The organism is Streptomyces sp. NPDC023481 (assembly GCF_055560195.1).
Map to the genome: position 1 here is coordinate 1 of NZ_JBVHJE010000025.1, position 55,825 is coordinate 55,825.

Genomic DNA, 55,825 nt, shown 5'->3' on the forward strand with positions numbered 1-55,825 from the left:
GGCTGCACACCTACAATCACCACCGCGGACACACCGCGCTGAAGGGCCAACCACCCGCCAGCCGCATCCCCAACCTCACAGGGCCATACAACTAGAGCGTGTTTCGAATGTTCTGGCGTCTGTTTCCGCTCCACTGTGAGGCGTTCTGTCCGCCATTACTGTCTTGGTGAAGCTGCGGTTGGGTGTCTGGGCGATGGTCCGCCTCCGGGCTTAGGACCTGCGCCCCATGCGCACGGTGCACCCGCTGGCTAAGGTCGGCGCCCATGCAAGCTATGGAGATCATTCGCCGCACCACGGCGGAGCGCAGGCGGGACACTCTGGAGCGGCTCAGCTCGGAGCGCGACATATGGGTGTCGACGGCCCACCCCGACCACGGCCCACATCAGGTGCCCCTGTGGTTTCTGTGGGACGGGCGGGCAGTGTGGATGTGTACCGGCGCGAACTCCGCGACCGCACGCAACGTGTATGAAGAACCACGCCTACGGCTGGCTCTGCCGGATGCCTTCGACGTGGTGATGCTGCAAGGGGAGGCGAAGTGCTATCCCACGCGGGAAGTGCCAAATGATGCCGCAGATGGGTTTGCGGGCAAGTTCGGCTGGGATCCACGTACGGAAGAGACCCCCTTCCTGTACCTGTGCGTGGCGCCGCAGACAGTGCGCGCCTGGCGCGGAGTACCGGAACTTCGCGGCAGGGTCGTGATGCGCAATGGGGCCTGGCTGGCGTAGCCAGGGTGGCGTCGTTCATGGGTTCTGTCCGGTTTGGCGATGGAGGAACCTGGGGCCACAACAGCGACGGCGAGCCGACCGCGTGGGACTCATCGCGCCTGCCGCGCGGTAAGGCCGGCGGAGTCGAGGACGGCAGCCGGTCTTGCCGAGGACCGTCGGGGGCAACGCTGCGAAGCTGAGCCAGCTCACCACCGGATCAGCACGGTGGATCGCTGACCGCCCTGTCCTGATCGTCACAAAAGGTCGCCGAACAGGTCGACAACGTCTTCCGGTGAAGACTGCGCATACGCCTGCGTGTCGAAACCATCAAGGATGGCGACCTTCGCGTCCGACGCCGCGTGCCGAAACTCGGACGCCTCTTTGTATGCCGGCGAGTCGAACCACGCGCGCGCGGCGTCGGCATTGGCGAATTCCATGATCACGGTTGTCGTGCCGTACCACTTTCCTTCGAGCACTTCGGGAGTGCCAGCGGCTAGCAGTCTGATGTCGCCTGTGATCGTAGCCCGTGCTGCTTTCATATACTTCCGCATTCCGTCGCTGTCTTTGACGTCCAGCGTGAATATCATGTAGCCCTTGTTCATCGCACGCCTTTCCAGCGGTCCGGCCTCAGTCACAGGTTGATTACCGAGGTCAGACCGCCGTCGACCAGGATGTCCGTGGCTGTCACGAATACGGACAGGTCGCTCGCGAGGTAGAGAACCGCGTTGGCGATGTCCCCCGGAGCGCCCACCATGCGCAGCGGGGTGCGCTCGGCAATGTGATCGCGATGTTCGGCGTCACCCAGGTGGTCCTGCGTCATCCCCGTCAGGGTCATCCCGGGGCTCACCGAGTTAACCCGGATGCCCTGCGGGCCGAGTTCGCCCGCGAGCTGCCGGGTGAGGGCCAGGATTGCACCCTTCGTGGATGTGTAGGCCGGAAACGCGAGGCCGCCGTGCCCCATCATCGAGGAGATCTGGATCACGCTGCCGGGGCGCCTCATGCGGGGGACGGCGGACTTGAGCACGTTGAAGCATCCAGTCAGGTTCACCGCCAGGACGCGATCCCAGTCCTGCCTACTGGTCGTCGCGAGCGAGTCCGGCGCCATGATGCCGGCCGAGTTGACCACAACGTCGAGGTTCTCACCCCCCAGGATGCCGTCGACCGCCGTGAAGTCCGAAACGTCAACGGTCGCGACGTCAAAAGCCACGTCCGCAACCTGGTGGGCAAGAGCCTTCGTTTCTGCCAGCCCCCCTTCGTGGATGTCGAGGGCGAGAACTGAGGCACCGGCCTTCGCGAGGACGACGGCAGTTGCTCGCCCGATGCCGGACCCCGCCCCGGTCACCGCGGCACGGCGGCCGCTGAGGCTGATGACGTCTACAAGAGAGGTGTGGACCATTGCGACACTCCCGCTTTTGCTGCGTGCGCCGCGGCCTCCTACGGGCCGGGATGCCTGACACCCCAACGTAACCACAAGGTCTTGTTTTAACAAGGCCTTGTGGTTACGTGAGTCCTTGCGGCGAGCGACGGGCTCCTCGGCGGACGCTATCCCTCAGGGCGGAGCAGAGCGCAGCTTTCCACAAGCAGTCGACGCAGCGTGTCGTAGTTCTTCCTGCCCAGCGTCGCGACGAGCCGCGCATCGACCGCTCGCTCACGCTCAAGAGCCACCTCGGCTATGGTTCGGCCCTCGATGGTGAGGTGCAGACCGACACCACGCCCCTGCCTCAGGCGGCGCTCGACCAGGCCGAGCTTCTCAAGACGGGCAACCACCTGACTGATGGCCTGCTGAGACCTGGGTGTGCGACGGGCGATCTCGGCTACGGTGATACCGGGTTCGGCATAGACAGTTACAAGCATTCCGCTGGAGGCCGTCGTGATCGGAAGATCGGCGAGCTCCGCTTCACCCAGAAGCTCGACGTACGCCGAAACCTCCCACAACAGATCGCTGAGCATCGCGTTGGCGGTTCCTGGGGTGGGTAGCGCAACGGCCGCCGTCTTATCCTCACGGGTCATGTTTAGACGGTACCTTCGCGAAGCCGTCCTCCCAGCCAGCCGCAGCACTCGGAGTCGAAACCCGGCGCCACGCGGCGCTCCGCCGCACGGGCGCTGTCGGCCGATGTCACTCGGCGGAGGAGGAATAGTACCGGTGGCATCGTTGGCGGTCCGCCGGAGCCAAACGAGTCCGGGCCGTCAAACAGCGCCGGGCCCGTCTCCTTTCCAGCCCCCGCTCACCCTACGTCACAGATCATCGGCTCTGATACACGTTCTGAACTTGTCCTACCGTTCTTATGCGGACCAACACCTGTCATCTGTCTGCTGTCCTCGGGCCTCCGTACCCTGGACAAAGGCTCCTTGCCGGCCTCCAACGCGTCCCTGCCCTTGCGGACCGTCGTCTCCCTGCCCTGGGCCGCCCGAGCGACCGTCTCCGGATACCCAGGGCTTCGTTTTCAGCCTGCCTGTCCGACTTGATAGCGGTTCACGTGATCGGCGTGGCCGTGGAGTTCATTGTGCGAGGCGGACACGGCCTCCGGTGATCGTGAGGTGTCGATTCCCTGATCACCGCAACGGAAGACCGTGCCTGCCCGCTCATCATCGCTCATCCCTGCCGGCCTGGGCCAACTCACCGACGCCTGCCCCGCTGGGCCCGTGGAACACCCGCATCTGCTGGACTGCCTCGTGACAGTGCCCGATCCGCGCCCGGCCAAGGGCCGCCGCCATCCCCTCTCCTTCGTCCTCGCGCTCACCGCATGCGCGGTGCTGGCCGGCGCGAAATCGCTGACGGCGATCGCTGAATGGGCAGCCGACGCACCGGCCGCCGTGCTCACTGCGCTCGGCGGACCGAATCGCGAACCCACCGGTCCTCTTGCCCCCGCCCGAGGCCACTGTGCGCCGAGTTCTGCAGCGCGTCGACGGCGACGCCCTCGATGCGGCAGTCGGCGCATGGCTCGCCGCCCGCGATTACGCCCCCTTGCCTGCCGACCAGGACGTGGCCAAGCGGCCCCGCCGCTCGCTGGCCGCGGACGGCAAGATAATCCACGGTGCCCGCCGCACCGATGGCACCCAGGTCCACCTGCTCGCCGCGATGACCGGCACCGGCCTGGTCACCGCCCAGCACGAGGTCGGCTCCAAGACCAACGAGATCACCGTCTTCAAGCCGATGCTCGCCGCGCTCGACCTGGCCGACACCGTGGTCACCTTCGACGCCCTGCACTCCCAGACAACCCACGCCCGCTTCCTAGTGGAGGAGAAGAAGGCCCACTACATCGCCGTGATCAAAGGGAACCAACCGCTGCTGCACCAGCAGAGGAAGCAACTGCCCTGGCGGGACGTTCCGTTGCTGGGCAAGACCCGCGCCACCGCACACGGCCGGGATGAGATCCGCCGCGTCAAGACCGCCACCGTCGTCCGCGGCCTCGCCTTCCCCTACTGCGCCCAGGCCGTGCAGATCGTACGCCGCCGCCGGACGGTCAGCACAGGCAAGGTCACCCTGGAACGCGTTTACGCGGTCACCGACCTCACTGCCGAGCAGGCCGACGCTCCCGAGATCGCAAACCGCGTGCGCGAACACTGGGGCATTGAGAACAAGATCCACCACGTGCGCGACACCACCTTCGCCGAGGACGCCTCGCGTGTACGGACCGGAACCGCACCCCGTGCCATGGCGACACTGCGCAACCTGGCCATCGGCGCCAGCCGCCTCACCAACTGCGACAACATCGCCGCCGGCCTGCGCAAGCACAGCCGAGACACCACACGGCCGTTGACTACCCTCGGAATCACGTGATCAGACCGGACAGAACCCCTGAACGACGCCACCCTGGCTGGCGTAGCACGGGCGCGGTGTGAATGCGCCGGTCACAGCCACTTGTTGAGGGCTGTGACGAGGGCGGTCGCCTCGTAGCGGACCGCGAGTTTTCGTATCGCGTCGCAACGGCACGGTTCCTCTTAAGATCTGTCCCGTAACTTCTGATTCACTCTGAGCAGGCGGCCGGTCTGGAAGCCGAACACCCGACACGGGCGAGCCGCGGACCGGGAACGATTTATGAATTCGATTTCGGTGACAAGATCGGAACACTTATTCCTGACGACGGCGGGCATCCGGCATCTGGCACTCGTGTGATCGTCAACGAAGATGGAACGCTTCGTTGGGCGCATCGCATCAATAGAATGTTCGAGTGGGTTGACATAAACTTCGACTCACGGTCCTCTCTTGAGCCTCGCGCGGGAGGGTAACTGAAGAATTCATCACGCAGAATTTTGGGGCAGGGTATGAAATATTTCAATAAGACGGGCTGGACCGCCTATTTCTCTGGCGTTGAAGGGGGGCAAATGGCTCGCATGCGTCCCGTTGAAGCGTGGGACCCGGTGACCGGTTCTGCCCTGATTGTCGATACAGAGTCGGGCGCTCTCAGGCCTGCAGCGTCCTACCGTGATTTCGTGCGCCTAGAACGGGCGGGCCGCGTGGTCGGTGTTCTCCCGGGGAATGGGTGGCGCGCAACATGGGACGATGAGGATGAGGGGCCTGTCACTCAGGACGTTCTAGGTTGGCTGATCACAGATGCCGGTGGTGCTATGCCTATCGTTGTCTCCGACGATGGTTTGGTGGAATTTGCAGAGACCGCAGACAGACTTACTCCGCCCGGCGAAGGTAGATAGTCGTGACCGTATTTATTTGTGCGAACTGTCGGCAGCCCCTTACGCGCTGACCACGGCGTACCGCAGAACCCTCGGTGTGGACACCGGGATCGTGCGGATCTTCAACACCTACGGCCCACGGATGCGGGAGGACGACGGGAGAGTCGTCAGCAACTTCATCACCCAGGCGCTGAGCGGCCGGCCGATCACCGTCTACGGCAGCGGCGAACAGACCCGGAGCTTCTGCTACGTCGACGACCTGCTGCGAGGGCTCACCGCCATGCTGGACTGCGACGAGCCCGGCCCGGTCAACCTGGGGAACCCCGCCGAGTACACCGTGGCCCAACTCGCCGGACTCGTGCGGCGGATGACCGGGGCCTCGGCGCCGGTCCACTACCGGGAGCTGCTGCAGGACGCCCCGCCGCGCCGCCGCCCGTCCGTCGAGCATGCCGCGCGGAGCCTCGGGTGGCGTCCGGTCGTCGACCTGGAGGAGGGGCTGCGCCACACGATCGACTGGTTCCGGACCCGGTCCGGGCGATCGGGCGGCGTGGGCCTCACGACCGCCGGGCGGCCCGCGCCCCCGATGCTCGGCGGGCAGCCCGTGGATCTCACACCGGCCGGATAGCCCGCGCTCGGCACACCGCCGAGGTGCCCGACGGCCTGCGCGGTCATGCGGTCGGGCGCCTCAGCGAAACGAGACTGGCAGTCGGCACGGGTGCGGCACCGGTTAAGGGCTGTCCCGTAACTGGGGCTTCGGACAGGTGTCAGGCGCTCGGGTTCCTCCACAGATGTCGCTCGTCCAGGGTCCCGAACCGCACCTCGCCGCGTGCAAGGTCGACGAGAATGGGCCAGCAGTCCAACAGCTGCTCTCTCGCATCACGCGAGGCGAGGTACTGCACCGAGTTGTAGGGCACGATCAGCAGCCCGTTGCTCGCACGAACGCGCTCTGCGTCGATAGCGAGAGGCGGCTCATCATCGCGCTGGCTGTCCGCGAGAAACGCCATGGCGAGTTGCAGAGCCTCATCCTGCCCCATGATCCGTCTCCAGTCCGTCGGCTCGAAGGAGGAACCCTAACCGGCCTGAGATGATCTTGGTGTGACTGGTGTGATCACGGCGTCGGAGCCTTCCTGGATAGCCCCCTTCACCGGGCTCAACCCACGGCAGTTCGGCAAGCTGGTGACAGTGCTGCGACGCGCAGGTGCGGACGCGGCCCGCAAGGGCCGGCCGTGGAGGCTCCGGCTGGAGGACCGGGCCCTGCTGGTCGCGGCGTACTGGCGGACGAACCTCACGATGCGGCAGATCGCGCCGCTGTTCAGGGTGTCGAAGTCGACGGCGGACCGCATCATCGATCACCTCGGACCGAAGTTCGCTCTCCAGCCCCGCAAGCGGTTTGCGAGGGACACTGTGCTCGTCGTGGACGGCACCCTGGTACCCACCCGCGACCACACGATCGCCGAGCGGTCGAAGAACTACAGGTACTCCACCAACCACCAGGTCGTCGTCGACGCCGACACCCGCCTGGTCGTCGTGGTCGGCCGGCCGCTGGCCGGGAACCGCAACGACTGCAAGGCGTGGGCGGAGTCCGGCGCCAAGACCGCGGTCGGCAAGACCCTCACGATCGCCGATGGCGGCTACCCGGGCACCGGACTCGTCATCCCGCACCGCCGCGAGCGTGGCCAGACTGAACTTCCGGCCTGGAAAGAGGAACACAACCGCTCCCACAAGCAGGTCCGGGCTCGTGTCGAGCACGTCTTCGCCCGGATGAAGACCTGGAAGATCCTGCGCGACTGCCGCCTCAAAGGAGACGGCGTCCACCACGCCATGCTCGGCATCGCACGGATGCACAACCTCGCCCTCGCCGGATAGGCCAACGCCGCACGGCGGCCCACCATGCGGAGACGACTCGGAGATCATTTACGGGACAGCCCTTAGGCGAAGCATGCGTGATCGGCGAGGACCTCCTCGATCACGCGCAGGTTGGCGGCGGCGAGGGCCTCGTCGGTGTCGAGGGACCCGGACATGACCAGCATCGCCTTCCACAGGGCCCAGCCGCGGGCCCGGGCCCACATGCCGTCGTCCTGGGCGACCGTCCGGCGGAACGCCTCCCGGCTTTCGCCGGAGAACATCGTCCACGCGATCACCAGGTCGCAGGCCGGGTCGCCGACCCCCGAGGTGCCGAAGTCGATGACGGCGGCCAGTCTGCCGTCCCTGACCAGCAGGTTGCCGCTCGCGATGTCTCCGTGGAACCACACGGGCGCGCCCCGCCACTCGGCGGCGAGGGCGGCCTCCCAGACCTCGGCGGCCCGTTCCGTGTCGATACGGCCCTTAAGGTCGGCGAGGCAGCGGCGGGTCTCGTCGTCGTAGTGGGCAGGCGACGCTCCCCGGTACCAGCTGTGCTCCCCGGCGAGGGGCCCGCCGGTGGCGTCGCAGCGCTGGAGGGCGAGCACGAAGTCCGCGACGGCGGTCGCGAACTCCGTCATGTCAGCGATGCGTTCCGGGGCGGACGTCTCGCCCTCCAGCCAGCCGCGCACGGACCACGGATGGGGGTATCCCTCGCCCGGGACGCCCTTGCCCAGCACGGTCGGAATGGCGACGGGCAGCGAGGGGGCCAGTCGGGGCAGCCACTCGCTCTCCTTGTCCACCGCGGGGACGTATCCGGCGGCGGTGGGCAACCGGACCGACATGTCGTCACCGAGGCGGTAGGTACGGTTGTCCCAGCCGTCAACCTCCACCGGCACCACGGGTAAGTCGGCCCACTGCGGGAACTGAGCGGCAATCAGTCGTTTGACCAGCGCGGCGTCGATACCGGCGCGGCGGTCGGGGGGTGCGTAGACCATGCGGTGATGATTGCCCGAGACGGCGGTGTTGCGCAATGGATTTGCCATTTCCGGTCCCGCAGTGCTCAACCGTCTGGCAATTAATTGCCTTCATATTGTCAATCGAGGCAATATTGTCGGGCGGGCGGGTGCGCGACGGCGACCGTGCCCGGGGCCACCGCAGTCCACCGAGTGAAGGGGTTCGCATGACCACCGCGAGGAAGTTCGGAGATCCGGCGCTCTTCGGCGAGGTGCGGGCCGACGACTACGACGACGAGACCAGCCTCGACACGACCCCCGCGGTCGACTTCCTGGCCGATCTCGCATCCGGCGGACGCGTCCTCGAACTGGCCGTCGGAACCGGCCGGGTGGCCCTGCCGCTGGCCGCCCGGGGCGTCCGGGTCGAAGGCGTCGAGGGCTCCGAGAAGATGGCCGCGCGGCTGCGCGGCAACCGGGCGGCGACGGCGTCCCCGATGACCGTCGGGGACATGGCCGATGTTGCCGTGAAAGGCCCCTTCAGCCTCGTCTACCTGGTCTACAACACGCTCTTCAACGTCCTGGAGGCCGAGCGTCAGCAGCATTGCTTCGACGACGTCGCCCGTGTCCTCGGCGAGGACGGCACCTTCGTGATCGAGGCGTACGTCCCCGACCCGTCCTTCTTCGACCGGGGCGGGCGGGCGCAGGCCCTCTCCGTGACGGAGGACTCCGCCACCATCGAGGTCTACCGCTTCGGCCCGGCCGCCCAGCGCTTCCACAGCCAGAAGATCACCTTCGGCGCCGACGGCGTCCACCTGCGCCCGCACGCCGAGCGGTACTGCTGGCCCGCCGAACTCGACGTGATGGCGGCCCGCGCCGGCCTGCGCCTCGAACGGCGCCTCGCGGACTGGTCCGGCCGGCCCTTCGGCCCCGACAGCACCGGGCACGTGTCGGTGTACCGGCTCGCCCGATGAGGCCCGGGACGCTCGCCCTGGTCACCGGGCCAACCGGGGTATCGGACTGGAGACCGCACGACAGCTGTCGCTGCGGGGCGCCGACGTCCTCCTCGGCAGCCGCACCCCGAACAAGGTTCCATCGGGCACGACCCGAGGACCTGCCGGCCGTCGTCGTCGAGCCGTTCCTCAACGTCGGCGGTGCCGTCGTCCTGCCGCCCGGCTTTCTGCGGGGGCTGCGCGCGCTGTGCGACGCCACCGGCACCCTGCTGGTCATCGACGAGGTCTTCACCGCGTACGGCCGCTGCGGAGCGATGTTCGCCACCCTCCGCGAGCAGGTCGTCCCCGACATCCTGGTCAGCAGCAAGGGACTCAGCGGTGGTTATGTGCCCATAGCGGCGGTCACCGTACGGCAGCACGTCCACGACACCTTCGACCGGGACCCCGTCATCGGCGGACTGCGCTACGGGCACACCACCTCCGGCCACGCGGTGGCCTGCGCGGCGGCGCTCGCCACCCTCGGCATCCTGGAGAAGGAACATCTGCCTGTGCGGGCCGAACGACTCGGCGCCGGCCTCCTCGGCCGGCTGGGCGGCGCTGGCCGGCGCTCCGGGCGTGGTGGACGTCCGCGGGCTCGGCTTCATCCTCGTCGTCGAGACCACCGCACCGAACCTCGCCACCCGGGTCCTGGCCCGCGCCCGGGAACACGGGCTGCTGCTGCGGCAGGTCGGCGCGGCCGTCATGGCGGTGCCGCTCCTGGTGATCGACGACGAGGGAGCGACGGCCGTCGTCGACGGGCTGACCGCGGCCGTGACCGAGGTCGCGGGCTGACCACGGGGGACACAAGGAGCGGAAGGGGAGAAGGGGGGAGGCCGGCCGGGCCTCCCCCCTCCTTGTGTCTCCTCACGTCCGGCGGGCGTCAGGCCACGCCGTCGCTGTACGCCGTCGTGTCGCCGCTGAGCACAGCGCTCGGCCGCCCGTCGACGCCCACCGGCACCGTTCCGGTCACGGTGCAGCGCTCGGCACGCCGGTCCTGGTCGCCGTAGTCGAATAGGGCGTAGTGCTGGGTGGCGCGGTTGTCCCAGATCGCCAGGTCGCCCACCCGCCAGTGCCAGCGCACGGTGTGCTCGGGCGTGGTGACGTACTCCTGCAGGAGGCGCAGCGCGTCCCCCGAGGCCTGTGGGGTGAGACCGACCGCCCGGCGTGCGAACCCGCCGAGTAGCAGGGCGCGTTCGCCGGTCTCAGGATGGACGTGCACCGCCGGGTGCTCGGTCTCGAACAGGGTGGAGATGTACTCGCGGCGCGCCGCCACCATGGCGTCGGTGTAGTCGGAGTCGTTGCTGTGCACGATCCGCAGCCGGTCCGCGAGCGCCCGCAGCGGTTCGGGCAGCGACTCGTACGCGGCCACGGTGTTGGCCCACATCGTGTCGCCCCCGAACGGCGGGGCGATCTTGTTGTGCAGGAAGGCGATCGCCGGCGGCCGGTCGACGAAGGTGAGGTCTGTGTGCCAGTGGTTGGCACGCGTCCCCTGCCGGGAGTCGATCTCCCTCTCCTCGGGCCTGTTCTGGGGCGCGCGGTAGATCGGGTGGCCCAGCGTCAGATCGCCGAACGCTCGGGCGAAGGCGGCCTGGCTCTCGTAGTCGAGCCGCTGGTCCCGCAGGAAAACGACCTTGTACCGCAGGAGGGCCCGGCGCAGTTCGGCGATCACGGCGGGGCCGGGTGTGGCGGCCGCGTCCACACCGTTGACCTCCGCGCCGATGCGTCCGGCGAGCGGGGTCACGGTCATGCGGGCCGGTTCCACAGGGGTGACGGTCACGATGGGTGCCCTTCTGTCGAGGCGGTCCGGGCCAGTTCGCACAGAAGCTCGGCCTGCGTGCCCAGCAGGCGGGCGGTCATCAGGCCTCGGACGGGGACGACGAGACCCAGTTCCCGGCCGGCCATGCGAGCCAGACGCGTGGCCAGGAGGAGTCCCCGCCGAGGTCGAATTAGTCGGCGTGCGCGCCGAGGTCGCCGTGCCCGAGCAGCTTCTCCCAGAGGCGGGTCAGGACCGCGGCAGGGTCCTGCTGGGGAACGGGCGCGCTCGGCGGCGTGGGGGCTTCGGCGGAGGCGGGTGCAGCGGACGTGGGTGCGGGGGCCTGAGCCGACGCGGCTTCGGGCAACGCCGTCCGCCTCCCCTTCCCGGCGAACCGTGACGTGTCCGTGGACGCTGCCGCCTCCGGGGCGATCCAGCTGGGGTCGGCGAACGGGTAGACCGGCAGATGGACTCGGCGCCGAGCGGGGGCGCAGAGGGCGCGGCTGGGCAGGGGCTGACCCAGGGTCCACAGGGTGCCGAGGGCGGTAGGACCTCCTCGGCGGGGCGGGCCGTACGGGACGGGGAGAGCGGGACGGACACCAGGCCCGCCGCCTCCGCCAGGGCTGACAGGACCCGGCCGGGCCCGGCCTCCACGACCAGGGCGTCGGGGAAACGCTCGGTGACCGACGCCATCGCGTCACCGAAACGCACGGTGCGGCGGGCCTGTTCGACGAACAGCTCCGGCCTGATGTCCGTGTCCGGGAGGATCAGGCGCCCGGTGACGTTCGTAGCGAAGGGCACGGCGAGCGCGCGGACGGTGACGGCGGCGAGTTCCTCGGCAAGCCGCGGCAGCGCCGGCTCGACGAGCGCGGTGTGGAAGGCGCGGGTGGCGGCGAGGCGGCGGACGAGGACGCGGCCGGCGAGGCGCGCCTCGAACTCCGCGACGGCCTCGGCCGGGCCGGCCACCACACAGCCGTCGGGCGAGTTCACGGCGGCCAGCTCCAGGCCGAGGCCCGAGACGGCGAGCAGGTCGCGGGCGAGGACCTCCTCGCAACCGAGGGCGAGCATGGCGCCCCAGCTGGACCGGGCGGCCTGCGGGCGGCCGTCGCCGAGGTGCACCGACGGCACGAGGCCCTGCGCGCCTCGTACGTGGCGGCCCCAGGCCGTCGGCCCTACTCGTGGACATCCCGCCCCCCGACCTCGAAGTGTTGCCCGAGGAGCCGTCCGTCGACGCCGTGCTGCGGGCGCTGCGCGCCGAACTCACCGACGCACTCGACCTGGAGACGGGAGAGGTGTGGCTACGGTCCTGGTACCGGTGGCCGCCTCGGGCTCCACGGTGTTCGGCTGCGTTGTGCACCTGCATGCGGAGCTGACCGCGGCATCCGGCGACATCGTCCCCCCCCCCCGGTACGCCAGTCCGGCGACCGCGCGGGCTTCATCGTCGTGGGGGAGTCGACCGCATCCGAGGCCCGCGCCCGCACGGCGGCCCTTGTCCGTTCCCTCCACTTCCGAACGGCCGCCCCACCGACCCGCTGACCCCGCCCACCTGACGGCCCATTGTAGAACCCGGCGGGTCGTCGCACTGTCCGGCGTGGCTGCCTGCCCGAGCAAGGCGGCAAGTCGCGGGAAGCCGTGAGCTCGGGGAGGGCCGTGCCGGGTGTCGCCTCGCCGGCCGGAACCCCGCGGCAGAATCCGAGAGCATGTGACAAGCCCCCGTCTGCCCTTCGGGCGGATGACGGGGGCTTGTTCACAGACTCGGGGCCCGGCCTTCGGCGTTGCCGCTGCGCGGCTCCCGATCCGGTGCGGCCCACGGCCTCGCTGCCGGGCCCGTTCAGGACCCGGAGCCCTGGCGGGAGCGGGTTGCGCCTTCCAGGGACACGGCCAGGATGCGCCAGATCTCGGCGGCCAGGTCGATGTTGGACTGCTGGCGGGCCTGCTCGCCCAGTTCTTTGAGGCGCTGGATTCCTTCCTCCTCGCGGTCTTCCAGGAGCATCAGCCGGGCGTCGAGGATGTGCAGCCGCACCTGGTCCCGGTAGGTGAGGTGCAGTTCGTCGCGGTGCAGCTGGTCGTGGAGGGTGCGCGCGTCGGCGTACCGGCCCTCCTCGAAGGCCAGGTGGGTCTGGAGGGTGAGCAGTTCCTGCCGCAGTACCGGCGTGCCGACCAGTGCGAGGGCGCTGGCCGCCTCCTCCAGACACTCGCGGCCGCGGTCGGTCCCCGGCGGCGTGCTCTGGAGATTGAGGGAGGCGGCGGCCAGCCGCAGCCGCGCCCACAACGTCAGGTCTACGTCGCTGTCCAGCTCCTTCATGGCCCGCTCGAGACAGCCGAGCGCGGCCTCGTGGTCCCCCTGCCGGAACCGTACGGTGGCGGCCGACCACAACGCCTGGGCGGACAGCGGATCGGACCGCCCTTCCACCATCTGGACCAGCTCGTCGACATGGGCCCGCGCGTCGGGCAGTCGGCCCGCCTCCGCCTCCACGGACACGAGGGTGATCAGCGCACTCCCGGTATCGGTCACGGACAGCCCGGCGTTCTTGGCGAGCTGGTAGGCGTTGATCGCGAGCCCGAGCGCCCGGCCCACCTCACCCGTCGCACGCAGCGAGCGAGCGAGCTGGAATCCGGCCCTGCACTGAAGTTCGGGCATGGCGAGTTCGTCGGCGACCCGCACCAGCTCCTCCAGGCACGCCTGCTCCTCGTCCCGCCGGCCGCGGCGCTGCCAGTATTGGGAGATCAGCCACAGCGCCTGCCAGCGCAGAAACGGGGCCTCCTCGCGGACCTGGCCCAGCACGGCGATGAGGTTCTCCATCCCCTCGTCACCGTCCGTGGACGTCGCGAGGGACAGGGCCTGGGCCAGGGAGCCGCCGCTCGGCGGCGTGTCGAAGGCGGACCGGTCGACCCCCAGCACCTGGGCGAGGTAGTTGACCACACGCTCCGTGGGCTGCCGCGCTCCCGACTCCAGGCGTGACAAGTACCCGGTGGAGATTTCCTGGCCCGCCAGTGCGGCCTGCGAGAGCCCGCGCTCCCTGCGCAGCTCCTTCAGGCGTCGTCCGAAGGTGGGCTGTTCCAGCATATGAATCTCACTATCAGGAATGTGCGGAGACGAGTGAGCGACTCAACCTCTCCGCAGGTCCGCCGCCGCTCTCGGCGAGCAGCCAAAGTATTGATTTACGGCGGAGTTTAGCGATGGGTAAACCGGGCCGGCAAGTGACTTGCCAACTATTTGCCAACATGCCGAAGGGCCTGGCAGCTGCTTGCTGGTACTAGGTATTTATTACCTAGTACTCCAGCTGTAGATCGTGATCTTCAATTCTGGGATGCGGCTTGTCGTCGGTAATGGCTGGCTTGTGATCGCGCCTGGTGGCGGCGTCGCCAGGCGGACCAGCGGAGTCGGTGGGCCGGTCCGTGATCGGGCCGGACGGCGACAGTGAGGAACAGGCGCTGGATCTCGTTGCAAGTCAGCGGGATCAGGTCGTCGGGTGTAGGTCGGTGTGCGTGTTCGTCGGCGCGGACGACGGCGAGGAGTGCGTGGGCGAGCATGGCGAGGGTGGCCCAGCGGGCCCAGGAGGGGTAACGGCGGACCTGGCGCTCATCCAGTCCGGCCAGTCCCTTCTCGCTCTGGAAGATTTCCTCCACCCCCCATCTGGAACCTGCGACCTTGACCAGGACGGCGAGGGATGCCGGTCTGGTGGAGTGGCAGCGGTAGTAGGCGAGTTCACCGGTGGTGCGGTTGGGGCGGACCAGTAGCTGGTGGTGGCCCGGGGCTGCCTCGGTGAGGTCGATGACGGCCCAGTCGTAGAACCGCTGTCCCTACGCGCCGCGCCCGGTCGAGAGCCTCTGCCAGGCCCGCATGGGGCACCTTCCGTGCCAGGGCCTCGGCGCGGAACTCGCCTGCGCTGGTGGGCACTTCGGCCGAGCAGGCCACCGCGAGGACGTAGCCGATGCCGCGGTGCTCCAAAGCCGTCCGCAGTTTTGGGTTGCCGCCGTAGACCTCGTCGCCGGTGACCCAGCCGACATGGTGTCCGGTGGCCAGGAACCGTTCGATCATCACCCGAGCCAGCTCCGGCTTGGTCGCGAAAACGGTGTCCTCGCCGTGCCCGACGGCCTGGCAGCGGTCCGGGGCGGACGTCCAGGAGCGCGCGGGACGTACAGTTCCCGGTCCACCGCCGCGTGCTCGCGCTGGCCGGCGTAGATATGAGGTGGACGGCGACCTGGGAGTTCTCGATCCGCCCTGCGGTGCCGGTGTATAGGCGTGGGACCCCGACGGTGTGGGTGCCCTTCTTCACGTCTCCGGTCTCGTCGACGGCCAGTACCGCGGCATCGTCGTGGAGGTGCTCGACGACGTGTTCGCGCACGTCGTCGCGGACGGCCTCGGCGTCCCAGGAGGCCCGGCACAGCAGGTGCTGCATGCCATGAGGGCTGGTCTCCCCGGCCCACTCGGCGGTCGTCCAGCAGTTCTTGCGCGGCAGGTCCGACAGCAGGCCCAGCACCAGCCGGCCAGCCCGTAGCCGGGGTTCTACCCGTGCGAACCGTGCCGCGATCCGGCTCATGGCCACCTCGAACGCCTCCCGCCAGTGGGCGGAATCCAATGCTGTGACCTGCGGCCACCGTCTCTTCGTCAGTCCACACAACTCACGATGATCAGCGGTGGGCCGCACCCGTCTCCACACCGGCCCGACCAGCAAGATCACATCGACGGCTGGAGCACTAGCCGCGGGGCGTCCAGGCCCGGGACGTCGGTGCGGCAAGATCGGCCAGGTGGTGCAATGAGTTGATGAGATGCTCAGGGCCGAACGGCGGGAACTGGATGCCGCGATCCCGGATGAACTGCGGCACCGCCGACCAGTCGTAGGTGAGCGTGACCTCAGTCTCGGACGGACCGAGCGGTGCCAAGTCGTAACGCCAGATCCAGCCGCCGAACTCCAGCTGACCGTCGGCCTTCTCCTGTCCCGTCAGCCAGGCGATGGCGCGCGGCGGGTCGAGCATCTGGACCTTGTTGACCACCCGGTAGTCACCGTTTGGATGGTTGGCGTGATACATGTCCATCCGGAAAAGCTGCCCTACCTCGGTCAGCGGCGCCCGGTCGGCAGGTTCCTGAACCCAGCCGGTGCCGTCAATCGCGGAATGGGTCGTCGGGTCCGCCAGCACCGCGAACACTCTGGCGGCGGGCACGGCGACGGTCAGGGTGGCGCTCACGTTCTCCTGGTCCATGGTACGCATGCTCCTTGTCGTCTCATCTCGGGCCTCCCGCAGGCGCGGAAGGGGGACGTTCCCCACTTGCAGACGACGCGGCAAGGTGGAACTCATCGGTCGTGTGGGCGAAACCTGCACCACAACGAGATCGCCCGCCCGCCACGGCCGCCCACTCCGCGCACGATGCCAGGCATCGGCTGCGCCGGTCATGCTGGCGCCGCCGCCAGCACTGATCCCGCACCTGCCACTACCAGCGGCAAACGACTCAGGGCCAGGGCACATAACGATCTACGGCTGGAGTACTAAGCGGGTGTTCAACAACCTCAGCTGCGGTCCAAAGGGTTGAAGAAGGGAAGGATCGAACTCGTTCGTGGCGAGCCCCGGAATATTCGCTGCGGCGACAGGTTGATCGGCTCCTATGATCATCGGATGACGGATCCTCTCTGCCCCGCGAAGCCCCGCCCTCTGGAGACCTGGTTGCGGTGCTGTCCCCCTCCTCCGGTCTGCCTGGTGTCCTGCCTCTGCCGTACGAGTTGGGGTTACGCAGGCTTCAGGAGGAATTCGGGTTGAAGACGGTGGAGTATCCGACGACTCGGAAGATGGGCTCGACGCCCGAAGAGCGGGCTGCGGACATTCACGCGGCCTTCGCGGACCCGGACATCAAGGCCGTGATCGCCAGCATCGGCGGCGATGACCAGATCACTGTCCTGCCGCACTTTGACCGCGGCCTTCTCCGCGCCAACCCCAAGCCCTTCTTCGGCTACAGCGACAACACCAACCTGCTGCTCTTCCTGCGCAACCTGGGCATTGTCGGTTCCCACGGCGCCACAGTGATGGTCGAGCTCGGACGCCCCGGCGCGATGCACCCGCTGACCGCTGATTCTCTCAGGGCGGCGTTGTTCACCTCTGGCGCGTACGAACTCACCGCGGCAAGCGCCTACGGGGACATCAGCCGGCCCTGGCAGGACCCGCGCACCTTCGAGTCGGAACCCGAGATGGAACCCGCTGACGCCTGGACCTGGCACAACAGCGACCGGGTAGTCGAAGGGATCAGCTGGGGCGGCAACCTGGAGATCATCTCCTGGCTGCTGATGGCCGACCGTGAGATACGGCCGGTCGACGCGTACGCCGGCAACCTGCTGTTCCTCGAGACGTCCGAAGAGATGCCACGAGCCGAAGAGGTCTACCGGATCCTTCGGAGCATGGGCGAACGCGGTCTCCTCCAGCATTTCCCCGCGCTACTGATGGGCAGGGCCAGGAGCTGGTCGTTCGACAACCAGCTCAGCACTGCAGAGAAGGCGGGCTTCCGCCGGCAACAGCGCGAGGCCGTCCTGCGCGCCCTCCAGCGGTACGCTCCCGACACCATGGTGGTGTTCGATGTCGACCTTGGCCACACCGATCCTCAACTCGTCATCCCGGTCGGAGGAAAGATCCGGGTAGACGGTCCGGCGCGTCGGATCACGGTCACCTACTGAGCCAGTTCTCCATGTCCATCGGCGTCAGCGCTGGGCACAGGCCGCTTCTTCTCCCATTCCTTACGGGGCCCACTGCGGGTGAGCCGTCTGGTCATGAGGGTGATGAGTGCCCAGGTCAGGTGGGCTTCGGAATGTTGTGGCAGACGCCGATGGCCTTTGTGGCGGGCCGCCGCTTGACTCCACCCAAACGAAACGGCGAGGTTAGATCGTCCCTCCGGCGACTCGGATGTGGCAGAACAGCCCAAGCCAGGCCAGCCAGGACGCGGCCAGAACGCAGCGCGTGCGCATTCCAACCGGTTCTCCCTTGCGAGAGAAGAGCCAGCCGATGAGAAGCGAGTTGGCGCCGAGAATGGTGATGACGATGTGACTGAGCGTGTACGGGTTGAGTTCCTTCACCGCATGTCCTTCGAGTTATCTACTGTGTTTCGACCCGAGCCCTTGGGGGCGGAGTGTTTGCGGGGAGAGGGCGGCGCCTGCGTTGAGAGGTCGTTTTCGCCCTTCCGCTTATATTTGACGTCCTGTACGCCAGATGCACGGACGAGCAGGATTCACCATCCTCCGCCACCGCATCGTCCTCGGATTACCGCCACCCTCCGCTACCACCGAATATGAGACAGGCCCGCTCACGATACAGACCCCCGCGCTGGCCGCACGGGCCGGGTGATGGCATCCGTGCGCGGGCCGACAGCCGGACGCAGGAAGAGGCCATTCCGGATGTCTAACAACAGCCGCTTCTCGTCCTGGTACTCGCGCACGTCGTAGTCGCACTCGAGAAGATCACGCTTCGGGCGTATCTACGACGACTGGGAAAGATAAAGGAGGTAAGCGCTTCATTATTTGTGCTCTTCATCGGTGAACCTGCATCTGCGTCTGCCCGACCGTGGGTGCCCCCTCTTCCGTGGGTGGCTTTCTCCTGGCAAGCTTCTTTCACTAGGGTTGGCCGAAGCAACGAGAAGGTTTCGTGAAAACGCTCGCAGGAACTCGAAAAATCACGTTCAGCCTCGCGGCAATTTCGATAGTCGCTGTTCTTCCCGGGTGCTCATCCGGGGGGAGTCAGGGGAGTGAAGATTGCGCCTGGGTACTCTCATACAATTCCCAGGAGTACCAGCGACCGTGGTCTCCCACCATCAGCGATCGTCCAGGTCTTCATCATGCCGGGAAATCGATCGGCGTCGGCACCCTCAAGGGGTGCAAGGACGGGACCAGCTCCACAAACCAGAAGACGCATGTCTACGAAATTGACGGAATTCCGACATCACAGGCGATCATGTCCGAGGACAGTACAATCGGAGTGGCTGATCCGAAACACATTCCTGCAGCGGTTCGAAAGCTGCTCGTCTACCCCTCGGAGAGCAGCTCCTCCTGAGCTCGAACGACCTCGTAGGCCTCCGTCCAGCGCGAACTGCAGCCGAGGGCCCGCCGGTATACGGAAAGATGAGGCCATGTGGTCACGACTGCCATTAGGGGAGAAGCTCAGGGCTGAGCTGGGTTCGCCCCGACGAGCCCGCAGGTTGGGCAGCAGCCCGCGATCACGCGTATGGCGAGCCGAGCTGTCGGGCACGCCCGTGGTGGTCAAGCAGCTCATCGACGGCCCAGAAGCAGCCGAGAGGTACGCGCGCGAGGTGGCTGCCCTGCAACTCGCGTCCAGGGCCGACCCGCCCGTGGTGCCGATGCTCCTCGGCACCAATCCAGACGAACGGGTGCTGGTCCTGGAGCACTTGGACCACCAGGAACCGCGCGAGGACTGGATGGTGGACTACGCGGTGGCGCTCGCCCGGCTCCACACCGCCACCGGCGCCAACGCCGACGACGCGGACAGTCTTCCGACCTGGTCGGGCCCGACCCCGGATGATGTCGACTCCTTCCTCAGGCTTGCCCAGACGCTCGGCGTGGTGGTGCCGGCCGGCGCTGGGCCCGAGATGGACGGCCTGGTGAACCGCCTGGGCCGAGCGGAGGGCCATGCCCTGCTGCACGGTGATCCGTGCCCCGGCAACGACATGCACACCAGCACCGGCGTGCGGTTCATCGACTTCGAACAGGCCGCGTTGGGCAACGGGCTCGTGGAACTTGCCTACCTGCGCATTGGCTTCCCTACCTGCTGGTGTGCCACCGCTCCCGACCCCGACACGCTGGACGCGGCAGAGACCGCCTACCGCACGGCATGGCGCAACGCGACCGGCACCGAAGTCCAAGGCGATCTCACGGACGCGTGTGCCGGCTGGCTGCTACGGGGTGACGCCTTGGTCCAGCGAGCCCAGCGAGGGACCGCCGACCACCTGGGCAGAATCCCGAACCACGACTGGAAGTGGGGCACCGCGACCGCCCGCCAGCGGCTGGTACACCGTCTCCGGATCGTCAGCCAGATGACCGCCGAGAGCACCGAGTTGAAGGATCTCGGGAGGCTCGCCACTGCCATGCGCAAGAGCATGCTCACCCGTTGGCCCGAGCTGCAACCGCTGCCCTCGCAACGGCCATAGAGGACCTTCCGCCCGGCAGCCCGTCAACAGCACGAAACCCTGAACCACAGGTCTTGGCAATCCCTCACCACAAGTACCAGGCCAGGCCTTCCAGACCGCGCCTGTCAGGGACACGGACCAGCAGGGCCCGGGACCCGCAAACTACCGGCCCGCCCCACCACAACACTGCCACATACACGCCCGCCCCCCACTGCGCCGAGAGAAGTCACGCGATGGCCGACGCTGTCGGGATCCAGTGCCCCGACCGCATCGGTGCGCCGGCTTCAAGCAGGTGGAAGCGGCCTGCGACGGTGCCGGCTGCCGGTCTCCCAGTCCGGTTGATCGGGTGCGTGTCAGAGGGCGTCGAGCCGGGGGTGGGTGCGTTCCTCCGTCTTCTGAACCAGGGCCGCCTGCGCGCTGTCCGGCTCGGACCAGGGCGGAGGACCAGCGAGAGTGCCGTCGGCGATGCCGGCCGGCCCGATGAAGTGGACGGCCTCCCTCCATCCGCCCGGGATCCGGTACCGAGGGTGCGCCTGTACGGCCGCCCTTTGCTCGCCATGCCGGCACGCTAATGCTGACTCACCGCCCACGCGGCGCGGCCGGCGTCACCGGGGACGTACGCCGGCTGACCCTCCGGATAAACGGATGGCCGGGGGCGAGCGTGACGCGGCAGGATGCTCCGCATGCCCTTGCCCACCCCCGAACTGCACACCGCCCGCCTGCGACTGCGGCCGTTCACCGACGCCGACGCGGCGCCGCTCTACGCGCTGCAGAGCAACGCCAACGTGCTGCGCTACTGGGACTCCCCGCCGTGGACCGAACCAGCCCGCGCCCAGCGATTCATCGCGACCTGCCGGACGATGGAGGAGGAGGGCACGGGAGCGCGGGTGGCCGTCGACCGCGTCCTGGACGGCGCGTTTATCGGCTGGTGCGGCCTGACCAGCTGGAACCCGGACTTCCGCAGCGCGTCCCTGGGCTACGTCTTCGACGCCGCCGCGTGGGGCCACGGCTACGCCACGGAGACCGCGAACGCCGTCCTGCGGTGGGCGTTCGACACCCTGGACCTGAACCGCGTCCAGGCCGAGACCGACACCCGTAACCTGGCGTCCGCCCGGGTCCTGCAGAAGCTCGGCTTCGTCCGCGAAGGCACCCTCCGCGAGAACTGCGTCGTCAACGGAGGCATCTCCGACTCCTGGGTCTTCGGCCTCCTCCGCCGCGAGTGGCATCCGACGGTCACGCAGACGGCCGGCCGCTAACACCGAGACCTGCCCGCCGTTCGGTCCGAGAAGGCGTCGCGGGTGCTCGCGGGTGGCGAAGGTGCTGTTCGAGGGGCTGGAGCTGGTCGAGGAGGAGGCGGATCTGGACGTGGCCGCGCTGTGGGCGGCGCTGGAGGAGGTCGCCCCGCGCGCCGCCGTGCTGACCGCGGCGGCCACGGTGGTCTCGCTGGTGCCCGAGGACGAGAACTCGGCCGCGATCGCCATACGGGCCGCGCTCGCGACCCGGTACACCACGCGGACCAACCTGACGTTGCGGCAACTGGCGCCACTGTTCGCGGTGTCGAAGTCCGCAGCCAGTCGCGTCGTTGGCCACCTCGGCCCAAAGCTCGCGCTCAAGCCGCGCAAGCGGTTCGCGAAGGGCGCAGTGCTGATCGTGGACGGCACCCTGGTACCCACCCGCGACCGAAGCATCGCCGAGCAGTCGTCGTTTCACTTGGTGAGTCGTCGGTATTTGATGAAACTGGTGGTTATGGCGGTGAAGGCCAGGAAGCGCTCGGGCTTGCGCTCGTAGCGTCGATGTCAGTCGATGGCAGCCGGAGAGCCGGGACTTGGTGTGCTCGACCACCCAGCGGTGCCGGCCCAGTCGCTGGGCGCGCTCCTTCCCGCGGCGGGCAATGCGGGGGTGATGCCGCGCGCTCGCAGCCATCAACGCTGGTGGTGGTAGTCGTAGCCCTTGTCTCCGTGCAGCTTGGCCGGGCGCCTTCGACGTGGTCCGCGGCGGCTGCGGACGGGTGGGATGGAGCGGACCAGCGGGTGCAGGGCCAAGCTGTCGTGGGTGTTGTTGGCGCCGGTGATTCCGACTGCGAGGGGGAGGCCGTTGCGGTCGACGATGAGGTGGATTTTCGATCCGCTCATGCCGCGATGGGTCGGATTCCGTCCCGTCAGGAGCCCACTTTGAGGGCCCGCACGCCGACGGACTCGATTGCGCAACGCGACCAGTCCAGCTCGCCGGCTGCCCCGAGCCCGTCGAGGATGACGCGGTGCAGGCGGCCCCAGACGCGAGCCTTGGACCACTGGGAGAAGCGGTGGTAGACGGTGGGCCAGGCCAACCCGAAGACCGGTGGCAGCTGCCGTCAGGAGCAGCCGGAGGTGGCGACGAAGATTATCGCTGCCAAGCACTCGCGATCCCCAGCTCGCCGTTGCCCACCGCCCTGCGGGCGTATGGCCACCTTCTCCGGCACCACCCGCCGAAACAGCTCCCATAACTCCTCAGGGGCCGTGGGCTCAGCAAGACTCGTCATGCTCAGCCCAACGACCCGCATCCCGATAGGAAACGACGTCTCAGGGATCTCGAAGCCATCGGGGCGCGGGGTGGTGAGGTCGCGTCCGGCATGGCGAAACATGCCTTCAATGCCGCTGGGCGTTGTGATCATCAAAAGGTCGGTCGGAGGTGATGCCCGACCGGACGTCACGGGTAGTAGCATCGCGGGACTACTTTCAGCTTGAAACCTTATGAGGACCACCGAAGAGGAGAAGTCGTGGCCGACCGTGGGAGCCGCGTCACCTTCCAGCACGGGCAGGAGTTCCTGGCCGCGATCTCCGAGCGCTGGAACTACCAGATCCTGCGGGAGGTGTTCTTCGGTGTGGGCCGCTTCGGTGAGCTCAAGCGGGCCCTGGGTATCTCGGCCAACATCCTCACCGCGCGGCTCAACAGCCTGACCGAGCTGGGACTGCTCACCAAGCGCGCCTACCGACCCGACAAGCCCTGGTACGAGTACGAGCTCACCGACAGCGCCCGCGAACTCGTCGTCCCGGCCATCGCGGCGGTCACGCGCTGGGCCGAGACCCATGCGACTGGCACGGACGTCACGCACCACCCGCTGATGCACACGACGTGCGGCAATCCGACCAATCCGTACCTCGCTTGCAGCAGTTGCCATCAGCCGGTCGAGGCCTCGACTCTGCGGCCGACGGCCGCCGAGGAGGGTGGTGCCGGTAGGCGGGGGGGATCGGCTCCCGCGGCGCCGGGCGACTGATCACCTCGCCCTGGAGAGGGTAGTAGCGTTTTGGAACTAGTAGCGTTACGCTACTAGTAATGGAACGTCTTCTGGTCGCGAGAGGACCGATCATGACCGTGAACTGGCTCGAAGGAGTTACCGAGAAGCTGATCCCCACCTCACTGGGCCTGATCAACGTGCGCGTCGGCGGCCGTTCCGACGGTCCCGCCATGGTGTGCTGGCCGAGCCTGATGATGGACGGCACCATGTGGCAGTACCAGTACGAGCACTTCGCTCCGACCCACCGCGTCGTGCTCATCGACAGCCCCGGGCACGGCAGGTCCGACGCGCTGCGCAAGATCATCGACCTCGAGGACTGCTCCGACGCACTCGTCGACATCCTCGACGCGCTCGACATCGACAAGTGTGTGCTGGTGGGCAACAGTTGGGGCGGCATGCTCGCCGGCGTCTTCCCGGCCTACCACCCGGAGCGGACCACGGCGGCGATCGGCATCAACTGCACCGCCTCACTGCCCACGACGGTCGAGAGCATCTGGGCCACCGCGCTGTCCACGTTCCTCTCGCTTCACTCGAAGATGCCGCCGCTGGCCGCCAAGGCCGCCCGCGCCGCCTTCGCCGGTCCTACCGCCGAGGCCACCAACCCGGAGTTCACGGAGTTCACCAAGTTCGTGCTGCGGGACGACCCGAAGTCGGTGGCGTGGGCGCTGCGCAGCATCCTCATAGGCCGCAAGGACGAGCACCGCCGGCTGAGCACCATCAGGAACGTGCCCGTCCTGATTATCGCCGGTGAGGAGGACAGCCAGTTCCCGGTGCACGTGGTGCGGAAGATGGCGGACGCCATCGAGGGCAGTACCTTCCGTGTACTCCAGCACACCGCGCACCTCGCCGCCCGAGAGAACCCCGAAGGCGTCAACGCCGAGATCGAGGCCTTCCTCGCCACCCTGCCCGCCGCGGTCTGATAAGGAGACCGGCACCATGGCAGACACCGCACACGCCACGGCCGTACCCGACTGGGTGCTGAAGTTCATGGACGCCATCGACACCCTGGAGTTCGGCGAGGGCTTCGCGCCGCTGACCGAGGACACCGACATGTTCTTCGGCACCGAGCACATCCGCGGCGTCGAGGCCATCAAGGCGTTCTTCGTCAAGATCGACGAGCCGCTGAACATCACCCACGAGGTCCTGGAGTTCTGGACGGCGGGCGACGGCGTCCGCCTGCTGCGTGGCGAGGCCACCATGGCCAAGAAGAGCGCGCCGAACCAGGTGGTGCGCGCCCCGTTCATGCACATCTTCTACCTCGACCAGGAAGAGCCGGCCCGCGTCCGGACGCTCCGCATCACCGCGGGCCCGCTTCAGACCGACGCCGTGATGTGACCCGAGTCCGGGGTCCGCCGCGAGTGCCAGGGCCCCGGAACAGAGAACGGACGCGCTGAGCGCTCTCCGGCTCGCCGCTGCGGGAGGGGCGCTTCATCCTCCTCGGCGGGCACCATATGACCGCTCCACCGTGGCGTCCGGCCGGGTAGCGGGGGTGCACCGTCATGTGGCGACTTCCCCGACGCGCTCGTCCGCAGCGCCAGGCGCGGCAGGAAGAAGGCCTCTTGCGGCCCTGGCGTCTCCCCAAGTCCGACCACTTCGACGCTCTGCCTCCCCGCTCCAGGAAGCTGCAGCTACAAGCGATCAGACTGGCGAAGAAGCCGCCCGCTGATTCCTGCACACCTGAGACACCATGCGCTTGAGGCGCCCGTGCAGGTCACATAACGCCGTCCAGGCCGATGTCCGCCGGCAGCTGTGCGGCTCCAGCCCTGGTCTCCGGAAACGCCGGAAGCATCTCGGTGCCGCGCGCAGCACCACCCGGCCGGCGTCGACGGAGGCCAGGGCCGTGCACTTCACCGTCCGGTGCGTGGGCATTCGCGCCGCTGGGCGGCCCGGGGGCGGCGATGTTGGTGCTGCCGCCGGGGGCTGGGCCGCAGGTGGGTTCAGTTCAGTGCGTCGAGGGCGGTGAGGATGTCCGCCGGTTCGGCGCGGGTGGTGTAGTCGGTGTTGACGAAGGCCCAGCGGATGATGCCGTCGCGGTCGATGACGTAGGTGGCGGGCAGCGGGAGCGTGCGCGGGTGGCCGTCGTTGACGCGCTGGAGGTCGAAGCCGAGCCTGTCGTAGACAGCGGCGAGGTCGTCGGGGAGGTCGAAGGCGAGGCCGTACTGCTTGGCGGTGTCGGAGCCGATGTCGCTGAGGACGTCGAAGGCGAGGTCGTGCTTTTCGGCAAGGGTGAGGGACTCGTCGGGGATCTGCGGGGAGACGGCCACCAGGCGCGCACCGCGAGCGGTGATCGCCCCGTGGTGCTGCTGGAGTGCACGCAGGGCGATGTTGCAGTACGGACACCAGGCGCCGCGGTAGAAGGTCAGCACGACCGGTCCGTCGGCGAGCAGGTCATCCAGGGCCATGGTCTGCCCATGCGCGGAGGGGAGGCTGAAGCGCGGGGCCTGGGCGCCGACGGTCAGGGCGCGGTCGGCCTGGCCGGAGTCGGCGAGTTCCTGGCCGGCCCGCCGCATGATCTGTCGGATCTCGGCGGGGATCTGCTGCTGGCGGGCTTCGTAGAAGGTTCGAAGTTCGGCGTTGAGGGTGGTCATGGTGCGCGTTCCTCCTGGTCGGCGACTGGATCGGGACCCCAGCAATCTTGAAATGACCGTTCCAAGATAAGCGCGTGCGTGGTCCCGCGCCAGTCGTGCGGAGTGCCGGTGGGTCAGAGGCTGGTGAACGGGCGGTGGTCGGCCAGGGCGAGTGCCTTGATGAACGCGCCGAGGTGGACGGCGCGGCGGGCGAGGTAGCGGCGCAGGCGTGGGGTCTGCGACCCGTATGCGGCTGCCCAGAGGGCTGGTATGCGGTTCATGGGGGCATGGTCACGGCGCGCTGCGCCCCCGGGGCGGATCGTGGACGATCCTGGACGGCTCCGCGCTGCGGGGAGGCCTGTCCCGCTCTGTACCTGTCGGCACTTTTGCGGCGTACTGAACTGGGAGTATCTTGGAATCCTCATTTCAGGATGGTGGGTGGATCATGCCGGACGTCAAGCACTTCGATCCGGACGCCACCCTGGAGACCGTGGTGCGGCTGTTCTGGCGGCAGGGCGTGGCCTCGACCGGGATCCAGGACGTGGTGACCGCGACCGGGCTCAACCGTTCCAGCCTCTACGGCACGTTCGGCGGCAAGCAGGAGCTCTACCTCGCCGCGCTGCGCCGCTACCTGCAGCAGCGGTCCCGGCCGATGTTCCGGCGCCTGGCCGAGGACGAGCGGGGACTGCCCGCCATCTCCGAGTTCTTCTGCGGCCTGATCGAAGCCCGCTGCTCGGGCGAGTACGCCCGCTGGGGCTGCATGGTCTCCAACGCACACGCCGGGGCCGAGAACAGCGATCCCGAGGTGCGCGCCGTCTTGGACCAGCACCACCGGGAGCTGCGCGAGGCGATGTACGCCGCCCTGGTCACCGCTGAGCAGCAGGGGCAACTGTCGCCCGGTGCCGATCCGGGCGCTTCCGCGGATCTGCTGGCGCTGCTCGCCTACGGCGTCAACCTGCGCTCCCGCGCCGGTGCGGACGCCGCGACCCTGCGCAAGACGGTGACCGTCGCCCTGGACTCGATCGGCGCCGGGGCGGCGGCCTAGGCGCGCGCCGATCCGCTCTCAACTGGGGTTGCGTGCGGGTGACGTGCCAGGGCGCAGAGTGGCGGCCGCGGTTGCCTCTGCCGCATCCGCCGTGTAGTCCCCGGGCGACGTGGCGTCGATGCCCTCGGGGGCCTTCACGGCCTTCAGGGCGAAGGTCACGACCACCGTCACCGCCCCGTTCAGCACAAAGGCGGTCAGGCCGATGTAGCCGATCTCGCCGATGCCGGGGATCTCCTTCGCCGAGCCGCCGAAGTGCTGCTGGGAGGGCGAGGCGACGCCGTACGCGGCGAGGGTGCCGTAGACCATGCCGACCGCCCAGCCCGCGAGCAGCGCCCAACGGTGGAACCAGCGGGTGAACAGGCCGCCGACCATGGCCGGGAAGGTCTGCAGGATCCAGATCCCGCCCAGCAGCTGGAAGTTGATGGCGACGGTCTTGTCCATGGTGAGGACGAAGACCAGGGCGCCCACCTTCACCAGCAGCGACACCAGCTTGGAGACGCGCGTCTCCTGCTCCGCCGTGGCGTCCGGCTTGATGAAGTCCTTGTAGATGTTGCGGGTGAACAGGTTGGCCGCCGCGATGGACATGATCGCCGCCGGTACCAGCGCGCCGATGCCGATCGCCGCGAAGGCGACGCCCGCGAACCAGTCCGGGAACATGTCCTCGAAGAGCTGCGGGATGGCCAGCTGCCCGTTGGTGACCTCGACCCCGGCCGCGATCGCCATGAAGCCGAGCAGAGCCAGCAGGCCCAGCATCAGGGTGTAGAGGGGCATCACGGTGGTGCTGCGCGGGATCACGTTGCGGCTGCGGGAGGACAGCGTCGCCGTGATCGAGTGCGGGTACATGAACATGGCCATAGCGGAGCCGAGCGCCAGCGTCGCGTACGTCCACTGGGCGTTGGGGGCGCTGACCAGGGTGCCACGCGGTTTGCCGGTGGCGGGGCTGGACTGGCTGTACGCCTGGGCGGCCTTGGCGAAGATGTCGTCGAAGCCGCCCAGTTTGATCGGGATGTAGATGATCGCCACCAGGATGACGATGTAGATCAGCGTGTCCTTGACGAACGCGATCAGCGCGGGGGCGCGCAGACCGGAGGAGTAGGTGTACGCGGCCAGCACGCCGAAGGCGATCAGCAGCGGCAGGTCCTTGACGAACCAGTTGGTGTTCTCGCCGCCGCCCACGCCCATCACGTCCAGCACGGCCTGGATCCCGACGAGTTGGAGGGCGATGTAGGGCATCGTGGCCAGGATGCCGGTGAAGGCCACGGCAAGCGAGAGACCCTTGGAGCCGAAGCGGCCACGCACGAAGTCGGCGGTGGTGACGTATCCGTGGCGGTGGCACACGGACCACAGCCTGGGCAGGAAGGTGAAGATCAGGGGGTAGACGAGGATGGTGTACGGCACCGCGAAGAAGCCGGCCGCGCCCGCCGCGTAGATCGCCGCGGGTACGGCGACGAAGGTGTAGGCGGTGTAGACGTCCCCGCCGAGCAGGAACCAGGTGATCCAGGTGCCGAACGAACGCCCGCCCAGGCCCCATTCGTCGAGGGTGTGCTCGTCGTCGGCCTTGCGCCAGCGGGCGGCGAGGAAGCCCATGACCGTGACGGCCAGGAAGAAGAGGGCGAAGACGGCGAGTGCGACGCCGTTGACTCCGCCGTTCATGTCGCCGTACCCCCGTTGCCCGGCAGGTGCGCTGTCGCCGTGGCCTGGGCGGCGACGCCCTCGCTGCTGACCATCTCGTCGAGTTCGGCGTCCAGCGAGGTCGTGCCCTCAGGCGTCTGGGCGGCGGCTTGCGGGTTGCTGCCCCGGACAGCGACGGCGAGTCCTGCCAGGGCCATGGGGAGCGCGACGAACATGGCGGCGGTGCGGATGCCTCCGGGTGCCGAGAGGATCAGTGCGATCAGGGGCGGGCCGAAGGCTCCGCCTGACTTGCCGACCGCCGCGGCCCATCCGCCGGCGGTGCCCCGGATGGCCGTGGGGTAGATCTCGGCGGTGTAGGGGCCGATGAGCGCGATCACACCGGCGGTGCCGGCGAACAGCAGCATCACGGTGGCCAGCAGGATGGGGCGGCTGCCGTCCAGGCCGACGGCTGCCAGCGTCAGCAGGGCCGCGACGGTGAGGGACGCGTAGACGACCATGGTGCCCCTGGCCGACCAGTGCATGTACAGCCACCCGCCGAGCGCGCAGGTGGGGATGGCGAGCAGCGAGGAGATGAACAGCAGGGTGGCGGCGGACATCCCGTGCCTGCCTGCGGACTCCAGCTGGCTGGGCAGGAAGGTGATGAACCCCCAGTAGACCAGGCCCCAGGCCAGCGCGTAGGCGCTGACCACCAGCGTCTTGGCCGTCTGGGGCCGCTTGAACAGAGCCGAGGCGGGGACTTGCGCGGTGCGCGTCTGACGGGCGGTGAAGGCGGCCGATTCGGGAATCCAGCGGTTGAGGGCGATCAGGATCAGGACCAGCGGGAGCTGCGCGAACCACGTGACGCGCCAGCCGGCCAGCGGGATGAGGACGGCGGCAAGCCCGGAGGCGGCCATGTAGCCGCCGGTGGTGGTGAGGCCGGCCTGGAGGACCATGATGGCCGCGCGCCGGCCGGGCGGCAGGCTCTCGGTCATCAGGGCGTAGACGACGGGCAGCATGCCGCCGGCCGCCATGCCCATCAGGGCGCACATGACGAGGGTGCCGCCGAACGTCGGCATGGCACCGCACACCGTGGTGCCGAGGAAGAGCAGGGAGGCGAGGAGGATGGTGGCCCGGCGGCCGATGCGGTCCGCCGCGCGCCCCCATACGAGCGAGCCGAGTACGGTGCCGGTCAGGGCGACCGTGGGCAGCCACGAGACCTCGGCGGCGCTGAGGCCGTACTCGGCCCGCAGGCCAGGGGAGATGAACGCCAGGGTGGCAGGCTTCATCTGGTCCACCAGGAGGGCGAAACTGAGGATGGCGATGAGGCGTCGCCGGCTCGCCGCCGTGGCGTCGTCCGGAGCCGGAGCCGGAGCCGGAGCCGGAGCCGGAGCCGGAGCCGGAACCGAAACCGGAGCCGAAGCCGTAGCCGGCGCTGGAGTGGTGGTGCGGGGCGGGACGACCGCGATGCCGGAGAGCACCACGCCGGCCACGATGGCGGCCATGGCCGCCCACATCATCGCCGCCGACATGTCCATCATGGACATGTGGAAGTGCATGGACGCGGAGTCGATGAACATCCGCACGTGCTCGGCGACGCCGGCGCAGGTCAGGGCGACGCCGGTCCAGAACAGTAACGGCCGGGGTATCAGCGAAGCTGGTGGCGCGGACAAGGTCAACTCCTCGCGGAGAGCTGGGCGTCGGGGTCGTCAAGGACGCGGACGGAGTGGGCGGCGCGCTGCTCGGCCGCGGGACGGTCTTCGAGGCCGAGCACGGTGGGCCAGCGCGGGTCGTCGGGGGCGACGACGAGGTGGCGGGCGTAGAAGCTGTCGAAGAAGGACAGGACGAACATCGGCAGCAGGGTCCAGATCGCCACCTGCTCCAGCGGCTGGTTCCCGGTGAGCGCGGCGATGATGACCACCACGAACACGTTCGGGTAGGTCATGGCGGTGTAGTCGTCGAGTGTCTGGACGTGACGTCGGCGCTTGAGGAGGGCGGCGACCAGGCGCAGGCCGGCGGCGATGCCGATGGCGGTCGGCGCATAGGTGGTGAAACCGTCGAGGTCGAGCTTGAGGCAGACCAGCACGATGAATGCGGTCAGCAGCAGCACGGCCACGTATCCGTTGCGCTCGCCGTATTTGGCCGTGCGGATGGGAGAGCGTTCCCGCAGGCGTTTGACCAGGAGGTAGACCGCCGTGACGACGCCGGTGGAGGTGGCGGCGCTGATGGCGATGGCCGGGGCGACGTCCTCGTGCAGGGTCAGGGCGAGGACGGTGGAGAAGGACACGGTCGCGGCCAGTGAGGAGAGCAGGACCTGCGCGAACGCCGGCATGATCATTCCGCCGAGGCAGCGGCTGACGGTCATCGCCACCACCGAGCTGGGGGTGGCGAGGAACACCGCGGCGATGGCCGCCGTACTCGTGCTGCCCGCGTCTGACCAGCGCACCAGGGCCGCGAAGGCGATCGGCAGGGCGAGGTAGCGCAGGGCGACGGACCGGAGCGTGCCGCGGTCGGTGACGAACGTGCGCGCGTTCTCCAGCTCGATGCGGCACATGGTGATGACGCTGGCCAGCACCAGGAGCATCAGCAGCACGTACGGGGACGCGGACAGGTGCAACCCGGCCAGGTTGGCCAGGAGGCCGACGGCCAGGCCGGCGCAGAAGACCACGGGATGGTTGACGACGATCCAGTCGTAGACCATGTTCATGGTCTTGTTCTCGTTCTTGACGTAGCTGTGGATCCGATCACCCTGCAGCATCTGGGAGTTGGGCAGGCGCAGGTCGTAGGACTCGTCGGCCGGACGGGCCAGGACGAACCGGCAGATCAGCTCGACGACGTACTTGTGGGAAACCACGCAGACCACTTCACCGCGGCGCAGCGCCGGCAGCAGCTCCTCCTCGTAGAAGGCGTGCACGCGGTCCTCGAACTGCTGGAACGTCTCCCCGCCGTGCATGGTCGGGCTGTCGGCGTTCATCGCCCGCTCGTACTCGGCGATGCCGTGACGGCGCTGCAGGATGGACTTGCTCTCCAGCGTGTAGCTGCCGAAGTCGCGCTCCATCAGCCGCTCGTCGACCACGATCTCGGGAGTATCCGCGTGAGCGGTGTGGAGAGGGAAGATGGTGGTGGCGGTCTCGTAGGCGCGGGTCAGCGGGGAGACGTAGACGCGGTCGAAGTGCTGACCGCGGTGGCCCTTGGCGACCTTCTCGGCCTGGATCCGGCCGAGGAAGGTCAGCGGGGCGTCGCGCTGACCGGCGATGCGGTGGACGGAATTGCAGGTGGATTCGCCGTGCCGGACCATGAACAGCCGGCTCAGCAGCTCCTGATCACTGTGCTCGGCCATCACGCGCCCTTCGTCGGGGCGTGCTTGACCTGCCCGGCGTACCGGGAGTCCCAGCCCGCCAGCTTGGTGATGTCGCACAGGTTGTGCACCGCGTGCTTCTGCACGAGCGTGGCCAGCAGGGAGACGGTCCGCCGCGCCTGCTGCGCGGTGAGGCCGAACTCGCGGGCCAGGGCGGCGCCGAAGTCCGCCAGATCGTCGTCCAGGATGGCGCGGTACTTGCGGCGCTCGGTGCGGTCCTGGGCCTGGAGGTAGTCGACGGCGTGGGGGTAGGCGCTGTCGCGGGCGTAGTCCTGCAGGCGCTTGCGCAGGCGGGTGGCCTGTGGTTCCTCGGTGGCGAGGTCGGCGGCGATCCAGTCAGCGCTGCGGATCAGGCAGTGGTGGATGCCGTCGGGAATGTCCATCTGCTCCCCGTCGCTGGCGGATTCGAGGCGGCGCAGCACCTCCATGGCCGTGTCGAAGCACTGGTTGCGCAGGGTGCCGATGCTGAACACGAACGCGCCCAGGCGTCCGCGGCGGGTGGTCTCGTCGCCCTGGCGCATCGGGCCGACGCAGAACAGGCCCGCTGCCACCTTGCCGTCGGCGGCGATGAGCTGGCCGTGGGTGCCGACCTCGATGCCCCGGTGGGTCTTGGTCTGCGGTTGCGCGTAGCCGTGCGCGTTGACCAGGCCGTGCCACAGAGGATGGCCGGTGCGCTCGTAGTCGGTGTTGTTGCCCAGGCAGTTGACGACCCGGTCGACGATGATGTCCGGCTGGTCGGCGAACACCACCCGGATCCTCGAGCCGTCCTCGACGGGGCGCATGTCCTGGATGCCGGCGGACATCACGTTCACGGTCTTCGGGGCGCCGTTGAACCCGCGCATCCGGCTGCGCACGACGCCGCCGATCTCCCGCACGGTGCTGGTGCGGCTGGTGACGATCAGGCTCTTGTACCGGTCGAGCAGCATGCGCACGTCGCGGGCGTCCATGCGGGAGACCAGCTCGATGACGTACGGCTCCCACGCCTTCATGACCCGCTCGGGGAAGACGGCCTCGAGCGCGCTGCCGGGCTCCACGCCGTGCTCGTCGCGCAGGTGTGCGTACTCCGCCTTGATCCCCTCCACCACCGACTCGGGGGTGAGCTCCTTGGTGTCGAGGAAGGGCGGCCGGCGGGACTGCCAGATGTCGTGCTCGTGGTCGACGGGGTAGGTGCCGTGCATGTGGCCGCCACGCGAGCAGATCAGGATCTGCCCCCGGTGGCCGGCGTGGATGAGGGAGATCACCGTGTCGAAGGCCGACAGCGCGGAGCCCGTGACGAGCACCGACTCTTCGGCGCCGACCTCTTGGAACCACTCCTGCGCGCCGGGGGCGTAGGGGTCGGCGAGGAAGCGGTCGCAGTCCCTGATGCGGTGGTAGAAGGGCGCCTGCACCGGCGAGAGGTGACCGGTCGCCAGGATCACCTGGTCCGAGGGCAGGTCGCGCACACCGTCCTGCTCCGAGGCATCGGCGTACTTGACGACATAGCCGTCGCCCCGCCGGTGTACGTCGATGACCTCACCGGAAAGCTCCCGCAGGGTCACCTCGGGGTCGGCGTCGGCGGCCGCGTCGCGCAGCCGCTCGGCCAGGTACTGCCGGAAGATCCGCCGCGGCACCACGCAGGCCACGCCGAAGCTGTGGTATTGCCACTTCTGCGGCCACTCGGAGCGGTCCGCCTCCTTGTTGGCCCACTCCAGGAAGTCCTCCGGGCGCTCGCGGCGCAGCGTGATGCGGCCGGCCTGGATGTTGAGCATGTGCTCCCAGTTGGTCGACGCCTGACCGAAGGCGATGCCGCCATAGCGGTATCCCTCCTCCCGCTCTATCAGGCATATCTCCAACGGTGCGGCGGCGAAGTGGAGCAGCCGGACAGCGGTGAGCGTGCCCGAGAACCCCGCGCCGACGATCGTGACGCGCCGCGTTCCGGGAGCAGCATCGGCCACGGAGGCGTGCCGCATGCCGCGCTCGCGGGTGGCCAGGTCCGTCATGCCGCGGTTCTGGCTCAGGCTTTCCTGCATCGTGGGTTGCTGCGTTTCCACGGTCTTGTCTCCTTCGGTGGGGGAAGAGTCAGCGCCACGCGTGGGTGAAGCGGACCGTTATGGCGTCACGGATCGAGTTGTGGACGATGCAGCCCCTCTCGGCCTTGAGCAGGGGCTTGGAGATCAGGTCCCGGAGGGCGGCGGGCGCCGACACCTGCACGGTGATCTCGAAGAAGCGGGTCGGCGCGCTCGCGAGGCTTCCGTCGACCTGGAAGCTGATCTCTGAGGTGTCGGCCTGCGGGTCCTCGGTCTTCAGGGCGGCGAGGAAGGTGCTCACGTAGCACCCGCCGAGTGCCAGAAGCAGCAGCTCACCGCCCATGGGGCCGGCGTCGGTGCCTTCCTTCTCCTTGGGCCGGTCGATGGTGAGCGTGTGGTCTCTGGCCTGGCCCACGACGACGCTGCCGCCGACGGGGCGCAGGGACACACCGATTTCGGGCATGGGATGCACGGACTCCTGTCCTGGAACAGGCACGCGGGGCTCGCCGTCTGGGGCGAGTGGGATTCCCGGGGTGCTTGTGAGCGAGGGCGGGCCTCAGCATCAGGACGGAATGCGGGCTTCCGGAGTGATCGTGGATGATCCTGGACGCGCTCCGTGGCCGGAGGGTCAATACACGGATACCGCTTGACAGCCGCAGCCCCAGGTAGTCTAACTTGAAACGAGTGTTCCAAGTTGATGGTGGCCAGGTGTCCCAGGGGGAGGATGTTCGTGCCGCAGGTACTGGATCCGGCAAGGACCCGCACGATCGACGAGTTCATCGCGGAGCTGCGGCTGCTCAAGGCGTGGGCGGGCAATCCGTCGATCACCGAGATAACACGGCGTATCCACCGGGACTGGCGGAGGGCAGGGCGCCCGCGCGGCGAATGGCCGGCCCGCTCGACGGTGGGCAACTGCTTCCAGCTGGGCCGCCGCCGCCCCAACTCCGACCTGTTGCTGGCCGTGGTCCAGGCACTCGTGGGCGCCGAGGAAGCGATCCTCTCCGTGTGGCGGCAGTCGCTGCGCGCGGTGCTCGGCGAGGCCGAGGCCGCCGCACGGGTCAGCGCCTACGACCGGCTGCCCGCAGGGCCTTCCGTATTCGTCGGCAGGACCGACCTGGTGGCCCGGGCGGGTGACTTACTGGCCAGTGGTCAGAACGGGCCGGCACTGGCGCTGGAGGGCATGCCCGGAGCGGGCAAGACGTCGCTGGCCCTGCACCTCGCCCACCGGCTGCTCGCCGAGGAACGCACCGACACACCCGTCCTGTTCGCGAACCTGCGCGGCTCCGCACCGCAAGGCCCGCCCGCCGACCCGGCCGCCGTACTGGAGACCTTCCTTCGTCTGCTCGGCACCACCGGTGACCGCATCCCGTACGGCCTCGACGTGCGAGCAGCTCTCTACCGGCACCTCCTGGCGGGAACCGGCGCACTGATCGTCCTGGACGATGCGGCGGACGCGGAACAGATCCGGCCGCTGCTGCCCGGGACTCCCGGATGCCGCGCTGTGGTCACCAGCCGGCGCACGTTGACCGGCCTCGGTGCATGCGACCGACTGCCGGTGCCCCTGCTTGAGCCGGACGACTCCGTGGAACTGCTTCGGGCTACGGCGGGAGCCGACCGCATTGCTCCGGCCATCCCGGCTGCCGAGCAGATCGCGGACCTGCTGGGCCACCTCCCGCTGGCGCTGTCCGTCATCGGCCGCCACATGCGCGACCACCCGGCCTGGGCGCTGGGCGACTACTACCGCGAGCCCCTGATCAGCCTGGCCCTGGAGGACGGAGTGCGGACCGTGCTGTCCGCCTCCGACGCCAGGCTGCCGAAGGGCGCGCGACGGCTGCTGCGGCTGCTGGCCCTCCATCCGCTGCAGGAGATCGACCCCGCCACGGCCGCCGCCCTCCTGGGCGAACCAACCGTCAGTGCCGAGCAACACCTCACCACCCTGACGGCAGCGCACCTGATCGAGTGCACCGCGCCCGGCGGCTACCGCCTCCACCCCCTCGTCCACGCCTACGCGGAGGAACGTATCTGCATCGACGAACCGGCCACCCGCATCCGCCAGGCCCTGGGCCGCCTGCTGGACCACGGCCGCAGCCGCGAGGGCGCCGTACGACTGGAAACCCGCACCCTCCACACACTCCGCCTGCCCATACCGCAGCAGCACGCTGAAGCAGACGAAGAGCCCACGCTGCTGCAACAGCTGCACACAGGGCGGGTCCTCGCAGCCTGATGGGCCGCGCACGGATTGCCCTCCGGACGCAAAGAGGAGGAGGGCATGCCCGCCGACCAGCTCCCGGTCCTCGTCTTCGACGTCGACGAGACACTCGGCGACCTCACGCCGCTGCGCGGCCGCTTCGAGGACATCGGTGCGCCGGGGCATCTGCCGGCGACTGGTTTGCCGGGGTCCTGCGGGACGGCTTCACCCTGACAGCAGCCGGCGCGTACGCGGACTTCACGGACATCGCACGCGACGGAGTACGGGCAGTGCTGTCGGGGCTGGAGGACTGGGCGGGCGACGGCGCGGCCGCAGCGCGGCACATCCTGGACGGTTTCGCCGAGCTGGATGTACACCCTGATATGCCGGAGGGCATCAGGAGGTTGAGCGAGGCGGGGTACCGGCTGCCGTCGATGACCAACCCAGCAGGCCGGCATTGGGGGACCCGTCGGGCGGCAGCTCGGCCGGAGGGCGCGGCGGCGGGCGGCGTCGCCCTGACCGAGCGACGGACCGCCGCGCCAAGCGAGTAAGGGCAACTGGCGTCGGCGGATCGGTACAGACCCATCTACGGCTGGACAACGGACAGCCCGCAAACCCAGCACGGCGGCCACGCCCCCGACGCCCGGGGCCGCTTCGGCGAGGCCGCCCCGCCGTGGTGTACGGCGTGGAGTGGGCGAGGGCGGTCCGCCCGTCGCCTACCGCGTCGATGGTGACGACTCGTTCACGATCGTCTCCGAACTCTGCGCCGCGGTCCTGAGACAGCGAAGTTGGAGCGATTGCCCTTGGGGTCGGACCCATGCTGACGGCGGTGTGGTTCCTCGCACTGCTCTACAGGGGAACGACGTTGTCGGCCTGCGGCCCCTTTTGGCCCTGGGTGACGGTGTACTGGACCTTCTGGCCTTCCACCAAGCTTTTGAAGCCGTTTCCCTGGATCGACCGGAAGTGGACGAACACGTCCGGACCACCCTCGTCCTGCTGAATGAAGCCGAAGCCCTTTGCGTCGTTGAACCACTTCACCGTGCCGGTTGCCATGCACTCCTCCTCGAGATCCAGATGCCGCCAGGTCGGCCGCGAACAGCCCCTGGTCAGCACACATACCGACGGTACGGGCTGGCCAATCTATGGCGGAACAAGGCTACGCGGGTGGCGGACTCTCCAGTGTCCAGCCGAAATACGCCCGTGGGGGACAACCCCACCTGCCTGACGATCACGACTCGGCAACCTGGTCAAGGGGTGCCTCGACAGCCGGGGCCCGGGGGGAGAGGTACCGGACTGACGCGGCTGGCCCGGTCCACGATCGGCCGGGTGGGCACTGGCAGTAGCTTCGCCAGCCGGGCCGCTTTCGTGAATCGGCCTGTGTGGTGGACGCCGGTGACCGCGCCGCCGTGCGAGCGGCACGGCGAGCGGGGCTGGACCGCGCAGCGCGGGCAGGCGTGGCGCTCGATTGCCGCTGGCCTCCGCCGGCGGGAGGTCGTGAGCGTCCGAGGTGGCGGTTCTTCATGGGCTACCGATTCGCCCTCTTCAACCACGCCACGCACGCACTCGGCGGTGCGGACCGCGTCACGCGGTTCGAGCTGTCCACGTCCTGAACCGGTCCACCGATCGCACCACCCGACCACCTGCCGGCAGCCGGGGCCCGGCTCCGGCTGGGGCCCGCCACAGCCGTCAGGCACTGGAGCGGACGATCAGGCGGGTCGGCAGGATCAGCGCAGTGGGGTCCTGCCCGTTGACGAGGGCGACCAGCATGCGCGCCATCTCGCGGCCCAGAGCCTCTATGGGCTGATGGATGGTGGTGAGCGGCGGATCGGCGAGCCGGGAGGCGCTCAGGTCGTCGAATCCGACCACGGCGACGTCGGCGGGGACCTGCCGACCGGCCTTCCGCAGCGTGCGCAGAGCTCCCACCGCCATGTTGTCGCCGGCTGCGAACACCCCCTCCACCTCAGGGTGGTTCGCCAGCAGTGCGGCCATGGCGGCGGCTCCGCTGTGCTCGGTGAAGTCCCCCTCCTGCGGCGGCAACGGATCGAGGCCGGCGGCGAGCATGGCGTCCCGGTAGCCGCGGTACCGGGCGCGCCCGGCCTCGGTGTCCAGCCGCCCGCAGATCGCGGCCACACGAGTCAGGCCGCGCGAGAGCAGGTGCTCGGTCGCCTTGCGCGCCCCGCCGACGTTGTCGACATCGACGTACCACCGGGGAGTCGTACCGACCGGGCGTCCGCCGAACACGACGGGTATCTGCGCCTTCTCGGCCACCCGGGTCAGCGGATCGTCCTCGCGCAGCGCCATCAGCATCGCGCCGTCGGCGCCCCTGGAGCGGAGGAGTTCCGCAACCCGCTTGCGGCCGCGGTCGGAAGCGGCCAGGCACAGCATCAGATGCAGGTCCGCCTCCTCGAGAGCGGCCGACGCCCCCACGATGATCTGGGCGAAGAAGGAATCGGCGAAGATCGACGGATCTTCTCCGGAGACGACCAGGGCGGCCGCTCCGGTCTGCCGGGTGGCCAGGGCGCGAGCGGTCGGGTTGGGGACGTAACCGAGTTGCCGGACGGCCCGTTCGACGGCTTCACGTTTGGCGCGGCTGACGTGCGGAGCGTTGTTGAGGGCACGGGAGGCCACGGAGCGGGACACGCCGGCGCGTTCGGCCACCTCGTCGAGCGTCGGCTGCCGACGCGGCGCATCTTCTGCCATGAGCCGGGAGTTTCTCACAGGTCAGCGGGAGTTCGGAGGGGTGGTCTGGGTCTGGGAGCGCTTCCAGCCCAGCGTCTCCGTCGGCCTCGCCATCCGGTAGAGGCCGAGTCCTGAGCCGAGTACTGCGCCGAGTATTGACAGCTCATCCGGCCCACCCCACGATTGGGACCGCTTCCAGTGGGAGCGCTCCCAATACGCTCGGATCCCGTCCAGGAATCGAGGTACAGCCATGCGCCGCAGCATGCGAATACTGGTGTCGGCCCTGTTCGCCCTGCCGTCCGCGCTCGCCCTCGCACCGTCCGCCCACGCTGCCGACCCGACCACCATGACCAGCGGTTTCTATGTCGACCCCGACTCCAGCGCCAAGCGGTGGGTAGCCGCCAACCCCGGCGACGGCCGGGCGGCCGCGATCAACGCCTCCATCGCCAACACCCCGATGGCCCGCTGGTTCGGCTCCTGGAGCGGCGCCATCGGCACGGCCGCGGGCGCGTACGTGGGAGCGGCGGACTACTCCGACAAACTGCCCGTCCTCGTCGCCTACAACATCTACAACCGTGACTACTGTGGCGGGCACTCCGCGGGCGGGGCCGCTTCGCCGTCCGCCTACGCGAACTGGATCGCCCAGTTCGCCGGCGGGATCGCAGGCCGCCCGGCGGTCGTCATCCTCGAACCGGACTCCCTCGGGGACTACGGCTGTATGACCCAGGCTCAGATCGACGAGCGAGAGGCCATGCTCACCAACGCCCTCGCCCAGTTCAGCCGGCAGGCCCCCAACACCTGGGTCTACATGGACGCCGGCAACCCGGGCTGGGTCAGTCCGGCGACCATAGCCCAGCGCCTGCACGAAGCCGGCCTCCGCCAGGCCCACGGCTTCTCGCTCAACGTCTCCAACTACTTCACGACCGCCGAGAACACCGCCTTCGGCAACGCCGTCAACAGCGAGCTCCGTGCCCGCTACGGCTACACCAAGCCGTTCGTCGTGGACACCAGCCGCAACGGCAACGGCTCCAACGGCCAGTGGTGCAACCCCGCGAGCCGCCGCATCGGCACCCCCACCCGGACGGGCGGAGGCGCCGAGATGCTGCTGTGGATCAAGACCCCGGGCGAGTCCGACGGCAACTGCGGCGTCGGAGCCGGCTCCACGGCCGGACAGTTCCTCCCCGAGGTCGCCTACAAGATGATCTACGGCTACTGATCCGGGACTCCCGCCGCCCGCACAGGCGGATCGGCAGTCCACCCGGCCGGCGGGCATCCGCCTCCACCACCTCATCGACCAGGAAGCAACCATGAACCCACGCAGCCTTCGGCGCCGCGCGGCCGTCGCCGTCGCGGCCCTCACCGCAGGCGCCGCTCTGACCGCGACGCAGGCGCAGGCCACACCCGCGCAGGATGTGATCACCCCGGCCACGAAGTTCTACGTGGACCCGCACAGCAAGGCCGCGAAGCAGGCCCTCGCGGACTTCGGGAGCGGCGACACCGAGAACGCCGTGAACATGGCCAAGCTCGCCAGCTGGCCCCAGGCCGAGTGGTTCACCGACGGCACGCCCGACGAGGTGCGCGGCAAGGTCGGCAAGCTCGTCCATCGGGCCCGGACCGTGGGCCGGACCCCGGTCCTGGTCGCCTACAACGTCCCGGGCCGGGACTGCGCGCAGTACTCCAGTGGCGGAGCCGCATCCTCCGCCGCCTACCGGCAATGGATCGACGCCTTCGCCGCCGGCATCGGCACCAGCAAGGCGGTGGTCGTCGTCGAACCCGATGGCACGGCCCTCCTCCCCAAGGACTGCGGACCCACCACCGACCCGACAGGCGAACTCACCGCCGCCCGCATCGCCGACCTCGCCTATGCCGTGAAGACCCTGAAGGCCAAGCCGCGCACCGCGGTGTACCTGGACGCCGGGAACGTCCAATGGCGGCCCGTCGGTGAGATGGCCCAGCGGCTGCTGGACGCCGGGGTCCGCCACAGTGACGGGTTCGCCCTGAACGTGTCCAACAACCACCCCACCGACCACAACACCAGATACGGCACCTGGATCGCCAAGTGCATGTGGTACGCCACCGAAGGGCCCGAGGAGGCGCGTGGCCACGCCGAGCGGTGCGCCGACCAGTACTACTCGGCGGCCGCCCCCAACGACGGCACCCCCGGCAACGCGGTCTCCTCCACCGATCCCACCACCTGGCGGTGGACCGACGCCTGGTACGACCAGAACGTGGGCACCCCGCCGGCCGACGGTCTGCGTCACTTCGTGATCGACACCAGCCGCAACGGTCTGGGCGCCTGGACCCCCGAGCCGGGCAAGTACACCGGGGATCCGGAGGCCTGGTGCAACGCACCCGGCCGCGGTCTCGGCCCGCGCCCAACCGCCGACACCGGCGTACCCCTCGTCGACGCCTACCTGTGGATCAAGATCCCCGGTGAGTCCGACGGCAGCTGCACGCGCAACACCGGCGGTACCATCGACCCCGAGTACGGCATCGTCGACCCGCCCGCCGGTACCTGGTGGCCCGCCCAGGCCCACTCCCTGGCCCGCAACGCGGCACCGCGCCTGACCTTCAACCGCTGAGCGGTCGAGGCCGCGAGCCGTCCTCCGGCTTCTCGAAGGCAGAACCCGTGCCGGAGGAAGGAGATGTCGTACTCGCGCCCGACGTCGAGAGGCAGCGGACGAGAACGAGGCCGACGGTGTCCCGGAGGCGCAGCTGCGGCACCGCCGGATCGAGGCGGAGCTGGTACATGCGGGGCGGGCCGCGTCGTTCTGGTGGCCACGGCGCCGGATGCCGTGGCGCACGAGGACGACCGTGCCCGCCGTGAGGGTCGGCCCGCATCCGGCCCCTGAGGTTGCGGATGCCGCCGAGGTCAGTCTCGTCGATCGGCGTAGGTGGCTTACGGGCACGCTGAGGTGACGCACGTCCCGGCGGTCACCTCGTGCGGGTGGTACGTGAGCTGGATGTCGAACGCGTCCGGCCGTACGGCGATGATCGCGTCCTTCCGCGACGGCGAACCTGTGCCGGCCGGACTCAGGCGCCCGCGCCCTGTGTCAGGCGAAACGCGCCGCCCTCGACCGGACCGCTCCACCGCCTCCCCCCCCCACCCGATGCGCACTGCTCCCGCGCCGCCGGCCGCACGGGCACCGTGGCGGCGTCCCGAATCAGCCCTATCCGCCATGCCGCTCCGCCATGCCGCCGCCGGCACTCCATCCTCTTCGGCGGGCAGCTCGGCCTCCTCCGGTGGGGGAATGGGGAAGGGTGAATCAGCGTTGTCGCAGCATGGGTGATGGAACTCGGTACGGTCCTGGCGAGCCTGGCTCGTCCGCCTTCTCGAGCGTCCGTGCTCGCCTTGCGGCCGACCGCGCCGACACCCTCGCTCGGGCGGCCGCGCTGAGCCGCGACTTCGACGGGATCGTCGCGGCGAACGCCTTGATCGCGATAGACGACGAGCACGACCCCGAAGGGGGCACCACCGCCTTCGAGCGGGCCCACGTCGCTTCACTGATGGCGCAGGCGCGCGAGCACCTGGACGAACTGGACCGGGCACTGGAACGACTCGAACAGGGACAGTACGGGCAATGTGAAGGCTGCGGCGGGACGATTCCGCCCGAACGGCTGGAGATCCGTCCGGCGGCGACCACCTGTGTCCGCTGCGCCGGGACCGACCCACGCCGCGCCTGACGCCAGTGCGATCTCCGGCCTCCGGGGAGCGGATATTCCGCCAGGGCCACCCCGGGATCTGCCGCAGCAGCCGGAAGGTGTATCCGAGGTCGAAGCGCCGCGGGTACACCTTCCAGAGCACGTCGACGTCCTCGCGGCTCGGCACGGTGGCCTACCACCACAGCCAGAACGGCAGCGGGTCGTGGCCACCGGTCAGACAGTCGACCTGGGTCACCTCGTGGGCGCTGGCCCGCACCGGACTGGCCTTGTTGCGGTAGTCCACCCGCGCCTGACCATCCCTCCGCGTGCGTCGACCGCACGGGGTGGCGAGCCACCCGGCCCCGACGAACCGCTCTCCCGTCTGATCGCCGCGATCGGCCCCGCCGAGGCCCGGGTCGGCGGGGCCGATCCGGGGTGAGGCGACCACGGACCCGGCCATCCGCGACATCGTCCTCGGCCTGACCGACCGGATGCGCGCGATGCTGCACGACTGCATCACGGCCTGGCTCGTCAAGGCCGAGCATCACGAGCCGCCCAGACCCGGGGGCCCGCCACCCCGATCGCCCACCGGGTCATGGAGCTCTACAAGGCCGGAACTGCTGTACACCGCCTTGCGAACACCGACCGAGGAGACAGCCTCATGACCACCACGACCGCTTCGACCGCCGACCGCACCGTTTTCCGGATCGGCTACCGTGCCATGCAGCTCGAGCGCCTGCACGACCGCCGCGGCGAGGCCGTCGCGCTGCTGCGCCGTGCGGTCGAGTCGATCATGTGGACACCGCCGAGTTCTATCGCTTCGGGTTCGTCAACGACGTGATCCGCGAGGCACTGTGTCCCGAGGACGACGTCCTGGTCGTCACGAAGGTCGGCGCCGACCCCCACCCCGCCGGCCGCCTGCCGCTGCGTCCGGCGCAGCGGCCCGAGCAACTGCGCGGGGCCGCCGTCGACGTCCACGAGGTGGATCCCGGGGACGAGGCTGCGCCAGGACGTGTAGGCGATCCGGCGGCCGTCGGGGGCGAAGCGCGGATGCGCGAGCGTCGAGGACAACCTGCGCAGCCTGGGCGTCGACCGGCTCGCGGTCGTCAACCTCCGCCGCGTTGACACCGGCCCCGGCCTGCGTCCCGAGGGTGACCAGGTCGTCGACCTCGACGACCAGCTCGCGGTGATGACCACCCTGCGCGACGAGGGAAAGATCGGCGCGATCGGCCTGAGCAGCGTCACCCTCGACGGCCTGCGCCGGGCGCTGCCCGCCGGCGTCGACTGCGTGCAGAACGCCTACAGTGTCGTCTCCCGCGACGACGAGGACATCCTGCGGCTGTGCGCGGCCGAGGGCATCGCCTGGGCGCCGTTCTTCCCGCTCGGCGGGACCTTCCCCGGCCTGCCCAAGGTGTACCGCGACAACGGCACCCCCGACGTCCTCCAGTGCGTCGACCGTGACCTGCCTGCGCCCGGCCCCGGCCAGGTTCGCGTCCAGGTCGCCGTGTCCGGGGGCAAACCCAGTCACTGGCAGGCCCGATCCGGCGCCGGCCACCCCAAGTGACGCTCCCTGGAATGCCACACGGTGCGTGGCGCGTTTTGCCGTGGGGCCGGTTACTCGGCGATGTCGACGTGGCCGCTCTCGGTCGGCTGGTCCACCTTGTCCTCTTTCGGTAGGCCGAGATCGCGCACTTATTGATACCTGGGCGCCTGTGACTGGGTCCGGCAGTGGCCCCCCTCAAGCCTTCCTTCCCCCCCCGGCCCGGCTGGCGGGCATCGTGGGTGCCGCACGACTCGGGTTCGACCTGGCGGATGCAGCTTTCGGGCGACGGGCCCGGCGTACCGGTCCTGCCACTCACCGCGAAGCTCCTGGCGCGCCTGCGGGCGTGGAGCCGTCGCAGGGCACCGCGCCGCCCGCTCCCTCCGCCTCCGCACCCGGTACGCAGCCCGGGAGGGCGGGGGCTTCCGGCCGCCGAAGCACCTTGCCCGATCGCCGAGTTCGATTCCTGTTCGGTCCAGCGCGTCCCGGTCACCCTTATGAGGGGCGAACCGGAAGAAGCGGTATCGACATTGTAAGGAGTGGGTAAGACGCGCAAAACGGCGTGACGACCGAGGGCCGAGCTGGGGGCCCGATGGCGCCTGGCCGCCACAACAGGACACCGTCTGAAAGGAAGAGACCATGCCCGCATCGAAATTCCGTACGATGACCACCGGTATGGCTATGGCAGCGGGGCTTACGCTCGCGGCCGTGACCGCGCCCGTGGCGTCAGCAGCACCGTCCACGGGGAGGGCCAGCGGTTATGACCGCTGCGCAAGCCCCAACTTCTGCTTATTCGAGAACATCGACGGACAGGGCCGCGTTCTGGGACTGCAAGGTGAACGCAAGACTCTCCCCTCGGACTTCGACAACATCACATCGTCCCTCCGGAATCGCAACGGCCGGATCTGGTCCGTCTACACGGGAACCAACTTCACCGGGCGATGCCTCCCTGTCGCCGCCACCTACAAGGGGAACGTCACCCAATACAATCTGAACGACCAGATCAGTTCCGTGCGACCCGGTCCCTGTCCGTCCTGATCGACACCTCCGAGTGCCTGGCCCAGTCCCTGGCCGGAGCTGGACCAGGCACTCACCGGTCCGTCGTTGCAGTACCTCGCAACCGGGCCACGGGGATACGACTTCCGGACCGGTTCCTTGATCAGGGTTCTCCGGGCCCCGCTACCTCGCCGGCATCGGGCAGGGCGACATCTGGGATGCCTGGCCAGAAGAGCAGCCGCCTCCCGAGGTACCGATCCCCAGTGCCGACAGCTCGCCTGAGTGGAACGGCGAGGTGGTTGACAGGCCGCAGCGGGGGAAGTCCGGACGGTCGTTCCCGGGCAAGCGCCTGTGCCTGCCTCATAGTGTGGACGAGGCAGGAGGCAGCCGCCGGCATCTCAGTCCTCGGAATTGGGTCGCCGTGCGTAGGCGCTCTGATCAACTGACGGTCATGGTGGATACTTCGCCTGGTGCACGCGGGTGCCGCCGCGCCGGGTCTCTCGGCGCTTTTCATGTCACTGCCGTCGCTGTATCACGCCCTGCGCTGGATCGGCGCGGCCCATCTCCTCTACCTCGCGGTTCAGGCGTTCCGTGACCGCTCCAGCCTGGGGAGCGATGAGGCCACGGCCGCCGGAAGGGCTCTCCGGTCGGCTCTCGTCGCTGTTGCGACGTAGTCGCCGAGTGGCACGCGGACTCAATATCTTCAGTGGCACAGTGTTCGCTGGGCTCGCCGCTCGGCTGGCCGTCGGGTCTGACCAGATGCAGGAGGCCATGACGTCGGTGACGTCACCTGGTAGTCGCGCTGCCGGTGGTTGGCTTCCGAACGCGGTGTGGGGTCGGTGGTAGTCGTAGTGGACATTCCAGCGGCTCACGAGCGGGGGATACGGCCTGTCTTCCCCACATCGACGTGGATGATGTGGCCTGGTCGAAGGAGTCACGTAGGGAGCGAGTGCCGCGGCGGCTTGGAGGCAAGGGTCGGGGTCGGGTTGCGGCCGGTGGACGTCTTCGCCGCACACCAGCACGCTCAATCGTTCGTCCAGGAGGAGTCGCTTGAGCACGGTGACGACGAAGTGGCGGGGGCTGGCCGTGGCTACGGCGACCGGCCCGTGCCGTCCGGCTTCGTCGACGAGTTCGATGCCGCCGGGCAGCGCCCGCACCAGTCCGGCCGCGCAGGTGTCCACTCTCGCGGCCCAGTCTTGATACGCAATCCGGCAGATCACGAGGCACGACGACTCCCCGGAGAGTGCCTGGACCACACCGGGCGCACATCCTGCAGTCCACAACGAGCCCCCGGCCTCCCCGCCGACACGCCCTGGTGGAAACCGGCCACGACGCAAACCCGCCGCCGCCCCGGGCACGCCCACCGCTTCCCCGGTGAGGACGGTGAGTCAAGCCATCCGCGATCCCCGCCGCACACCTCAAGCCGGCAGCGGCACCGGGAGGCTCAGGGCCCGACTCGCGTCTGCGATCGTCGATCCACGTGACCGACCAGCTCCGCCACCGCGCCCCGGTCCACCTTGCCGTTGCCGTTGAGCGGCAGCGCGGGGACCGGAACCACGCGGGCCGGGACCATGTAGGGCGGGAGCCGACGGCGCAGCGCGTCGCGGGGCTCCTCCTCGACCCGGCCGGTACAGACTGCCGTGAGTTCGACGCTGCCGTCCGGGGTGGGCAGGGCGACGACCACCGCGTCCCGGACTCCGGGCAGGGAGCGCAACGCCTCCTCGACCTCGCCGAGTTCGACGCGGTAGCCGTGCACCTGGACCTGGTGGTCGAGGCGCCCGACGTGGACCAGGGGAGTGCCGGGGACGAGCGGTCCGTCGGGCGGGGTGGACCCGGTGAGCGGGACCACCCGGTCGCCGGTGCGGTACCAGTGGGCATCCGTCAGCGCGGTGGACGGGTCGTGCGCGGTGCCGTCGGGGGCGAGGAAGCGGCCCGCGTCGTCGGCCGGATCCAGGTAGCCGGGGAAGCGCTGCGGGCCCCGGACGCAGAGTTCGCCGTGGAGGAGGCGTCCTTCCAGGCCTGGATGCAGAGAGCCGACGGGCACCGTGCCGTTGGCGGTCGCGGGCCAGTCGCCGGGGTCGGCCGGTAGCCGGTAGGCGCTGCAGGTGACGGTCAGTTCGGTGGGGCCGTAGGCGTTCTCGACCGTACTGCGCGGGGCTGCCGCCGCCCATGCCCCGGCCTGACGCAGTGTCAGGGGCTCACCGCAGAACACGGACCGGCGCAGGGTGGGGAGGGAGCCGGGTTTGAGCGCACGCAGCCGTTCGGCGAGCGAGATCACCGACGGTACGGAGTTCCAGTGGGTCAGGGCGCGGTCGGTCGCGAACCTCACCGGGCGCAGCAGGTCCCCACGGGTCGCCGCGACCAGCGTGGCGCCGGTTCCCCAGGCCGTGTACAGGTCGAGCACGGAAGGGTCGAAGGTCAGGTCGAAGGTCTGCGAGACGCGGTCGCCGGGACCGGTGTCGTGGTGCGGCACGGCGTGGGCCAAGTAGGCGCAGACGTTGCGGTGCCGGACGGGCACGCCCTTGGGAGTACCGGTGGAGCCCGAGGTGAAGAGCAGATAGGCGAGGTCGTCGGGGGCTGCGGGGCAGGCCGGCAGGGGAGGGGGCGGGGTGGTCGTCAGGTCGGCGAGAGTGTCGCCGGTGACGGTCAGCAGGGGAGCGGGGAGCTGTTCGGCATGGTCGCAGGTGCCGTCCGTGAGGATGGCGTCGAGGGCGGCGGCGGTGGCGACCGCGGTGTTCCTGGCGGCGGGGAAGGCGGAGCCGAGGGGGACGACGGTGGCTCCGAGACGGTGGACGGCGAGGTAACCGGCGTAGGCGACGGCGGTACGGCCGGTGAGCAGTCCCACCCTGCGCGGCGACGCGCCGCCGCACAGACGGAGAAGTCGCGCCGCCAGGTGCTCGGACAGGCGCGCGAGTCCGGCGTATGTCAGTCGGGTGTCGCCGATCTCCAGGGCGGGCAGGTAGGGATGCTCGGCGGCCGTGCGGGCGAACCAGTCGTGCAGGGTGGGAAGGTGCTCGTGTGTCACGTGCGGCTGTCGCCTTTCGCAAGTGGTCTGGAAGGGGGGCCCGTTCACGGGTGGGCGGGGTGCGTGCGCCGCCGGGGTGCGTGCGCTACCGTTCACTCCTCCCGGCGGGCCTCGAAGGCACAGCTCAGCGGCGTGTGCGAGTACTCACGCAGAGAGATCCAGCGATACGGCCCCCAGCGTCCGCGGGAGGCGCCGGGCGCCACGTCGACGGCCCATGGCCGGCCCGCGAGACCGGACCCCGCGGCCTTGACGCACGCCTCCTGGACGGTCCACACCCACGCCACCGTCTCGGCGGCCTCGGCGGGTGGCAGAACCAGCACCGCGGGGGCATGAGAGCGCAGCAGACGGTGGACCAGTCCGGCCCCGACGGAGTCGGCGGGATGCTGCACGTCGACCCCGACGGCCCGGCCGGCGGCGAAGGCACAGGCCAGTTGCCCTTCGCTGTGCGAGATGCTCACGCCGGCCCGGGGAAAACCCGCCAACCAGGGTTTTCCCCGCTCGTCGAGGACGACGTCGGCTCCGGCCAGACGCGGGTCGGTGGTGCCGAGGAGCTCGCGGAGCAGTCCTCGGCCGCGCAGGAAGCGGCCGGCCCGCCACCCCGGCAGGCCCCCGGCGCGGCGCAGGTCGTCCCGGTGAGCGCTGGGCGGCACCTGCGCGGCGGCCCTGGTCAGCACCCACACGCCGTCCTCGATCTGGACCGCCGCGTTCACGCGGGCGTGCCGCGACCGGCCGGCTCCACCGGGAGTGGGCCGGGGTGGGCCAGCTCCGCCAGGATCTGGTCGGCGCCTTCGGCGAGGGTGTCCAGGACGACCTCGGTGGCGCCGCCGCCGATGCCGAAGAGGGCGGCCTGGGCGCGGACCTCCTGGATGCCGCCGGCGGCGAATCCTGCGGCCCCCCACAGCTGGGCGCACTCGCCCAGCACGTACGGAACGGTGGTGCCGGCCGCGGCCTTGAGCGTGGCCGCGGCCCGGGAATCGTGATGCAGGGCGACCCTGGGGCCCAACCGGTCGGCCAGGGCCTTGAGTTCCTGGACCCGGACGAGACAGGAGGCGAAGCGCTGACGGATGTGCGGGAGGTCCCACAAGGTCCCGTCGCCGTGGGCGCGGTCGGCGAGCCGTCGGCGCGTCGTGGCGAGGACGCGGCGGCAGAGGGCCACGCCCCACAGCGCGCCCGCCAGGCGTTCGACGGCGATGTGCCGGGCGAAGAGCGGCAGCCCCATGCCGACCCGGCCGACGAGATGGTCCCGGCCCAGCCGTACGGCGTCGAAGGTGACGTGGCCGGCGCCGGAGGACGCGTAGAGGGCCGAGGGCGCGGGCCGGACCGTCACGCCGGGGGCGTCGGCGGGGACGAGGACCCAGGAGAAGCTGGTGAAGTGGCGTCCTGGCCGGTGCCGGGCGAGGACCAGAAAGGCTTCGGCCGTGGTGGTGTTGGCGATCCACTCCTTGCCGCCGGTGACCTGGACCGAGTCGTCGTCCAGGGCGGCCTCGGTGCGCAGGGCGGTGAGGTCGGTGCCGGCGGTGGTGTCGGTGGCGGCGAGGGCAAGGGTGGCCCGCCCGGTCAGGGTTCGGCGCAAGGTCCGTTCGACGACCGGCCCGGTGCCGGTGGCCAGGACGGGCAGCGCGGTGGCGAGCTGGACGCTGGCCGAGAGGGTGGCCGGAATGGACCAGCGGGCGTCGGCGGCGGCGAGGAGGCCGGCCAAGCCGTGGGGGTCCACGCCGGCGTGGACGTCGCCGCCCCGGTAGGCGCTGGTCAGCAGCCCGGCCGCGCCGAGGGCCGCCCAGACCTCGGCGCCGTCGGCGGTCGCGGGCAGCGCGTCGAGGCCGGGTGACGCGGTGGGAGGCGTCGGCGCCGGGCCGCCTGGCGTGCCGCCGCGCGGGCCCGGGTGCGCGGGGGTGTGGGTGGGCGCCGGGGTGCGGGTGGACGCGGGAGTGCTGGATGGCCGTACGTCAGGCAAAGGTCACTCCGAGGTCGCGCAGCGCCAGTCGGCCGTCGGCCAGGTTCAACCGGTCGTTGTGGTAGTTCAGCGAGGCCGACCTGAGGTCCCGCAGGGCCAGTTCGAGGCGGGTGGGTGAGTCCTTGAGGTAGCCGTGGCGCAGTCCGACGGCCTCCACCAGGTCGTCGACGGCGGCCAGGCACTCCTCGGAGGCGGTGACCTTCAGGGAGTTGAGGAGGAGCTGGCGTGGGGGCCGGGAGAGGTCCCCGCCGCTCTCGACGTCCGCCAGGGCCCGGTGCAGAAGGGCGTGGACGGCGTCGAGCCGACGGCGGGCGCGGGCGAGCCGGCTCAGCAGCAGCTCGGAGGAGAGGTCGAAGCGTCCCCGGCCGGCGGGGCTGCGGAGCAGGCGCAGGACGCGTGAGAGCGCGCCGGCCGCGGTGCCGAGCCAGGCCGCCGACCAGCCGAGGTGGGCGAGGGGGCCGAACACCTGGGCGGCGATGTCGTGGAATCGGCCGTGACCGCCGATCACGTGGTGGCCGGGAACGCTGCCCGTCAGGTGCAGTGGCACGCTGTGGCTGGCACGCATGCCCATCGGTTGCCAGTCGCCCGAGCCCTCGATGGTGAGCTGGGCGCGGTCGGCGTAGACGAGGGAGACCTCGTGCGCGGTGGTGTCGCCGGGGGCGCCCATGGTGACGAGGAAGCCGTCGGCGTGGGCCCCGCCGGTGACGATGGGCGCGAACCGGTCGAGGGTCAGGACGTCCTTGTCCTGGTCCAGCTTGGCGTCGGCGCTCAGGAGGTGGCCGCCTTTGCCGACCTCGGTGGTCACCGAGGCGAGGTAGACCTCTCCGGCGGCGACGCGGGGGAGCAGGTCCTTGCGCAGACGCTCGTCGGCGTACCGGGTGAGGGCGGCGGTCTGCTGGCAGTGCATCGCGAAGATCATGGAGACGGACATGTCGGTGCGTCCCAGCACGTGCGCCGCCGCGACCAGGTCGCGGGGGGAACCGCCGAGGCCGCCCTCGTCGGCGGGGACGAGCAGACCGAGCAGGCCCGTGCGGCGCAGGGCGTCCAGGGCCTCCACGGGGAAGGAGGCGTCCCGGTCCACGCGGGCCAGGTGTGCCTCGGTCACCTCGGAGACTTCCGAGAGCCGGGCGGTGAGGTCGATGACGGCGGTCACGCGGACGCCTCCGCCGCCCGGCCCGGCAGTTGGCGCGAGACGGCCTGCCAGAGGCTGCCGGCGGTGGCGAAGGTGGCGTCGTTCATCTCCTCGTCGGGCAGGGCGATGCCGAAGGTGTCCTCCAGCGAGAAGAGCAGCTCGATCGCCTGCATGGAGTCGACGCCGAGGCGGCGCAGGTCGGTGTCGGGTGTGATGGTGATCTCCCCGGGGCCGGCCGGCTTGAGGAAGGGGCGCAGGAGTTCGGTGAAGCGGGGATCCATGAGGGACGGTTCCTTTCGGGAGGTCACGCCGGGCGGGCGATGCGGCACAGGTCTTCGACCCGGCGCAGGTTTTCGGGGATCAGCTCGTCGGCGTCCAGTTCGCGGCCGAGTTCGCTCTCGACCCGTTCGACTATCTCGACGAGCCGGAAGGAGCTGAAGGAGGGCAGGGAGTCGAAGGTGGCGCCGGCCAGGAGGGACGCGGAGGGGACGCCGAGAATGTCGGCGGCGACGGCGGCCACGCGACGGCGCAGCTCGGGGTCGACGGCGTCGCCCTCCGTCCGAACGGGCGCGGCGGCGAACACCTCGTGGTCGGCTGCGAGGAGTTCCCCCAGGCGCTCGACCGTGCCCGGCGGCTCGGCGCGACCCCGGCCGACGCGGCGGGCGGCCAGGTAGGTCTGCTCGACGAGCTTGTCCCACGCGGCGAGGTGGGCCCGCTCGGCGTCGCTCTCCACGGCGTGGCCGGCGACCTGCGCGCGGAGGGCGGCGTGCAGCTTGCGGGCACGGGCCAGCAGCCAGGTCTCGGCGGAGAGCTGTTCCAGGGCACGGGCGCGGTCCGGCCAGGTCGCGTACGCCGTCAGGTAGGGCCCGGTCTCGTAGGCGGCGACCGTCGGCGTGGCCGGGGCTGGTGGGACGGGGGCGAAGGTGATGGCCTCGGCGGACTCGAGGCCGCGGAGAGCGGCGGGGTCGAGGATGTGGGTGCCGGGAGAGGCGGCGCCCCACCGGGTCTCGATGTCGTAGCCGTCGGTGACGTGCAGGTCCTCCGGCCCCGCGGCGAGCAGGAAGCTGTGCTCCATGTGGGCGTTGCCGTGGTAGGGCAGCCAGGGCAGGTGGAAGGCGTCGGCGACGACGTACAGGACACCGCCGTACCGCACCGACTCCTCCAGCAGGGCGGCCCCGGAGAGGCGGGCGCGCCGGACCGGGGCGAGGCCGGCCTGCGGCGCGGCGCTCTTCAGCCGGTCGTCCAGAGCCGGGTCGGCGGTGGGCAGCCCGTCGGGCAGGAGTCGCAGGGGCAGATCAAGGCGGGCGCCCAGGCGCAGGTGGGTGCCGGTGCCGTGGAAGTGGTCGGCGAGCACGGCGAGGTTGACCTGTACGCAGTCGAGCAGGCCGGTGCGGACGCCGTCGAGCGGCAGCGGACCGGGGGCGGGGATGGCGGGCATCGGGGTCGCGGTTCTCCGGGGTGCGGGGGCGGGGGCGTCGGTCAGATCCACGGGGGCAGCTCCGGCAGTGCGCCGGGGGTGGTCAGGGCGGTGCCGTCGGAGCGGCCGCTCAACCAGGCGAGGAGGTCGGACGGTTTCCCCGAGACGTCGGGTCCGCCGTCCCCGAACCGCGCGACCGGGGCGCCGTCGGCGTCGCGCAGGGTGAACGCCGGTACGCCGTCGGCCTGGGCGTAGTAGCCGAGCACGTCGTCCAGGAGGATGTCGCGGACGCTCGGCGGGATGTCGGCGATCTCGTGGCCGAGGTCCAGGTCGACCAGGTGGAGGGCGAGTTCGCGCAGCCGGATCACGAGGATGCGGCGCGGGGTGCACACCTCGCCCGTGAACGGGCGGATCGTGGCGTCCCATGCCTTCTCGGGCAGTGACTCGACGGTGTCCTGCCAGTGAGTGGCGCTGTCCCTCACCCGGGCGACGAGGACGGCGGCGGAGAGGCGGCTGCCGCTCTCGATCTCGGCGTCCCGGGCCGCGCGGCTCGCGTACTGCGGGGTCTCGACGCCGGTCCGGGCCCAGGTCAGCAGACGTTCCAGGGCCGGGGCCTGGGCGGCGAGGTGGCTCAGGACGTGGCCGCGCGTCCAGCCGGGCAGGCGGGAGGGGGCGGCGGCGCCGGCGTCGGTCAGTCCGTCGATCGTGGCCAGCAACCGGGCGGCCGCCGCGGCGAGTTCGTGGAACGACGTGGCGTCGGGGGCGATCTCCTTCATCGTGCCTCCTCCAGGCAGGGGTGAGCGGAGGCCGGATGGCCGGTGAGACGGGCGAAACCGGCGGCCATCCGCGCCAGTTGGCCGGCGATGTGCGGCAGGCGGACGGGGTCGTTCGCGTGGAGCGCCTCCTCCTGCTCCTTCTCGTCGCCGTACAGGAGGCTGGTGGCGGCCTTGAAGCGCAGGGCGCCGGGATCGTCGCCCAGGAGATGGCCGCCCAGGACCACGACACCGGACTCGTCCAGGAGCCTGCGGGCCAGCGAGGCGGAGTCGGTGACGCCCCGTGCCGTCAACTCCGCCCGCAGCGGCTCGAAGTCGGGGTAGACGTAGAAGGCGCCGGTCGGTGGGCGGCAGCGGGCGCCGGCGTCGACAGCGATGCGGTGCACGGCGCGGGCCACGGCGCCGTGCAGCCGGGCCGCGGCGCGCAGCCGCTCCACGATCTCCGGGGGTTCGGCGAAGGCGTACTCGGCGACGTGCTGCATGGGCCCCGCCAGCGTCGACCACAACTCGCTGGCGGCGGCGAGGACCCCGTCCCGCAGGCGCCGGCCCGTCGTTCCGGCGGGGAAGCGGGCCGCGCCGATCCGCCAGCCGCCCAGGCCGAGGCTCTTGGACAGGCCGGTGGTGACGACGGTGCGTTCGGGGGCGACCTCGGCGGGGCTGAGGAACCCGGTCGCGGAGGGGTCGTGGACCACGTCCCGGTAGATCTCGTCGGAGACGATCACCAGGTCCTCGGCCCGTGCGAGGTCGCACACCTCACGGACGAGGGCGGCCGGCGCCAGGGTGCCGGTGGGGTTGTCCGGCAGGGTGACGACGAGCAGGCGCGGGTCGCGGCCGGCGGAGCGAGCACGGGTGATCGCGGTGCGCAGTGCGGCGGGGTCGGGCACGCCGCCGCACTCGTCGGGCACGGGTACGCCGATCGTCCGCTTGCCCGCGTAGGCGGCCTGCGGGGCGTAGGTGTTCCAGGCGGGCCGGGGAAGCAGCACATCGCCGGGGACGGCGAGCTGCAGTGCCATCAGCAGGGGCTTGCTGCCGGGAGCGACCACGATCTGGCCGGGGTCCGTGGGCAGGCCGCGCCGGGCGAAGTACCCGGCGACCGCCGCCCGGACGCCCGCGCCGCCCGCGACCGGACCGTAGGCGGCGCGGGCCGCGCCCTTCGCCAGCTGTTCGGCGAGCTGCGGCAGCAGGGGCAGCCGTGCCTCCCCGAACGCCAGGTGCACCAGCGTCTCGCCCGCGGCCCGGCGCTCGGCGACGAGTTGGTTCAGGGCGAGGTTCGCGGAGGGGGGCGGTGGCGCGGCGGTGGTCATGCCGGACTCCTTTCGGCGAGCGTGTCGCCGCGGACGGCGGCGGCGATGTCGGCCGGGGTCGCCGGATCCAGTTCCAGCTCCTCCAGCCAGGCGGCCTCGGACGAGAAGCGGGCCCTGAAGGGGCGGCCGACCAGTGCGGGGTCGCGGGCCTGGAGCATCCGCAGCCGGAAGAAGGAGCCCTGGGGGGTCTCCTCGACGCCGTCGACGACGACCTTGCCGGGCGTGGCCGACATGACCGGGCCGCGCACGGTGCGGGCCAGGCCGGGAAGGGCCCGGTAGGCGGTCCGGAAGATGTCCGCCGCGCGGGCCAGCGGCACCTTGAAGTACGCGTGCGGGCCGGTGTCCCGCTCCACGAACAGGTAGTACGGCACCGCGCCGGCCGCCAGCTCGGCCCGCCACAGTGCGGCCCAGGTTTCCGCGGCGTCGTTGACGTGGGCGATCAGGGGCGCCTGGCAGTAGACGACGGCACCGGTGGCACGGATGCGGGCCAGGGCCCGCCGGGCCAGGGAGGTCTCCAGTTCGCGGGGATGGCTGAAGTGGGCCATCACCGCGAGCTGTTTGCCGGCGGCCACCACCTCCTCGAACAGGCGCAGCACATCGTCGGCGTCGGTGTCCGTGGTGAAGCGTTGTGGCCAGTAGGCCACCGACTTGGTGCCGATCCGGATGGTGTCGACCGACTCCACGGCCAGGAGCGGCGTCAGGTGGCGGCGCAGCCGCTCGGTGGTCATCACCATCGGGTCGCCGCCGGTGACCAGGACGTCGCTGACCTCGGGGTGTGCACCGAGGTAGGCGAGCAGACCGCCGGGGTCCGGGACGGCGAAGCGCAGGTCGGCGTCGCCGATGAACTGGGCCCAGCGGAAGCAGTAGGTGCAGTACGCGTGGCAGGTCTGCCCGTGGGCGGGGAAGTACAGGACCGTCTCGTCGTACTTGTGCTGCAGGCCGGGCACTTCGACGCCGTTCAGGTGCGGCACGTTGTACCGCTGCTGGCCCGACGGGTGGGGGTTGAGGCCGGCGCGGATGTCCGCGACCGCCTCGCGCAGCAGGAGCTTGTCACCGGGGTCGGCGGACAGTTTGCCCAGGAGCTCCTCGTCGGCGAGGGGGAGCATGCCGCGCTGGGGGAAGGTGAGCTGGAACATCGGGTCGTCGGGTACGCGGTCCCAGTCGATGAGCTCGTTCAGGACGTACTCGTTGACCCGGAACGGCAGGACGAGGGAGATGCGGCGTACGGTCTCGCGGATCTCGCCGGGCAGGTGGTGACGGGCGGCGATGTCGTCGAGCTGGCGCGGCCCGTAGGCACGGAACCGCTCGGGGGCCGTCGGGCCGGCC

The 55,825-nt window shown here is 69.8% G+C and carries 49 protein-coding genes and 7 pseudogenes (1 of these 56 cut by a window edge); 24 read left to right on the forward strand and 32 right to left on the reverse strand.

Going from position 1 to position 55,825, the window contains the following annotated elements:
• The first annotated feature begins 263 nt into the window (after window positions 1-263).
• Window positions 264-725: a pyridoxamine 5'-phosphate oxidase family protein gene (locus ACZ3ZD_RS34570; protein ID WP_467406552.1), complete on the forward strand. Its 462-nt coding sequence runs from the start codon at window positions 264-266 to the stop codon at window positions 723-725.
• Between the two features lie 233 nt (window positions 726-958).
• On the opposite strand, the gene ACZ3ZD_RS34575 is transcribed toward ACZ3ZD_RS34570, so the two are convergent.
• The 3 genes from ACZ3ZD_RS34575 to ACZ3ZD_RS34585 all read right to left on the reverse strand — a co-directional run bounded on the left by ACZ3ZD_RS34575 (window position 959) and on the right by ACZ3ZD_RS34585 (window position 2,714).
• Entirely contained in the window at window positions 959-1,306 is a 348-nt protein-coding gene (locus tag ACZ3ZD_RS34575; RefSeq protein WP_467406555.1) for a DUF1330 domain-containing protein, read from the reverse strand.
• A 29-nt stretch (window positions 1,307-1,335) separates the two neighbouring features.
• Complete coding sequence (locus ACZ3ZD_RS34580) at window positions 1,336-2,100, reverse strand: SDR family NAD(P)-dependent oxidoreductase (RefSeq protein ID WP_467406559.1); 765 nt, start codon at window positions 2,098-2,100, stop codon at window positions 1,336-1,338.
• 146 nt (window positions 2,101-2,246) lie between these two features.
• Window positions 2,247-2,714 carry a MarR family winged helix-turn-helix transcriptional regulator gene (locus tag ACZ3ZD_RS34585; protein ID WP_467406561.1) on the reverse strand — a complete coding sequence of 156 codons (468 nt, stop codon included), beginning with the start codon at window positions 2,712-2,714 and terminating at the stop codon, window positions 2,247-2,249.
• 669 nt (window positions 2,715-3,383) lie between these two features.
• Here ACZ3ZD_RS34585 and ACZ3ZD_RS34590 point away from each other — a divergent pair.
• From ACZ3ZD_RS34590 to ACZ3ZD_RS34600, 3 genes and pseudogenes are all read left to right on the forward strand, one after another.
• Window positions 3,384-3,485 (forward strand): annotated as a pseudogene (locus ACZ3ZD_RS34590) (transposase family protein); the annotation flags it as partial.
• A 79-nt stretch (window positions 3,486-3,564) separates the two neighbouring features.
• Entirely contained in the window at window positions 3,565-4,485 is a 921-nt protein-coding gene (locus tag ACZ3ZD_RS34595; RefSeq protein WP_467406564.1) for an ISAs1 family transposase, read from the forward strand.
• A gap of 888 nt (window positions 4,486-5,373) precedes the next feature.
• Complete coding sequence (locus tag ACZ3ZD_RS34600; protein WP_467406568.1) at window positions 5,374-5,961, forward strand: NAD-dependent epimerase/dehydratase family protein; 588 nt, start codon at window positions 5,374-5,376, stop codon at window positions 5,959-5,961.
• A 139-nt stretch (window positions 5,962-6,100) separates the two neighbouring features.
• Here the strand turns inward: ACZ3ZD_RS34600 and ACZ3ZD_RS34605 are convergent, their stop codons facing one another.
• Window positions 6,101-6,370: a YrhB domain-containing protein gene (locus ACZ3ZD_RS34605; RefSeq protein WP_467406570.1), complete on the reverse strand. Its 270-nt coding sequence runs from the start codon at window positions 6,368-6,370 to the stop codon at window positions 6,101-6,103.
• Window positions 6,371-6,431: 61 nt separating this feature from the next.
• Here ACZ3ZD_RS34605 and ACZ3ZD_RS34610 point away from each other — a divergent pair, with 61 nt between their 5' ends.
• Entirely contained in the window at window positions 6,432-7,202 is a 771-nt protein-coding gene (locus tag ACZ3ZD_RS34610) for a transposase (RefSeq protein WP_467406574.1), read from the forward strand.
• 62 nt (window positions 7,203-7,264) lie between these two features.
• Here the strand turns inward: ACZ3ZD_RS34610 and ACZ3ZD_RS34615 are convergent, their stop codons facing one another.
• On the reverse strand, window positions 7,265-8,173 hold the full coding sequence (locus tag ACZ3ZD_RS34615; RefSeq protein ID WP_467406578.1) for an aminoglycoside phosphotransferase family protein: 909 nt from the start codon (window positions 8,171-8,173) through the stop codon (window positions 7,265-7,267).
• A gap of 185 nt (window positions 8,174-8,358) precedes the next feature.
• Between ACZ3ZD_RS34615 and ACZ3ZD_RS34620 the strand changes: the two genes are divergently transcribed.
• From ACZ3ZD_RS34620 to ACZ3ZD_RS34630, 3 genes and pseudogenes are all read left to right on the forward strand, one after another.
• Window positions 8,359-9,102: a class I SAM-dependent methyltransferase gene (locus tag ACZ3ZD_RS34620; protein ID WP_467406581.1), complete on the forward strand. Its 744-nt coding sequence runs from the start codon at window positions 8,359-8,361 to the stop codon at window positions 9,100-9,102.
• Window positions 9,099-9,659 (forward strand): annotated as a pseudogene (locus ACZ3ZD_RS34625) (aminotransferase class III-fold pyridoxal phosphate-dependent enzyme); the annotation flags it as partial. The gene ACZ3ZD_RS34620 and the pseudogene ACZ3ZD_RS34625, both read left to right, overlap by 4 nt.
• 37 nt (window positions 9,660-9,696) lie before the next feature.
• Window positions 9,697-9,912 carry an aminotransferase class III-fold pyridoxal phosphate-dependent enzyme gene (locus ACZ3ZD_RS34630; RefSeq protein WP_467406583.1) on the forward strand — a complete coding sequence of 72 codons (216 nt, stop codon included), beginning with the start codon at window positions 9,697-9,699 and terminating at the stop codon, window positions 9,910-9,912.
• An 88-nt stretch (window positions 9,913-10,000) separates the two neighbouring features.
• Here the strand turns inward: ACZ3ZD_RS34630 and ACZ3ZD_RS34635 are convergent, their stop codons facing one another.
• The 5 genes and pseudogenes from ACZ3ZD_RS34635 to ACZ3ZD_RS34655 all read right to left on the reverse strand — a co-directional run bounded on the left by ACZ3ZD_RS34635 (window position 10,001) and on the right by ACZ3ZD_RS34655 (window position 16,078).
• Window positions 10,001-10,897, reverse strand: a complete 897-nt coding sequence (locus ACZ3ZD_RS34635) for a TauD/TfdA dioxygenase family protein (protein WP_467406586.1) — start codon at window positions 10,895-10,897, stop codon at window positions 10,001-10,003.
• Window positions 10,898-11,122: 225 nt separating this feature from the next.
• Window positions 11,123-12,001: an acyltransferase domain-containing protein gene (locus ACZ3ZD_RS34640; RefSeq protein ID WP_467406590.1), complete on the reverse strand. Its 879-nt coding sequence runs from the start codon at window positions 11,999-12,001 to the stop codon at window positions 11,123-11,125.
• A gap of 703 nt (window positions 12,002-12,704) precedes the next feature.
• On the reverse strand, window positions 12,705-13,940 hold the full coding sequence (locus ACZ3ZD_RS34645) for a helix-turn-helix domain-containing protein (protein WP_467406594.1): 1,236 nt from the start codon (window positions 13,938-13,940) through the stop codon (window positions 12,705-12,707).
• Window positions 13,941-14,173: 233 nt separating this feature from the next.
• A pseudogene (locus tag ACZ3ZD_RS34650) lies at window positions 14,174-15,417 on the reverse strand (IS701 family transposase).
• A 157-nt stretch (window positions 15,418-15,574) separates the two neighbouring features.
• Window positions 15,575-16,078: an SRPBCC family protein gene (locus ACZ3ZD_RS34655; RefSeq protein WP_467406598.1), complete on the reverse strand. Its 504-nt coding sequence runs from the start codon at window positions 16,076-16,078 to the stop codon at window positions 15,575-15,577.
• 411 nt (window positions 16,079-16,489) lie between these two features.
• Between ACZ3ZD_RS34655 and ACZ3ZD_RS34660 the strand changes: the two are divergent.
• Window positions 16,490-17,535 (forward strand): annotated as a pseudogene (locus ACZ3ZD_RS34660) (S66 family peptidase).
• Window positions 17,536-17,736: 201 nt separating this feature from the next.
• Here the strand turns inward: ACZ3ZD_RS34660 and ACZ3ZD_RS34665 are convergent.
• Window positions 17,737-17,931, reverse strand: a complete 195-nt coding sequence (locus ACZ3ZD_RS34665; RefSeq protein ID WP_467406602.1) for a hypothetical protein — start codon at window positions 17,929-17,931, stop codon at window positions 17,737-17,739.
• Window positions 17,932-18,977: 1,046 nt separating this feature from the next.
• Between ACZ3ZD_RS34665 and ACZ3ZD_RS34670 the strand changes: the two genes are divergently transcribed.
• The 3 genes and pseudogenes from ACZ3ZD_RS34670 to ACZ3ZD_RS34680 form a co-directional block, all read left to right on the forward strand.
• Window positions 18,978-20,012: a phosphotransferase gene (locus ACZ3ZD_RS34670; protein WP_467406605.1), complete on the forward strand. Its 1,035-nt coding sequence runs from the start codon at window positions 18,978-18,980 to the stop codon at window positions 20,010-20,012.
• Window positions 20,013-20,674: 662 nt separating this feature from the next.
• Window positions 20,675-21,247 (forward strand): GNAT family N-acetyltransferase, encoded by a 573-nt coding sequence (locus tag ACZ3ZD_RS34675; RefSeq protein ID WP_467406609.1) that lies wholly within the window; start codon window positions 20,675-20,677, stop codon window positions 21,245-21,247.
• Window positions 21,248-21,473: 226 nt separating this feature from the next.
• Window positions 21,474-21,693: pseudogene (locus ACZ3ZD_RS34680) on the forward strand (transposase family protein); the annotation flags it as partial.
• Window positions 21,694-21,697: 4 nt separating this feature from the next.
• Here the strand turns inward: ACZ3ZD_RS34680 and ACZ3ZD_RS34685 are convergent.
• Window positions 21,698-22,509: pseudogene (locus ACZ3ZD_RS34685) on the reverse strand (IS5 family transposase).
• Window positions 22,510-22,746: 237 nt separating this feature from the next.
• Here ACZ3ZD_RS34685 and ACZ3ZD_RS34690 point away from each other — a divergent pair.
• The 3 genes from ACZ3ZD_RS34690 (at window position 22,747) to ACZ3ZD_RS34700 (ending at window position 24,600) form a co-directional block, all read left to right on the forward strand.
• On the forward strand, window positions 22,747-23,244 hold the full coding sequence (locus ACZ3ZD_RS34690) for a winged helix-turn-helix transcriptional regulator (protein ID WP_467406612.1): 498 nt from the start codon (window positions 22,747-22,749) through the stop codon (window positions 23,242-23,244).
• 92 nt (window positions 23,245-23,336) lie between these two features.
• Window positions 23,337-24,185: an alpha/beta fold hydrolase gene (locus ACZ3ZD_RS34695; protein ID WP_467406614.1), complete on the forward strand. Its 849-nt coding sequence runs from the start codon at window positions 23,337-23,339 to the stop codon at window positions 24,183-24,185.
• A gap of 16 nt (window positions 24,186-24,201) precedes the next feature.
• Window positions 24,202-24,600 carry a nuclear transport factor 2-like protein gene (locus ACZ3ZD_RS34700; protein WP_467406617.1) on the forward strand — a complete coding sequence of 133 codons (399 nt, stop codon included), beginning with the start codon at window positions 24,202-24,204 and terminating at the stop codon, window positions 24,598-24,600.
• A gap of 602 nt (window positions 24,601-25,202) precedes the next feature.
• On the opposite strand, the gene ACZ3ZD_RS34705 is transcribed toward ACZ3ZD_RS34700, so the two are convergent.
• Window positions 25,203-25,853, reverse strand: a complete 651-nt coding sequence (locus tag ACZ3ZD_RS34705; RefSeq protein ID WP_467406619.1) for a peroxiredoxin-like family protein — start codon at window positions 25,851-25,853, stop codon at window positions 25,203-25,205.
• Window positions 25,854-25,966: 113 nt separating this feature from the next.
• Entirely contained in the window at window positions 25,967-26,113 is a 147-nt protein-coding gene (locus ACZ3ZD_RS34710; RefSeq protein ID WP_467406622.1) for a hypothetical protein, read from the reverse strand.
• Window positions 26,114-26,277: 164 nt separating this feature from the next.
• On the opposite strand from ACZ3ZD_RS34710, the gene ACZ3ZD_RS34715 reads away from it, so the two are divergent.
• A complete protein-coding gene (locus ACZ3ZD_RS34715; protein ID WP_467406624.1) occupies window positions 26,278-26,877 on the forward strand; it encodes a TetR/AcrR family transcriptional regulator in 600 nt (199 codons plus the stop codon).
• An 18-nt stretch (window positions 26,878-26,895) separates the two neighbouring features.
• Here ACZ3ZD_RS34715 and mctP read toward each other — a convergent pair whose 3' ends face one another.
• The 5 genes from mctP to ACZ3ZD_RS34740 are packed head-to-tail and all read right to left on the reverse strand — an operon-like array spanning window position 26,896 to window position 34,312.
• Complete coding sequence (gene mctP / locus ACZ3ZD_RS34720; protein ID WP_467406627.1) at window positions 26,896-28,530, reverse strand: monocarboxylate uptake permease MctP; 1,635 nt, start codon at window positions 28,528-28,530, stop codon at window positions 26,896-26,898.
• The gene (locus tag ACZ3ZD_RS34725) at window positions 28,527-30,158 is read right to left on the reverse strand and encodes an MFS transporter (RefSeq protein ID WP_467406629.1); all 1,632 of its coding nucleotides are present in this window, start codon (window positions 30,156-30,158) and stop codon (window positions 28,527-28,529) included. The genes mctP and ACZ3ZD_RS34725 overlap by 4 nt, the downstream gene beginning before the upstream one ends.
• 2 nt (window positions 30,159-30,160) lie before the next feature.
• Window positions 30,161-31,825: a histidine phosphatase family protein gene (locus ACZ3ZD_RS34730; RefSeq protein WP_467406632.1), complete on the reverse strand. Its 1,665-nt coding sequence runs from the start codon at window positions 31,823-31,825 to the stop codon at window positions 30,161-30,163.
• Complete coding sequence (locus ACZ3ZD_RS34735) at window positions 31,825-33,873, reverse strand: FAD/NAD(P)-binding protein (protein WP_467406634.1); 2,049 nt, start codon at window positions 33,871-33,873, stop codon at window positions 31,825-31,827. The genes ACZ3ZD_RS34730 and ACZ3ZD_RS34735 overlap by 1 nt, the downstream gene beginning before the upstream one ends.
• Window positions 33,874-33,901: 28 nt before the next feature.
• The gene (locus ACZ3ZD_RS34740) at window positions 33,902-34,312 is read right to left on the reverse strand and encodes an OsmC family protein (protein WP_467406637.1); all 411 of its coding nucleotides are present in this window, start codon (window positions 34,310-34,312) and stop codon (window positions 33,902-33,904) included.
• Window positions 34,313-34,579: 267 nt separating this feature from the next.
• Between ACZ3ZD_RS34740 and ACZ3ZD_RS34745 the strand changes: the two genes are divergently transcribed.
• A complete protein-coding gene (locus ACZ3ZD_RS34745) occupies window positions 34,580-36,073 on the forward strand; it encodes an NB-ARC domain-containing protein (protein WP_467406639.1) in 1,494 nt (497 codons plus the stop codon).
• Window positions 36,074-36,118: 45 nt separating this feature from the next.
• Window positions 36,119-36,271, forward strand: coding sequence for a hypothetical protein (locus ACZ3ZD_RS34750; RefSeq protein ID WP_467406641.1), 153 nt, complete (start codon window positions 36,119-36,121; stop codon window positions 36,269-36,271).
• 615 nt (window positions 36,272-36,886) lie between these two features.
• Here ACZ3ZD_RS34750 and ACZ3ZD_RS34755 read toward each other — a convergent pair.
• From ACZ3ZD_RS34755 to ACZ3ZD_RS34765, 3 genes are all read right to left on the reverse strand, one after another.
• Window positions 36,887-37,090: a cold-shock protein gene (locus ACZ3ZD_RS34755; protein WP_467406643.1), complete on the reverse strand. Its 204-nt coding sequence runs from the start codon at window positions 37,088-37,090 to the stop codon at window positions 36,887-36,889.
• A gap of 194 nt (window positions 37,091-37,284) precedes the next feature.
• A complete protein-coding gene (locus tag ACZ3ZD_RS34760; RefSeq protein WP_467406646.1) occupies window positions 37,285-37,587 on the reverse strand; it encodes a zinc finger domain-containing protein in 303 nt (100 codons plus the stop codon).
• Between the two features lie 136 nt (window positions 37,588-37,723).
• Window positions 37,724-38,737, reverse strand: a complete 1,014-nt coding sequence (locus ACZ3ZD_RS34765; protein ID WP_467406648.1) for a LacI family DNA-binding transcriptional regulator — start codon at window positions 38,735-38,737, stop codon at window positions 37,724-37,726.
• Between the two features lie 229 nt (window positions 38,738-38,966).
• On the opposite strand from ACZ3ZD_RS34765, the gene ACZ3ZD_RS34770 reads away from it, so the two are divergent.
• The 3 genes from ACZ3ZD_RS34770 (at window position 38,967) to ACZ3ZD_RS34780 (ending at window position 42,400) form a co-directional block, all read left to right on the forward strand.
• Window positions 38,967-39,932: a glycoside hydrolase family 6 protein gene (locus ACZ3ZD_RS34770; protein WP_467406651.1), complete on the forward strand. Its 966-nt coding sequence runs from the start codon at window positions 38,967-38,969 to the stop codon at window positions 39,930-39,932.
• A 91-nt stretch (window positions 39,933-40,023) separates the two neighbouring features.
• Entirely contained in the window at window positions 40,024-41,298 is a 1,275-nt protein-coding gene (locus ACZ3ZD_RS34775; protein WP_467406653.1) for a glycoside hydrolase family 6 protein, read from the forward strand.
• Between the two features lie 700 nt (window positions 41,299-41,998).
• The gene (locus tag ACZ3ZD_RS34780) at window positions 41,999-42,400 is read left to right on the forward strand and encodes a TraR/DksA family transcriptional regulator (protein WP_467406739.1); all 402 of its coding nucleotides are present in this window, start codon (window positions 41,999-42,001) and stop codon (window positions 42,398-42,400) included.
• Window positions 42,401-42,551: 151 nt separating this feature from the next.
• On the opposite strand, the gene ACZ3ZD_RS34785 is transcribed toward ACZ3ZD_RS34780, so the two are convergent.
• A complete protein-coding gene (locus tag ACZ3ZD_RS34785) occupies window positions 42,552-42,818 on the reverse strand; it encodes a hypothetical protein (RefSeq protein WP_467406656.1) in 267 nt (88 codons plus the stop codon).
• 201 nt (window positions 42,819-43,019) lie between these two features.
• Between ACZ3ZD_RS34785 and ACZ3ZD_RS34790 the strand changes: the two are divergent.
• The 3 genes and pseudogenes from ACZ3ZD_RS34790 (at window position 43,020) to ACZ3ZD_RS34800 (ending at window position 45,568) form a co-directional block, all read left to right on the forward strand.
• A pseudogene (locus ACZ3ZD_RS34790) lies at window positions 43,020-43,922 on the forward strand (aldo/keto reductase).
• Between the two features lie 615 nt (window positions 43,923-44,537).
• Window positions 44,538-44,936 (forward strand): peptidase inhibitor family I36 protein, encoded by a 399-nt coding sequence (locus ACZ3ZD_RS34795; protein ID WP_467406659.1) that lies wholly within the window; start codon window positions 44,538-44,540, stop codon window positions 44,934-44,936.
• Between the two features lie 470 nt (window positions 44,937-45,406).
• Window positions 45,407-45,568 carry a hypothetical protein gene (locus ACZ3ZD_RS34800; RefSeq protein WP_467406741.1) on the forward strand — a complete coding sequence of 54 codons (162 nt, stop codon included), beginning with the start codon at window positions 45,407-45,409 and terminating at the stop codon, window positions 45,566-45,568.
• 770 nt (window positions 45,569-46,338) lie between these two features.
• Here ACZ3ZD_RS34800 and ACZ3ZD_RS34805 read toward each other — a convergent pair.
• From ACZ3ZD_RS34805 to ACZ3ZD_RS34845, 9 genes are all read right to left on the reverse strand, one after another.
• Window positions 46,339-47,919 carry an AMP-binding protein gene (locus ACZ3ZD_RS34805; RefSeq protein WP_467406662.1) on the reverse strand — a complete coding sequence of 527 codons (1,581 nt, stop codon included), beginning with the start codon at window positions 47,917-47,919 and terminating at the stop codon, window positions 46,339-46,341.
• 92 nt (window positions 47,920-48,011) lie between these two features.
• Window positions 48,012-48,629, reverse strand: a complete 618-nt coding sequence (locus ACZ3ZD_RS34810) for a 4'-phosphopantetheinyl transferase family protein (protein WP_467406664.1) — start codon at window positions 48,627-48,629, stop codon at window positions 48,012-48,014.
• Entirely contained in the window at window positions 48,626-49,873 is a 1,248-nt protein-coding gene (locus tag ACZ3ZD_RS34815) for an acyl-CoA dehydrogenase (protein ID WP_467406667.1), read from the reverse strand. Before ACZ3ZD_RS34815 ends, ACZ3ZD_RS34810 begins: the two co-directional genes overlap by 4 nt.
• Complete coding sequence (locus ACZ3ZD_RS34820; RefSeq protein ID WP_467406672.1) at window positions 49,866-51,026, reverse strand: acyl-CoA dehydrogenase family protein; 1,161 nt, start codon at window positions 51,024-51,026, stop codon at window positions 49,866-49,868. Before ACZ3ZD_RS34820 ends, ACZ3ZD_RS34815 begins: the two co-directional genes overlap by 8 nt.
• Window positions 51,023-51,286 (reverse strand): acyl carrier protein, encoded by a 264-nt coding sequence (locus ACZ3ZD_RS34825; protein ID WP_467406675.1) that lies wholly within the window; start codon window positions 51,284-51,286, stop codon window positions 51,023-51,025. The genes ACZ3ZD_RS34820 and ACZ3ZD_RS34825 overlap by 4 nt, the downstream gene beginning before the upstream one ends.
• 23 nt (window positions 51,287-51,309) lie before the next feature.
• Entirely contained in the window at window positions 51,310-52,494 is a 1,185-nt protein-coding gene (locus tag ACZ3ZD_RS34830) for an acyl carrier protein (protein WP_467406677.1), read from the reverse strand.
• A complete protein-coding gene (locus tag ACZ3ZD_RS34835; RefSeq protein WP_467406680.1) occupies window positions 52,485-53,198 on the reverse strand; it encodes a maleylpyruvate isomerase family mycothiol-dependent enzyme in 714 nt (237 codons plus the stop codon). The genes ACZ3ZD_RS34830 and ACZ3ZD_RS34835 overlap by 10 nt, the downstream gene beginning before the upstream one ends.
• Window positions 53,195-54,499 carry a pyridoxal phosphate-dependent aminotransferase gene (locus ACZ3ZD_RS34840; RefSeq protein WP_467406682.1) on the reverse strand — a complete coding sequence of 435 codons (1,305 nt, stop codon included), beginning with the start codon at window positions 54,497-54,499 and terminating at the stop codon, window positions 53,195-53,197. The genes ACZ3ZD_RS34835 and ACZ3ZD_RS34840 overlap by 4 nt, the downstream gene beginning before the upstream one ends.
• On the reverse strand, window positions 54,496-55,825 hold the 3' portion of the coding sequence (locus ACZ3ZD_RS34845) for a KamA family radical SAM protein (RefSeq protein ID WP_467406685.1). Its footprint extends 5 nt past the window's final position; 1,330 of the gene's 1,335 nt are visible here — the last part of the coding sequence; its start codon lies beyond the right edge, outside the window; the stop codon is at window positions 54,496-54,498. Before ACZ3ZD_RS34845 ends, ACZ3ZD_RS34840 begins: the two co-directional genes overlap by 4 nt.

Excerpts from the sequence above, each read along its gene's own strand:
- ACZ3ZD_RS34620 (WP_467406581.1), top strand. The coding sequence starts at position 8,359 with ATGACCACCGCGAGGAAGTTCGGAGATCCGGCGCTCTTCGGCGAGGTG.
- ACZ3ZD_RS34675 (WP_467406609.1), top strand. The coding sequence starts at position 20,675 with ATGCCCTTGCCCACCCCCGAACTGCACACCGCCCGCCTGCGACTGCGG.
- ACZ3ZD_RS34700 (WP_467406617.1), top strand. The coding sequence starts at position 24,202 with ATGGCAGACACCGCACACGCCACGGCCGTACCCGACTGGGTGCTGAAG.
- ACZ3ZD_RS34615 (WP_467406578.1), bottom strand. The coding sequence starts at position 8,173 with ATGGTCTACGCACCCCCCGACCGCCGCGCCGGTATCGACGCCGCGCTG.
- ACZ3ZD_RS34705 (WP_467406619.1), bottom strand. The coding sequence starts at position 25,853 with ATGACCACCCTCAACGCCGAACTTCGAACCTTCTACGAAGCCCGCCAG.
- ACZ3ZD_RS34695 (WP_467406614.1), top strand. The coding sequence starts at position 23,337 with ATGACCGTGAACTGGCTCGAAGGAGTTACCGAGAAGCTGATCCCCACC.
- ACZ3ZD_RS34800 (WP_467406741.1), top strand. The coding sequence starts at position 45,407 with ATGTCACTGCCGTCGCTGTATCACGCCCTGCGCTGGATCGGCGCGGCC.
- ACZ3ZD_RS34770 (WP_467406651.1), top strand. The coding sequence starts at position 38,967 with ATGCGCCGCAGCATGCGAATACTGGTGTCGGCCCTGTTCGCCCTGCCG.
- ACZ3ZD_RS34575 (WP_467406555.1), bottom strand. The coding sequence starts at position 1,306 with ATGAACAAGGGCTACATGATATTCACGCTGGACGTCAAAGACAGCGAC.
- ACZ3ZD_RS34825 (WP_467406675.1), bottom strand. The coding sequence starts at position 51,286 with ATGGATCCCCGCTTCACCGAACTCCTGCGCCCCTTCCTCAAGCCGGCC.
- ACZ3ZD_RS34605 (WP_467406570.1), bottom strand. The coding sequence starts at position 6,370 with ATGGGGCAGGATGAGGCTCTGCAACTCGCCATGGCGTTTCTCGCGGAC.
- ACZ3ZD_RS34715 (WP_467406624.1), top strand. The coding sequence starts at position 26,278 with ATGCCGGACGTCAAGCACTTCGATCCGGACGCCACCCTGGAGACCGTG.
- ACZ3ZD_RS34835 (WP_467406680.1), bottom strand. The coding sequence starts at position 53,198 with ATGAAGGAGATCGCCCCCGACGCCACGTCGTTCCACGAACTCGCCGCG.
- ACZ3ZD_RS34670 (WP_467406605.1), top strand. The coding sequence starts at position 18,978 with ATGTGGTCACGACTGCCATTAGGGGAGAAGCTCAGGGCTGAGCTGGGT.
- ACZ3ZD_RS34750 (WP_467406641.1), top strand. The coding sequence starts at position 36,119 with ATGCCCGCCGACCAGCTCCCGGTCCTCGTCTTCGACGTCGACGAGACA.
- ACZ3ZD_RS34710 (WP_467406622.1), bottom strand. The coding sequence starts at position 26,113 with ATGAACCGCATACCAGCCCTCTGGGCAGCCGCATACGGGTCGCAGACC.
- ACZ3ZD_RS34655 (WP_467406598.1), bottom strand. The coding sequence starts at position 16,078 with ATGGACCAGGAGAACGTGAGCGCCACCCTGACCGTCGCCGTGCCCGCC.
- ACZ3ZD_RS34645 (WP_467406594.1), bottom strand. The coding sequence starts at position 13,940 with ATGCTGGAACAGCCCACCTTCGGACGACGCCTGAAGGAGCTGCGCAGG.
- ACZ3ZD_RS34780 (WP_467406739.1), top strand. The coding sequence starts at position 41,999 with ATGGGTGATGGAACTCGGTACGGTCCTGGCGAGCCTGGCTCGTCCGCC.
- mctP (WP_467406627.1), bottom strand. The coding sequence starts at position 28,530 with ATGAACGGCGGAGTCAACGGCGTCGCACTCGCCGTCTTCGCCCTCTTC.
- ACZ3ZD_RS34730 (WP_467406632.1), bottom strand. The coding sequence starts at position 31,825 with ATGGCCGAGCACAGTGATCAGGAGCTGCTGAGCCGGCTGTTCATGGTC.
- ACZ3ZD_RS34785 (WP_467406656.1), bottom strand. The coding sequence starts at position 42,818 with ATGGCCGGGTCCGTGGTCGCCTCACCCCGGATCGGCCCCGCCGACCCG.
- ACZ3ZD_RS34755 (WP_467406643.1), bottom strand. The coding sequence starts at position 37,090 with ATGGCAACCGGCACGGTGAAGTGGTTCAACGACGCAAAGGGCTTCGGC.
- ACZ3ZD_RS34765 (WP_467406648.1), bottom strand. The coding sequence starts at position 38,737 with ATGGCAGAAGATGCGCCGCGTCGGCAGCCGACGCTCGACGAGGTGGCC.
- ACZ3ZD_RS34585 (WP_467406561.1), bottom strand. The coding sequence starts at position 2,714 with ATGACCCGTGAGGATAAGACGGCGGCCGTTGCGCTACCCACCCCAGGA.
- ACZ3ZD_RS34740 (WP_467406637.1), bottom strand. The coding sequence starts at position 34,312 with ATGCCCGAAATCGGTGTGTCCCTGCGCCCCGTCGGCGGCAGCGTCGTC.
- ACZ3ZD_RS34570 (WP_467406552.1), top strand. The coding sequence starts at position 264 with ATGCAAGCTATGGAGATCATTCGCCGCACCACGGCGGAGCGCAGGCGG.
- ACZ3ZD_RS34840 (WP_467406682.1), bottom strand. The coding sequence starts at position 54,499 with ATGACCACCGCCGCGCCACCGCCCCCCTCCGCGAACCTCGCCCTGAAC.
- ACZ3ZD_RS34580 (WP_467406559.1), bottom strand. The coding sequence starts at position 2,100 with ATGGTCCACACCTCTCTTGTAGACGTCATCAGCCTCAGCGGCCGCCGT.
- ACZ3ZD_RS34795 (WP_467406659.1), top strand. The coding sequence starts at position 44,538 with ATGCCCGCATCGAAATTCCGTACGATGACCACCGGTATGGCTATGGCA.
- ACZ3ZD_RS34775 (WP_467406653.1), top strand. The coding sequence starts at position 40,024 with ATGAACCCACGCAGCCTTCGGCGCCGCGCGGCCGTCGCCGTCGCGGCC.